The following is a 54,662-nucleotide window of genomic DNA, read 5'->3' as shown; positions in this document are numbered from 1 at the left end:
GGAAGCGCTCGGTGTCACTCGAGCGTTTCTGACGCCCGTCACCGTGCGCCGCTGGCTGAAGCTCGCGGTCGTCGTGTTCTTCGTCGGCGGTGGCGTGAGCTTCCCGACGACACAGTTCAGCACGTCGGCTCCGACGGGAGAGGTTTCTCCCGGCGAAATTCCCTCCGGGCTCCCGGTCGAGCTGCTGACGCTCGCAGCCGCGGTCGTCGCCGTCGGCCTCCTGCTCCTCGGGCTGTTCGGCCTGGTCGGAGCGGTCATGGAGTTCGTGCTGATCGAGTCGCTCCGCACCGGCGAGGTGTCGCTCCGACGCCACTGGCGCCGACGCTGGCGGCAGGGGATCCGCCTGTTCGGGTTCCGAGTCGCGATCGGACTCCCGATGCTCGCGCTGTTCGGCGGCTGGGTCGCACTGCTCGCCGTTCCCGTCCTGACCGGGCGCGACCCCGCGCGCTCCGCCACGGCGTTCCTCGTCGGGATCCCGGTGCTGGCTCTCATCAGCGCCGGGTACGCGTTGGTCTCGGGGTTCACGACCGCGTTCGTCGTGCCGCTCATGATTCAGTCGGACTCGGGCGTCGTCGCGGCGTGGCGTCGCCTCTGGCCGTCGGTCAGGGCGGCGTGGAAACAGTACCTGGCGTACGTCGCGGTCGCGTTCCTGTTGACGGTCGCCACCGGGGTCGTCGTCTCGATCGCGGTCGCGCTCGTCGCGTTCGCGCTCCTGGTCCCCGTCCTCGTCGCGGTCGCGATCGTACACGCGACCGTCTCGGTGACGTCGCCGCTCGGACTCGCCCTCCTCGTCCCGCTCGCGGTGCTGTTCGGCGTCGCGTTGCTCGTCGTCGGGACGCTCTCACAGGTCCCCGTCGTGACGTACCTCCGGTACTACGCGCTGCTCGTGCTCGGCGACATCGAGGAGTCGTTCGACATCCTCGCCGACGGGCGGCCGTCGACCGAGGATCGGTGACGAGGTCGCTCCCCCGGCACCGAGCGTCGAGCGACTCCGTTTCGGGGCCGCTCGCATGCGAGAGCCCCGGGTCGGTGGAACGGATCGAGCACTCCGCCGACTGCGTCCGCGTGATCGCCGCCGCGCGTGCGTCTCACGCTCTCGGGCCGTCGGTGCCGGAGCGGGCCCCGCCCGAGGCGCCTCGGAGGACGGCTCCGAGTAGGCGATGACGGTCAGAACAGCGACTCCAGCTCCCCGTCGCTATCCATCAGCTCGGTGAAGCGGTCCTCGCTCTCGTCGGTGATCTCGCCCAGATTCTGTTGCGCCTCGACCGCGACCTGCTGAAGCTCCTTCACTCGCGGGACGTTCGTCACGCCGCCGAGCAGGACGAGCCCCGCGACGGTTCCCTCGCCGCGTCGCGGGTAGTCGCCGCCGCGGACCTCCATCGACCCGGTCTGTTCCTCGAGCCACTTGCGACCGTGCTCGATGCCCTTCCGGTTGAGATACTCCGGCGGCCCGGCGACGACGAGCAGCGCCCGCTCCGTCCCGCTCACCTCACACGGCAGAGTGAGCCGACCGAGCGTCGCCTTCCGGACGAGGCTCGTGATCCGATTGGTGGCCTCCGTGCTGTCGATCCCCTCGTTCGAATCGTTGCCGAACCGCGAGAGCAACCCCGACCGCTTCGGTTCGTCGACCTCGACGTCGGCGTACCCCAGCGACGAGATGCCGCCGCCCTTGAGCGTGTTGATGATCTCGGAGGAGTCGACCACGCTCTCGGCGACGTCGCTCCCCTCGGTGATTTCGCCGGCGCTGAAGAGCACGCCGAACCGCTGGACCAACTCCCTGTTGATCGCGTCGAACCCTTCTCCGACGGACTCGCCCGAACTGCGCCACGCGTCGTTGTCGAACAGCATGAGGTTGTCCACCTCGTCGACGAACGTCTTGAGCGAGCGGGCGGCGTTCAGCGTGTAGATCCCGCCCTCGTCGCTGCCGGGGAGGATGCCGAGCCCGTAGACGGGTTCGGTGTAGATCCGTTTGAGGTTCTTCGCGATCACGGGTGCGCCACCCGATCCCGTCCCGCCGCCCAGCCCCGCAACGACGAGGAACGCGTCGATCTCGTGGACCGGCACCGAGTCGAGCGCCCCCTGGATCTCGTCGATGTCCTCCTCGGCCACTTCCGCGCCCAGCTCGTTGTCCGCGCCCACCCCGTGGCCCTTGACCCGCGATTGCCCGATCAGGATCCGGCGGTCCTCCGGAAGGCGGTCGATCCCGTTGAGGTCCGCCTTCGCCGTGTTGACGGCGATCGCTCCCCGGACGATGTCTGCGCCCGTCTGTGCGTCGTAGGCCAGGAACTCGTCGACTACCTTCCCACCTGCCTGTCCGACCCCGATCAATGCGAGTTTCACGTGAACACACCGCATGTATCTACGCGGGTCGGACTAATAAAGGTTAGAAGCCGCCTCAGCGTAGCGTGAGCGACTGCTTCCCCGGTACAGGAAGCCGCGGTGTTCACAGGCGGGAGTGGCGTCACGAGTCGTCGTCCGCGGACGCGTCGGAGTCACGCCGTTCGGTCGACGGATCGGCACCGACGCTCGGACCGTCGGCAGGAGTCGCCCCGGTGTCGTCGTCGCCGCCTTCGTTACGAGCCTGCTTGAGTGCGTCGACGGCGCTGTCCGTCGATTCGACCCGGGTTTCGGTCACGCCGCTCGGATCGAGTTTCGGCTTCGCTGCGGCCTCGGTGCCAGTTTCGTCGGCGGCCGAGCCGTCGGTCTCGTCGGCGGCCGGGGTATCGACCTCGGCGTTCGCGTGTGGGTCCCCGTCTCCGTCGCCGTCGCCGCCGAGGCCGAGCCACGATCTGAGTGTGTCAAGAAGCCCCATCGTTAGTAGTGTTTAAACAGGGCCGCGCGAACGTCGTCTTTGGTGCGCGCGGTCTCGACGCTCCCGTCCGGCAGTTCGACCTCGTAGCGGGCGTCGCCGTCGGCCGAGTCCCACTTGTCGCTGTGCGTTTCGAGCAGGCTCAACATCGCGTTGAGCTGACCGTCGTCTCCGGCTTGGTCGCCGGCGTCGGACTCGGCGGCGGTATCGCTCTCGTCGCCGCCGTCCTCGGCGTTGTCGTGGTCCGCTTCGGAACTACCGTCGTCGTCGTCGTGGTCCGCTTCGGAACCGCCCTCGGCGGAGTCGGTGTCTGCTCCGGAGCCACCGTCGTGGTCGGCGTCGGGTAACTCGACGTCGACCGGCGCGAACGGGGCCGTGTAGCGCCGTTCGGCGACGTCGAGGATCGCCGTCACGAGCTCTCCCTTAGTCATGCTGCTGCGGCCCGAGACGTCGTACTCCGCAGCGATGCTGTACAGGTCCATCGGGTCGTCCGGGTTTGCGTCGCTGTGGCGGCGATTACGCTCGCGAAGCCGCGCTTCGAGCCGCTCCCGCGGAAACCCGCCGTCGTCGTCGTCGGCCTCCGATCGGTTGGTATCGACCGCCGCCCGGCGGTCGGGGTCGTCGACGGCGTCGGCGAGGTCGAGGAGGTAGGCCACGGTGTCGCGCAGTGTGACCGAGGTGTATCTGTCGGCGTGCGCGTCGGTGAGCTCTTCGCGCAGCGCGGCGATGCGGTCGCGTTGGTCGTCGGTGATGTCGATCGATGGCATGGGTCAGGACTCCTCGTGGAACCGCCGGAGCGCGTCGTCCCAGCTCTCGACGACCGTCCGATCGCCGGAGTGATCGGCCTCGACGCCGACGTAGCCGCACGCCTCGCACGCGAGCGCCTCGACGCCCGCCAGCGTGAACGCGGTCAGGCTGTCGCCACACCGTGGACAGTCCGGCTCCACTGTTGATCAGTTGAACCTCAGTCGCGGAGTTGTTAAGGACTAGGGTCGGGGGGAACAATGATTACAGTCGGGGCGGAACGCTCCCGTATGAGCGAGGCGACCGACTCGAACCAACTCCTCCGGTACTACCGACGATACATCGGCGACCCCGACCGGACCGTCGACGTGTACGCCGGGTTCGGCCTCTTCTTCGTCGGACTGGTCGCGGGTGCCGTCAGCGTCGTGGTGTTCCTCTACAGCGCGACGTTGCCGGCGGCCTCGTCGTCCTCGTACGCGATCCGCGAGGTCGCCGGCGTCGCCAGCGCGGTCGGATTCCCGGCGCTGCTGCTCGGAATCGTTGTCCTGCTGCCGGTCGACAAGCGGATGCTGTACGTCGCCGCCGCGGGCTCGGTGATCGACCTCGTCGCGGTCGGCCTCTTCGTGTGGGCCTACCCGCAGGACTGGAACGTGACCGTGCCGCCGGACTACAGCGCGCAGGTCATCGCCCTCTACAGCGTCGGTATCGCGCTCGTGGTCGCCGCGACCGGCGCGGCCCTCGTCGCCCACCGGGTCGAGCGCGCGGTCGACGAGACGGGCGAGGCCGAGGCGACCGAGGCGGACGCGGAGGAGACGGAGACCGTCAGCGACGAGCAGGTACGGTCCGACATCGACAGCGCGCTCGACGACGCGGAGCTCTCCTGGGGCGGCGTCAGCCGCACGGAGACGCGACGGCTGAACCTCGACACGAGCGCCATCGACGACATCGACAGCGAGAATCTGCCGGACTCCGGGATCGAGACCCGGACCAGCGACGGCAACGTCTCCGACGCGGTCTCACAGCTACAGGGCCTCCAGGGCGGGGATGTCGAGACCGCGAGCGGCGAGGGGACCGACGACCAGGCGGCCGCGCTCCGGGAGCTCCGCGAACAGCAGCGCGAGGAGGAGGAGACCGATGCGACCGGCGAGGGGCTCATCGACCGGATCCGCGGGCTGTTCTAAGCATCCTGTCTTCCTACGAAAACTTATGTGGATTCGCTTTGAGGTTAGCGTATGGCCAAGGGACTTGACGTTGGCACGATGAATATTCTCTCCGCGCGTCAGGAAGGCGCAGAAACCGTCTTCGTACAACAGCGGAACTCGTTCGTCGAGATCGAGTACAGCGACATGGCCGAGCAGATGCTCTCCCGGAGCGAAGTCCTCCACATCCGAAAAGACGATCAGGTGTACGTCGTCGGGGACGACGCGCTCAACTTCGCGAACATCTTCAACCAAGAGACCCGTCGCCCGATGCAACACGGGATCCTCTCGAGCGACGAGTCCTCGGCGATCCCGATGATCAAGCTCATCACGGAGCAGGTCGTCGGCGAGCCGTCGCGGCACAACGAGCGGCTCTACTACTCCAGTCCGGCCGACCCCATCGACTCGGACCTCTCGACGCTGTATCACGAGAAAACGCTGGAGTCGATGCTCGGCGACATGGGGTACGACCCGGAGCCGATCAACGAGGGCATGGCGGTCATCTACTCCGAGCTGGCCGACAACAACTTCACCGGGCTGGGGATCAGCTTCGGCGCGGGGATGACCAACGTCTGTCTGGCGTACTACGCGGTTCCGGTCATGAAGTTCTCTATCGCCCGCGGCGGCGACTGGGTGGACGAGCAGACCGCGCAGGCGACCGGGACGCCGGTCGACAAGGTGACCTCCATCAAAGAGGACGACTTCGAGCTGGACTTCCGGACAGACGTGGGGGGCGTCGAGGGGGCGCTCGCCATCTACTACGAGAACCTGCTCGACTACGTGATAGAGAACATCACCAGCGAGGTCGACGAGGAGGACATCGAGGAGGGCCTCGACGTTCCGGTCGTCGTCACGGGCGGGACCTCGAGCCCCAACGGCTTCGAAGATCTGTTCGCCGACCACCTCGAAGACGCGAACATCCCGTTCTCCATCAGCGGCGTCCACTCGCCGGACGAGCCGATGTACAGCGTCGCCAGCGGGGCCCTCGTGGCCGCCCGCTCCGAAGAGGAAGAGGAAGCCGAAGAACAGGAAGTCGAAGAGCCCGCCGCCGAGGAGTAGCGCCGCCGCGGCTTTTTTTCGCGTGTCCGAGAGCGCGCAGACTGGAGTCCGCGCGTACTGACGGCTTCGCCGTCGTCCACTGCTCACGCTCGGATACGTGAACCACCCCGATCCGATCCAAATTATAATGAGGAATCGGGTCGTCGGTCGTGAGGTGACACGCGACACCACGCGCCGCGCGGTCCTCGCGAGCGTCCTCGCGGCCGGCAGCGCCGGACTGGCGGCGAGCGACGCGGCCGACCTCCTCGACTCGTTCGCCCCGCTGTCGGGCGAGGCGTGGGACGCCGCCGACCGGTCCCTCCCGGAGACCGTCGAGAGCCCGCACGGGGCGGCGACGGTCGCCCGCGACGAGTTCGGCGTCCCGCAGATCGAGGCGGACGAGGAGCCCGCGGCGTACTTCGCGGTCGGCTACTGTCAGGCGTTCGACCGGCTGTTCGCGATGGATCTCCAGCGGCGGGTGATGCGCGGCCGGCTCTCGGAGGTGATCGGGGAGGCGACGCTCGACAGCGACGAGTTCAACGTCGCGATGGGGTTCGCCGACGCCGCCGCGGCCACGTGGGACGCGGTCGCCGAGACGCGCGCCGGGCCCCTCGTCGAGGCGTTCGCAGACGGCGTCAACGCCGCGATTGAGGACCTACCGCTCCCGCTGGAGTTCGAGCTGATCGGCTACGAGCCCGAGCCGTGGACCCCCGTCGACTCGATGCTGATGGAAAAGCAGATCTCGTGGACGCTCACGGGGAGCTTCGCCGAACTACGGCGCGCGCTCGTCGCCGACCGCCTCGGATCCGAGCGCGCCGAGACGCTGTTTCCGACGCGGTACGACCACGACGACCCGATCCTCGACGGGACCGAGACGCGGCTCTCCGAGGGGAGGGGCGCCGAGAGCCTTCGCGGGGCGGGTGAGCGCGCGCCGAACCTAGAGGCGACCTCGAACGTTGGGGGCGGCGCCGACCCCGTCGACCCCGAACTGACCGACTGGCTCTCCGGCTTCGAGTCGCCGACGGGGGTCGGCTCGAACAGCTGGGTCGTCTCCGGAGAGCACGCCGCGAGCGGGAGCCCGATCGTCGCGTACGACCCGCACCTCTCGCTTCAGGCGCCCCCGCTGTGGTACGAGCAGTCGGTCGACACCCCCGAGCGGTCGGTGCGGGGCGCGACGTTCTCGGGCGTCCCGTTCGTCATCGCGGGCGCGAACGACCGCGGCACGTGGTCGTTCACCAACCTCGGCGCCGACGTGCTGGACTGCTACCGGTACGATATCGACGAGGCGGGCGACCGCTACGAGTACGACGGGGAGTGGCGCCCCTTCGAAGTCGACGAGCGCGAGACGATCCCGGTCGCCGGGGGCGAGGACCGGGAGGTCCGGGTGCGCCGAACCGTCCACGGCCCCCTGATCGAACGCGAGGATCAGACGGTCGGCGTCGCGTGGACCGGCCACACCGCGACGCGCACCACCGTCGCCATCGAGGCGTACGGACGCAGCGAGGGGATCGACGACCTGCTCGACGCGACGCGCAACTTCGATCTCCCCACGCAGAACCTCGTGTACGCCGACGCCGACGGCCGCACGCTCTACTTCGCGACCGGGAAACTCCCGATCCGCCGCACCGACGGCGAGGTCGTCGACGGCGACCGGGTGTTCGACGGCTCCGCCGGCGAGGGGGAGTGGGCGGGGTTCGAGCCGTTCGGTGAGTCGTCGTGGGAGGGGTTCGTCCCCTTCGCGGAGAAGCCGCACGCGATCGACCCCGACGCGCTGTCGACCGCCAACCAGCGCCCGATCGACGACCCGATCCACTACGTCGGCGTCGACTACGCGACCCCGTACCGCGGCGCCCGGATCGCCGACCGTCTCGAGGGGACGATCGACGGGGGGGAGGGGTCGACCGACCCCGACTTCCACCGCGCCCTCCAGAACGACGTGCGCGACGGGCGCGGCCCGGAACTCGTCCCCGAACTGGTCGCCGCGGTCCGCGACCGCGACGACCCCGATCCGCCGCTCGTCGACGCCGCTGACGCCCTCGACGAGTGGAACTACCGAATGCGACGGGACTCCCGGGCCGCGCTGCTGTTCGCCCGGTACCTGCCGAAGTTCCGCGAGCGCGTCTTCGAGCCCGCCTTCTCCGACGGCGGCCTCGGCGAGTCCTACTACCCGAGCGACTGGACGCTCGCGCGGCTCCCCGACGACGACCCACTGTTCGAGGGGGGCTCGCGCGGCGACCTCGCGGCCGCGGCCCTCCGCGACGCGCTCGACGAGATCGGCGAGGAGGGTTGGGAGACGTACGGCGACTACAACACCACGCGGGCGATGACCCACCCCCTCGGCGGCGAGGCGGCGTTCCTGAACTACGACGAACTGTCCGCTGACGGCTCGCCCGCGACGGTGAAGAACTACCGCGTCGAGTCCGCGGTCGGGTCGAGCTGGCGGATGGTGGTGCGCCCGGGGACCGACGCGACCGCGGTCCTCCCGGGCGGGAACTCCGGGGACTACTTCTCGGAACACTACGACGACCAGCTCCGGCGCTGGCTGGGTAACGACCAGCGCCCGATGCCGCTCGGCGCGGGCGGCGAACCGGCGGTTCGGTTCGAGCCCCCGACGGAGGGGTCGCAGTGAGCGACGCGCCGTCCCCGAACGACGCGCCGGCCCCCGACGACTCCTTGCCCCTCCTCGGACGCGTCCGGACGGAGCCGCGCTCTCACGCGGTCGCGCTCGTCGCCGCGCTGGGAGTCGGCGTCGCGCTCGCGACGGTCCACTGGCTCGGGCTGATCGCCGCCGGCGCGCTCGCGTCGCTCGTCGCGCCGACGGTCCGGCGGGGCGTCGCGTACGCGCTCGGTGCGGGTATCGTCGCGCTCGCGGCGTTCGCGGTCGGTCTCGGTTCCGCGGCCGCCGCGGTGCCGGGGATGCGTCCGGTCGTCTACCTCACGGTCGGCGCGGGACTGGCGCTCCCCCTGTTCGGGTCGCTCGCGCGCGCCGTCGTCTCGTGACTCAGTCCAGCCGCTCCACGTCGGTCACGGTCTCGTCGGTCTCGACGTCGCCCGTGTTGCGCGTCTCGGTGGGTTCGAACAGCAGGATCTCGGCCTCCGGCTCGGCGACGGGGCGGTGGTCCGTCCCGCGCGGGACGACCGTGAGCTCGCCTTCCTCCAGCACAACATTGTCCGCCTCGCGGAACTCGATCCGGAGCCGCCCAGAGTGAACGAAGAACAGCTCGTCGGCGTCCGCGTGGCTGTGCCAGATGAACTCGCCGTCCGCCTTCGCGAGCTTGACCGCCTGTCCGTTGAGTTCGCCCGCGAGCCGCGGGGACCACGTCTCCTCGAACGAGCCGAACGCCTCGGCGAGGGCCACCTTCTCCATACCGCCGATCGGCGGCGGAGCGGGAAAGTCGCTGTCCCCGGCCCGAGAGCTATATACCCCTCCGGAGCCGTCCGGTGTGGCGGATACGTCTCATATAAGCGTTTACAGGAGGTGTCGCCGTGCCGCGACACATGGCAGCGATTCACGCGGACGAGGGGAGCGATCCGATCCGGGCGGCGCGGGCCGCGCTCCGCGTCGAGCGGCGCCGGGTCGTCGACGAGCGCGAGGCGTTCCGGGCGTTCCGGAGCCGCGTGTCGTCGATTCCGGGCGAGAGCGGGGGCACCGGTCCCGCGGACGCCTCCGCGCCCGGCGGGTTCGCCGGCGTCGCCGACGCGATGCGCAGTGCGGTCGGCGACGGGGCGGGCGGTCGCGGCGACGCGGCCGCGGCCCCCGGCTCTCGGCTCGTTACGGTCAGGGACGCGTATCGCGCCACGGTGATGTCGGTCCCGCACTACGCCGAGGAGTACGACGACACCTACGAGCGGAGCGTCGCCGAGGAGTTCGGCCCCGAGCTGGCGTACGCGCTCACCCGGACGGACTGCTTCCGCGAGGAGTACAAGCGGTCGGTGCTGAGCGCCGCCGAGACCACGGTCCAGGAGCGCGAGGCGTTCCTCGACGCCGTGGAGTCGGAGCTGGAGTCGATCGATCGCGCGGCGTCCCGCCTCGACCCGATCCGGTCCGAGATCGCGGCGATCGACGATGAACTCGGCGACGAGGGGGACGACGCGGCGGCCGGGTTCGGCGCGCTCGACGCCTGCCGGACCCGGACCGCGGCGCTCCGCGACGACTGCGACCGGATCGCCGCGCGCCGCCAGCGCGTGCTCGCCGAGCACACGCGCCGGCTCGCGCTCGACGGCGACCTCGACCTCCCGGGGTACTGCTACCAGGACCTCGACGTCACGTATCCGGTGTTGGCGGCGGTCGGCGCCGTGGGCGACCGGCTCGAGGCGCTCAGTGAGCGGATCGAGCGGGCGATGGCGCTGGCTCGGTGACCGGTCGCCCCGCCGGCTCACCGCCGCCGGGACCCGGTAACATCCGTGTCCGCGCCGATTCAAGTCGGTCCGGGACCTACGGGGTAACATGACCGACGGACCCGACTCAACAGACGGCGAAACCGGCGACGGCCCCGCGCCGACGCCCGGAATCCACCACGTGACCTGCGTGGCCGGCGACCCGCAGCGGAACCTCGACTTCTGGGCCGAGACGCTCGGCCTCCGGCTCGTGAAGCGCTCGATCAATCAGGACGACCCCGGGACGTACCACTTCTTCTACGGCGACGCGGAGGGGACGCCCGGCACCAGCATGACCTTCTTCCCGTGGACGGAGCTCCCGGAGGGCGAGGTCGGCGCCGGTCAGGTCTCGCGCACCGCGTTCCGGGTGCCCGAGGGGAGCCTCGACTACTGGGAGGACCGGTTCGACGAGCGCGGCGTCGACTACGACGCCCGCGAGGAGCGGTTCGGCGAGGCGGTCCTCCCCTTCCGCGACCCCGACGGGCTCCCCGTCGAGCTGGTCGCGGTCGAGGTTCCCGACGACGATCCGACGACGGCGTGGACCGCGTTCGTCCCCGAGTCGGCCGCGATCCGCGGGTTCCACTCCGTGACGCTGTGGCTCGGCGACGCCGAGCGGACCGAACGGCTCCTCCGGACGATGGGGCTGACGGCGGCCGAGACGGAGGCGGACGACGCGGCCGGGAACGAGCGGACTCGCTTCGCGGCTGGCGGCCCGGTCGGGAAGTACGTCGACGTCGTCGAGACGGACCGACAGGGGAGCTCCGGCCGCGGCACGGTCCACCACGTCGCGTTCCAGACACCGACCGACGCCGACCAGTCCGGGATGCGCGACGCGGTCGCGTCGATGGGGCTGCGCCCAACTCAGCAGATCGACCGCCACTGGTTCCGCTCGGTCTACTTCCGGGAGTTCGCGGGCGTCCTCTTCGAGCTCGCCACCGCCGACCCCGGCTACGCGAGCGACGAGCCGCTCGACGCGCTCGGCGAGCGGCTGGTGTTGCCCGGGGAGTTCGAGGGGCGGCGCGAGGCCATCGAGGCCGAGCTCCCCGCCGTGACCGTCCCCCGGCCCGACGGGAAGTTCGCGGCGAACCGCGCTGACTGAGCGGGCGCGGCGAGTCCGTCGCCCTCTCGGTCCCCGTGCCCCCGATCGCCGCGGACCGATCCTTCTAATCGCGCGCGGCCGAACGGTCGCCCATGAGCGAGGACCTCGGCACGCCGGTGTTGGACGACCACCTCCACCTCGACCCCCGACACGGCCGCGGGATCGAGGCCGTCGAGGAGTTCGTCCGGCTCGGCGGCACCCACCTGCTCGTGGTGAACAAGCCCTCGTGGCTGCTGGGCGTCGAGCCGGACGAGCCGGACGACTTCCGGGCCGTCTTCGAGGAGACGCTGGAGACGGTCGCGGCCGCGACGGAGGTCTTACCAGGGCGCGCGTGGCCCGTCCTCGGCGTCCACCCCGGGCTGATCAGCCGGCTCGTCGACGAGCGCGACTTCTCCCCCGAGGTGGCCCGCGACCTCATGCGGGGCGGGCTGGAGGTCGCGAGCGAGTACGTCGCGGAGGGCGACGCGCTCGCGTTGAAGTCCGGCCGCCCACACTACGACGTGAGCGACGCGGTCTGGGAGGCGTCGAACGCGGTCACGCGGCGGGCGTTCGAACTCGGCGCGGAGGTCGACTGCGCGGTCCAGCTCCACACCGAGGCCACGGAGGACCTGACCGACCTCGCCGCAGTCGCCGAGGAGTCGGGGGTGGACCCGTCACGCGTCGTCAAACACTACGCAGCGGGCGAACTCGCCGGCGTCACGCCGAGCGTGATGAGCGACAAGGATCGCCTGGAGCGCGCGGCCGAGGCGGGCGAGCCGTTCCTGATGGAGACCGACTTCGTCGACGACCCGGACCGTCCGGGCATGGTCCTCGGGCCGAAGACCGTCCCGCGCCGGGTGCGCTGGCTGCTGGAGGCGGGACACGACGAGGCGGTCCGCCGGGCGCACGTCGAGACTCCCCGGGCCGTGTACGGGATCGACACCGAAGCGACGCTGGAACGCGAGTCCTGAATCCGAGGATTCACGCGAGTGAGACGGTCTCTCGGGCGGCGATCGATAGGAAAGGCATTTGAGTTGGCCGGGCGACGTACGGGACATGACCGACGACGACGCCGTTGAAACGTTCTATACCGACGAACGCTGGCAGAACTGGCTCGACAGGCTGGCCGAAGAGGAGATCGACCCCGAGAACGAGGACTCCGCGCGGCTCCTCCTGAACCTTCAGGACGACGCCGCGATCGCCGTGGTGAAGGTGCTGGCCGCGTTCGACGAGGACCGCATCGACGAGGACCGCGCCGTCGAGGAGGTCCGCGACATCCGCGACATCGTCCTCGCTGACGTCGAGTTCGACGACGAGGACAAGGTGATGCTGATCGACGGCGTCCAGACCTCGCTCGTCCCCGTCTTCTACGCGGCCGAGGAGTATCTCGTCGGCGGCGTCGTCGACGGCGACGTGAGTGAGTTCGTCCGCGCGGCCGCCGAGGCCGAGGAGGGCGACGACCTCGACGCCGCGCTCGGCTACGTCGTTCAGGCCGGGACGCGCGTCATCGACGGCGAGACGCTCGACATCGAACTCGTCGAGGACTTGGAGTACGGCCTCGTCTCCGAGTGGGTCAACGGGCTCGACTCCCTCCAGTCGGCCATCGAGGACCCGGAAGTCGTCGAGGAAGAGGACTGACGGCGTCGAACCGGACCGGCATCGACGGCGTCAGACGGGTTTACGCACACTTCTGCGGGCCACGCGGATCGGGTCAGAACACTGCCCGAGCGGGCTGTAACTGTTCGGAGAGGGTCGCCCTCGTTCGAACGGGCGTCGACGCGTGGTCGGACAGTGGTTTCGACGGGTTCTACGGACGAGTCCGACGGAACGCGGCTACGGGACCCCAAAATATAATTCTCTCCGTCTCGAAATAGTAAGCAAACGGTAAAGTAAATATCTTTGGTAAGTTTTTTGCTCGTCGATTCCTTTTCTATTCTCGGACTGAGGCCGAAACAACCGACAGAAAGGTCAGGGAACGCCAAAATGTCACTTCCACGAAACGATGACCGAGACCCAATACGCGGGGACTATCGACTGGGGCGAGTACTGGGACGGAGCCGATGAGGCGGTGCGCGAGGACACGGGGCCGAGCGCGGACCTCGTCGCGGAGCCGTTCGTCGAGTTTCTGGACGCCAATTTCCGCGACGGCCCGGACGCGCACGCCGATGTCGGATGCGGGCCCGGCGACCTCGCGTTCGAGGTCGCGGAGCGCTACCCGGACACGACCGTCGTCGGGTACGACGCCGCCGAGGCGGTCCTCGCGGCGAACCGCGAACGCGCACGCGAAGCTGACCGCGAGGTCGCCTTCGAGCGGGCGGTCCTTCCGGAGTTCGACCCTGACCGCCGGTTCGACGTGGTCTCCTGTCTGTTCACGCTGTGTTACGTGGCGGACATCGCACGGGCGATAGAACGCCTCTACGGCGCGGTGGAACCCGGTGGGTGTCTCGTCTTCAACTACCACAACCGGCTCGCGCGGGCCCATTACAACCGGATCGCGGAAGCGCCGCACGAACACCTCGGCGAGGACGCCGTGTGGGACCCCGAGCGCTTCACCGATCGGTTCGGACTCGTTCTCGCGGGCGAGAACTTGCTTTCGTACGAACGCATCCACGAGGTGTTGGGGACGTGGCCGCAGAGCGTGTTCTCGCTGGCCGACGACGCCGAGCCGTACGCCGCCCACCGGTACGAACCCCTCGTGTACGTCCCGAAGTGACGGGACCCGAGACGGTGCGACGGTAGACGCGTTTTTGAACGCGCGACGCGTCTGCCTCGTATGGTCTCTCCCGCGGCCGGACTGGCGATCGCGCTGCTCGTCGTCTGGACGGCCAGCGCCTTCGCTCCGTTCGTGCCCAGCGGCGTCCTCGCGGCGCTGACCGTCCTCGCTTACGCGTACACCACCGGCTTCGCCGAGCCGGGGCTCGCCGTCCTGGTCGCGCTCGTCGCCGTCTCGCTGCTCGCCTCCGCCGTCGACCTGCTGTCCGGCATGGTCTCCGGGCGGCTCGGCGGCGCGTCGACCCGGACCGTCGTTGCCGGGACGCTGGTCGGCATCGCGTTGCTGATCCCGCTGGGACCGATCGGACTCGTCGTCGGGCTGGCCGGGACCGTCTTCGTCGTCGCCCTCTACGGGAACGGTGACGACCCCGAGGCGGCCGCCCGGCAGGCGGCGTACGCGGCCGTCGGCGTCCTCGCCAGCGCGTTCGTCCAAGCCGTCATGCTGGCGAGCGTCGCGGTCGTGTTCGCGCTCGCCGTATGGTGAGGCGTTACGACCCGCAGCCCCCGGTCAGGCGGCGACGGAGAACAACAGCAGGTTGTGCGCCGCGGGGCCGAGCCCCATCGCGGCGACGAACCCGAGGAGGAGGTAGCCCTCTCCCGGAGTCTCCCGGACGTATGCGGCGAACAGCCAGACCACGGCGCTCGCGACCGCGAGCTTCACGAGGAGGAACAGCCACCCGTCGCCGATCACCGGAAGCGAGGGCAGTCCGCCGATCTCTAAGAGGATCCGCGACACCGGCGTGCGCTCGCCGAAGCCGAGCTGCGTCGTCCCGACCGCGGTCGAGACGCCGTCGAGCGCGTGCCCGAACACGGCGAGCGCGCCGACGCCGCCGGTGACCGCGACCTCCGGCCGGAAGCGGGTCAACCCGAGCCAAGCGCCCCCGGCGATCGGAACGGTGAGCCCGAGCGCGACGGCCGACCAGCGCGCGCCGACGGGGGAGAGTCCGGCCCCGACCGCGGCCGCGACGACGGGGACGAGGAGGGCGACGCCGGTGGTCGCGAGCGTGCCCCCGACCCGTTCGGGACGGGCAGCGTCGGCGGCGAGCCACGCCGCGCCCGCCAGCGACCCGACGGTGAGGTAGACGGTCGGCGAGCCCGCAAGCGGCGCGATCAGGGGCGGGAGCGCGTCGACGACGTAGAGGACGTGCGCGGCGGAGCCGAGCGCCATCCACGGCGCGAGCGCGAGCACCCGGCGACCGGTGACGGCGGGGCGGCGGCGGCGAAGCGCGGCGACGACCCCGCCGGTCGCGAGCAGGACGGCGAGGAGGTGCGGGAGGGGCGGCAGGGTCGTGCCGGCCGGGAGGAGGCCGCCGACCATCAGACGGACAGCACGGGCTGGCTCGCGTACAGGAGGACATATTCCGCCGCCTTCCCCAGCACCTCGCCGGGGTCGCCGGAGACCGGCTCGCGCGGGACCACGATGAAGTCCGATTCCAACTCCTCCGCGGTGTCGAGGACGACGCTTCCCGGGTGGACGGTCTTCACCGACGTGGAGAAGCCGTAGGCGATCGAGTTGCTGTGGGGGACCCCGGCCGTCTCCGCGCGGCGGGCGACGGAGTCGGTGAACGCCTCGGAGTCGTCGGCCACGTCGCTCTCGTCGACCACGCCGTGGTCGATGGCGCGGACGACCTCCTCGTCGAGGACGTACAGCGCGTGGACGCTCGCGTCGTACTCCGCCGCGAGTGCGATGGCGTAATCGACCGCCTCGTGAGACTCCTCGCTGCCGTCGACGGGCACGAGGACGAGGTCGATGTCGAGATCGGTCATACCCGGGTCGTCGGCGGGGGAGGTCAAAAAGCCCGCCCCAACGGCCCCGGCGGCCGCGAGCGAGCGAGAGTCACTCTCCGCCGCGGAACGGCTCCAGCGACGGCGTCCAGTCGTACTCGCGGTAGCGGATCTCGGGCGTCGCGTCCGCGTCGATCACCCCGTACCGCCGGAGCCGCTCTCGGATCCCGCTCCTCCCGCCGAAGTCCCCGCGGTACCACAGCATGAGCCGCGGGACGCGGGCGGTGCCGTCCGCGACGACCGTCTCGCCTCGCAGGTACGTCTCGGCGGCGTGGTCGAGCGCCTCGTCGACGGTCGCCGGGTCGTAGGCGAAGACGGCCGGACAGGCGGTGGCGCCGCAGTTGACCGCGAAGTGGATCCGCGGGTCGGGATCGGCGACGCGGTGCCGGCGGACGAACGCCGAGGGGAACGGGTCCGGCAGGTATCCCAGCCCGTACTTCCACTTCGAGCGGCGTAAGATTCCGTGTTCGATCTCGTCGAGGCTCAGGTCGGCGCCGGCGACGGAGACGACGGACGCGGCGAAGAAGCGGCGCCGGTTCGACAGCCGCGTCGGGTCGTCGAGGAGGGCGTCCCCGGTGGCGGCGTTGTAGACGTTGATCCAGAACGCCAGCTGCTCCGCGGCGTCGAGGGCGTCCAGCGCGGCCGGCGGCAGCGCGTCGAGCCGTCGTCGGGCCGCGTCGACGTCGCCGTCCGTTCGGACGGCCCGGAGGAACTCCCGCGCGGCGTCGACCGGAGCGGGCTCCGCGGCCGCGCCGCTCGCAGCTTCGACGGGCGAGCCGGCGGTCCCACTCCGTTCGGTCATACTGCGTGAACGAGTGTCATTGACCTATATTTGTCCCGGTTCCGCGCGCGGCGCGCCACACCGACTCCCCGTTTATGCGGCGGGAGCGCGTAGCGGGCGCCATGAGCGACACTCGGACGTCCGCCGAGGCGGTCCCCGACTTCGAGTTGCCGAACGCGGGAGCGGGTCCCGACCGATTTTCACTGTCGGCCGCGGCCGCGGACCCCGACACCGACGCGATCGTCCTCCTGTTCCAGCGCGACTACCACTGCGGGAACTGCCGGAAGCAGGTCCGAGCGATCGCCGACCGGTACGACGAGTTCGAGGCACTGAACGCGACGGTCGTCTCCGTGCTCCCCGAGCCGGTGGGCCGAGCGCGGTCGTGGCAGGACTCGTACGACCTCCCGTTCCCGCTGCTCGCCGACCCCGAGACCGACGTGAGCGACGCGTACGACCAGCCCGTGCGGTTCGGGGTCCTCGGCTCGCTCCACGACCTCGTCGGGCGGATGCCGGTGGCGATGATTCTCGACGCTCGCGGCGGCGAACCGGTCGTCGCGTACGCGTACGAGGGTCGGATGCCCGCCGACCGCCCCGAGATCGACGACCTGCTGGCCGAGGTCCGCGGGCTGGGCGACGACTGACCGATGGACCGGCGCGTCCCGGCCGCCTTCTGGCGGCTCTCGCGGCCGTCGCAGGTCGCGCTGATCGGCTTAGTGTACGCGCTCGGCGTCGTGATGGCGTACGGCCGGGGGTACGGCGAGACGGGGGGCGCAGCGCGGCTCGGACTCGGGCTCGCGGCGCTGATACCGGTCGCCGCGAGCGTCCACTACGCTAACGAATACGCCGACGTCGAAACGGACGCGCTCACCGACCGCACCCCGTTCTCGGGCGGGAGCGGCGCGCTGGTCGAGACCGACCTCCCGCGGAGGATCGCGCTGCGCGGTGCGGTCGCCGCCGGCGGGCTCGGCGTGACCCTGACCGGCCTCGGGGTCGCGAGCGAGGCGACCGGGCTCGCCGAGGCGGCGCTCCTGCCGCCGACAGCGGCCGCCCTCCTCGCGGGAATCCTCGTCGTCGGCTGGCAGTACTCCGTCGGTCCACTCCGGCTCGCGTGGAACGGGCTGGGCGCGCCGGCGAACGCGCTCCTCGGCGGCGTCGCGCTCCCGCTGTACGGGTTCGCGGTCGTCGCCGGCGAGGTCACCGCCGCCGCCGCGCTCGCGACGCTTCCGTTCGGCGCCACGGTGTTCGTGAACCTCCTGGAGACGACGTGGCCCGACCGCCGGGCGGACGCCGCGGTCGGGAAGCGGACGCTCGCGACGCGCTGGTCGCCCCGGCGGCTCCGGGCCGCGTACGCGCTCGGGGTCGCGACGGCGGCCGTCGCGACCGTCGCCCTCGTCGGGCGAGCGCTCCCGCCGGTCGTGGCCGCGGCGACGCTGCTCCCGCTCGTCGGGCTCGTCCCCGGCTACCGACGGTTCACGCGGCGCGAGGAGCCGCTGCCCGCGGTGGCGACGATGGTCGCGATGGCGGCGACGACGACGGTCGCGTGGGGGTTCGTCGCGCTCTGGGTCCGGCCGGGCGGGTAGGGGGCTCGGGGTCGGAGCGGACGCGTGGCGGAGTCAGGGGAATCGGTCGCGCCGTTCTCAGTATCTTGAGAGCTCTCGCTGGCCGGCCTCGCAACGCTCGGCCGGCGGGACGTTGGTCGCGACGATCTCGTCGACGGCGCCGCGGCTCTCGGCGTCGCTGTTAATCGCGCGGGTTGCGTCCTCGCGGTCGACGCGGAACCCCGCGTCGACGTAGGCGTCGTACATCACGCCGCTGTTCGAGAGCACGACCCACACGCCGGCGTCGTCGAGGTCGGCGGCCACGTCGAGCAGGCGCCGCTGGTCCTCGCGGTCGAACCCGGACGCGCTGTACTCGTTGAAATTCGCGGTCGCGCTCATCGGCTCGTAGGGGGGATCGAAGTAGACGAGGTCGCCCGGCTCGGCGGCGTCGAGGACGTACGCGAAGTCGCCCTGCCGGACCTCGACGTCGGCGAGCAGGTCGCTCGCGCGCCGGATCCGGTCGCGCTGGACCCAGTCGGGGTCGGCGTACCGACCGATCGGGACGTTGAACCCGCCGTCGGCGTTCTCGCGGTAGAGGCCGTTGTAACAGGTCCGATTAAGGTACAAGAGCAGGGCGGCCTCCGCCAGCGGGTCGAACTCGCCCTCGTACGGCCGGCGGTTGAACCGCGCGCGCTGCTGGTAGTAGTACGAGTCCACGTCCCGGCCGCGCGCCGTCTCCTCGGCGTACGGGAGGGTCGGGTCGGGGTCGCTCTCGGGGTCGTCGAACGACGCGAGCCGGGCGATCAGCTCCTCGGGGCGGTCGCGAACCTGCTCGTAGAAGTTCACCAGCCGCGGGTTCGCGTCGTTGACCGTCGCGCGGGCGGGCTCTAAGTCGAAGAAGACGGCCCCGCCGCCGACGAACGGCTCGTGGTACCGGCCGAACTGGGCCGGGAAGCGGGCGTACAGCTGGTCGAGCAGCTGGCGCTTCCCGCCGGCCCACTTCAGGATCGGCTCGGCCATCGCTGTCGGGTGTCGCCCGCGCCCGGGGATAAACGTCTCGGGCCGCGTCCGCGGCAGTCGCTCTCGGGCCGCCACGCGCGCTCGACCGTCCCGCCGGAGCCGCCGACAGAGCGGTCAGCCGTCGGAGCGATCGGTCGGCGGAGCGGTCAGTCGTCGGAGGGCTCGCCGTCCGGCATCGGGAGGTCGTCGACGTGAGCCGCGGCCTCCTCGAAGTTCGGGCCGGGTTCGATGGTCCCGGCCTCGCGGTCCCACTCGATGTAGCCGGCCGCCTCCAGCGCCGGGAGGTGCGTCTCGCGGAGTTCGGCGGCGATCTCTTCGGCCCGCCCGCGCACGCGGAGGTCCGCGACGGTCTCGACGGCCTCGTCTGCGAGACCGGCGACCACGCGCCTGCGCTCCGGCGCCGCGACGACGACCGTCGGATCGGTGGTGGGTGTGTCGAGTGTCATCGTGTCTGTCCGTATCTACGGAAGTCGGTGGAGCGGAATAAAAGCACCGCCGACCCGTCGCACCACCGGAATCGCCGCCGGGGAGACGAGCCGCCCGCCGCCGAGACCGCGACCGCCGTCCGTCTCTGTCGAGGCCCCGGCGATCGGAGTCGTCGACGCGGACGACGGGACTCCTCACAGAAATATGAGAAGTGTACCAACGAGTAGCATGGTACGACTTACACCGCATTAACGACCGTTTCAGTTGATTTACGGATATGTGACATGGTACCGTTTCTCAAAACCTATTTGGAAAGTGAAAGTTTTTAGTCGCCCGAGCGTGTACAGTGAGATATGTATCAAGGCTACATCACGCCGGCCGAGGAACACCGACCGATCGGCTCGGGCTCGCCGCCGGGCAGCCGCTCGCCGCTGGGGACGCTCGCGTTCCTCGCGCTCGTCGTCGCACCGTTCGTCGCGTTTTCCTACCCCGTCGCGACCGTCGCGGTCCTGACCGGCACCGTCGCGCTCGCCGTCCTCTCGCGGTCCGTCCTGCGGACCCTGCGCCGGCGCAGCGGTCGGGTCCAGACGTTCACGCTCCCCGGGCTGGGGACCGTCGAGTACCGCATCACGACGAACTGACGCCGCCGCTCGGCGCGCCGTCGAACCGCTTCACAAACCGACCACTTCTCCGGTGACAGCGCCTCGGACCGGCCGACGCCGTCTCCGCCCTCTCAGATCCGATACGCGACGCGCTCGCCGACGTCGAGCCCGTTCGCGATTGCGGCGTGGAGCCGTCCCTCGCCCGCGACCCAGTCGCCGAGCAGGTACAGCCCTGCGTCGCGGGCCGAGTCGACGGGGCCGCCGTCAACGCCCACCTCGGGGAGCGCATAGCGCCACCCCTGGTGGTCCGTCCACGCGGGGTCGGCCAGCCGGTCGTCGCCGATGATGTCGGCGGCGTGGTCGGCGAGCGCGGCGACGTTCCCCGCGGGGTCGTCTTCGTAGTGCTCGGTCGACCACGCGCCGTTCGCCTGGACGACGAGCAGCGTCTCGCCGTCCGGGACGTGCCCGGCCTTACACTCCTCGCGCGAGATCCACCCGACCGCGTGCTCCTTGTCGGTGTTCACGAGCGCGTAGTAGGGCACGTCGAGTTCGAACGGGTAGCGCAACACCGCGGTCCAGACGCTGCCGTACTCGACCCCGCCGACAGCGTCGACCAGCGTCTCGCGGAGCGGGTCGTCCCACTCAGCCGTCCGGAGCAGCTCCGCGGTCTGGGGGGCCGGCGGGTTCATGAGGAGGCGGTCGAACGGCCCGTGCGTCTCGCCGTCCGCGTCGTCGAGTTCCCACGCGTCCTCGGCGCTCGTCCGTCGAACCGTCTCGACCCGGGTGCGCCGGTGGACCGTGGCGTCCGTGCGGCCGAACAGCCGCTTCGCGATCTGTGTGAGCCCCCGCCGGTAGCTCCACTTGTGCTCGTCGGCGTCGCGGCCCGGGGACACCGCCCCGTCGACGTCGAAGGTGTACACCGGCTCCGTCACCTCGACGAGCCCCTCGTCGTCGAGCGTCTCGGTGATCAGCTCGACGACGCGGTCGTCGTCGCTCTTCAGGTAGTTCGCCCCGTAGTCGTACGTGAGGTCGTCGTGGCGGCGGGTCGCCGCGCGCCCACAGAGGCCGCCCGACTTCTCCAGCACGGTCACGTCCGCCTCCGGCACGGTCCGGTCGATGACGAACGCCGCCGCGGCCGCCCCCGCGCCCGCGCCGACGATGCCTACGTCTGTCACACCGATCGTTGGGGCCGGGCCCACTTAACCGGTCGCGTGCGGCGCCTCCGATGGCGCGAGACGGGCTCAGCCGTCGTCCGGTCCGACGACCATGACCGGGACGTCGGCGCCGCGCCGGACGCGGGCCGGGACCGGGTCGGGACGGAGGAGCCGGTCGAGCCCGGTCCGGCGCGCGGAGCCGACAACCACGAGGTCGGCGTCGTGCGCGGCGGCGAAGTCGACCGCCTCCCGGTGGGTGGTCCCGTAGCGGAACCACTTCTCGACGTCGACGCCGACCGCGGCGCCCGCGTCCTCGGCGGCCTCGACGAGCTCCTCGCCGGTCCGCTCGCGGCGCTCGACGACCACGTCCCACGCCTCTGCCGTGTCGACGACGTACAGCGCGTCGACGACCGCTCCGTGCGTCGCCGCGAGGTCGACGGCCGTCGACACCGCCGCCCGTCCGGCCGGATCGTCGGTCGCGACGACCAGCACGCGCTCGAAGCGTCCCGTCGCTGCGGCGTCGGCGTCCGGAGACACGGCCGCGGTCTCGCCCGTCGCGTCGGTGGCGTCGATATCGGTGGACATGAATTGCGAAAAAGGTCGGATAGCTACCGACCTGTTGTTCGGATTTCGATAAGATCTGGCTGTTCTTAACATTTTTCGACAGGATAAACGATTATCATAATTTATTTGTCGGGGGCCGCGGACCGACCCCAACGACGCGTTTTAGTCGGCGAGCGCGGTGGGTGGAAACGAGACGGCCGCAGCGGGTCGGCGGGGAGTCGACGGGGAGTCGGCAGCGCGCCGCGGTCCGACGAGGGACGGAGACCACATGACACAGACCGACAGCACGCGGACGACGGACGACGATGGCTGAGGACGAGTCGGCGGAGGCGGCCGCCGAGGAGGGGGCGGCGGGCGGCGTCGACTACGCCGCGCGCGCGGCCGACATTCTCGGGTTCTCGCGATGGTGGCAGATCGCCGCTGCGGCCGGGATGATGGCGGCGGTGAGCCCGTACCAGTACGTCTGGTCGTCGATCGAGCAGCCGCTCGCGAACAGCCTCGACATCGCGCTGCCGGCGCTGGGCGCGGTGTTCTCGTTTTACGTGGTGTTCCAGTCGCTCTCGCAGTTCCCCGCGGGCAAGTGGCGAGACAGCCGCGGCCCGGGGACGCTCACGTTCCTCGCGGCGATCCTCGCTGGCGGCGGGTACATCGGACTGGCGTACGCGACGAGCCTCTGGCAGCTGTACCTCCTGTACTCGCTCGGCGCGGTCGGCGTCGGCATCGTGTACACCGTCGCGGTCAACACCGCGGTCAAGTGGTTCCCCGACCGCACGGGGCTGACGACCGGCGTCGGGACGATGGCGTTCGCGGCCGGAAGCGCCCTCGTCGTCCCGTACGTCCGGGCGAACGCGACCGTGGCGGGGTACGGCGACGTGCTCCGCAACATCGGGATCGGAATCTTACTCGTGACGCTCGTCGGGTCGTTCCTCCTCCGTGACCCGCCGAAAGACTGGCTGGACCGGACGGACGACGCCGACGGCGGGGACGGCGACGAGGGGCTCGCGGCGTCGATCCGCGGCCGCGACTACTCGACGCGCGAGATGCTCTCGACGTGGCAGTTCTGGCTGCTGTACGCGATGTTCATCGCGATGGCGAGCGCGGACCTCCTCGTGATCGCCAACGTGGTCCGGTTCGCGGAGAACTTCGGGCTCGCGGCGCTGATCGCGACGCTCTCCGCGACGCTCCTCCCCATCGCCGCCGGGGTGTCGCGGCTGATCCTCGGCGAGGCGACCGACCGGTTCAGCCGCAAGCGCGTGATGGCGGGCTCGTTCCTCCTCGCCGGGCTGTTCCGGGTCGGGCTGGTGGCCGCCGGCGAGGCCGGTAACGGCGCGGTCTTCGTCGCGTTCGTCCTCGGCGCGATGTTCTTCTCCTCGCCACTGTACGTCTACTTCCCGTCCCTGCTGGCCGACTACTACGGCTCGGCCAACTCCTCCGGCAACTACGCGGTCCTGTACACCGCGAAGGTCGGCGGCGGCGTCTTCTCCGGCACCGTCGCCGGCTACCTCGTCGCGACGCTCGGCTGGACGCCGACGTTCGCCCTCGGCGGTGCGCTCGCGGTCGCCGCGGGACTGGCGGTGTTCGTCCTCCGGCCGCCGAGCGGCTCGGGGCTGGAAGCGGCCGAGTCGGCGGCGGCGGACTGACCGGGGCCGCCGTCGGTCCCGGCTCCTGTTCCGGGCCGGCTACGCTCCCGTCCGCGCCGCGCGACGGACCCCGAGCGACCAGAGCCCGACCGCGACACCCCCGGCCGCGAGCGCCGCGTTGACGCCGGCCGGTTCGAGGCCGAAGGGCGTGAACGCGGGCGCCACGGCGGCGTGGAGCAGGAACCCGACGCCGAACGCGGCGGCGGTTCGACGCGGCCCCCACGCCCGCGAGTCGGGCCGTCGCTCCGTCGCGGCGGAGACGCGGTCGCCGGAGGCGACGACGAGGTGGCCGACGGCGAACACGACCCCGAGGGCGACCGAGCCGGCGAGGTCGACGGGGACGCTCGTCGCGAAGGCGCGGTACCAGTAGACGTGCGCGAGGCGTGCGGCCGCGCCGAGCGCCAGCGCGAGTCCGATGTCGACGACGGCGGCCGCGGCGCGGCGGGGGGTCACGGGAGCGTTCCGACCACGGCGTAGAAGGGGTCCTGACCCGGGCGCTCCGCGATCCGGTCCGTCACGTCGAAGCCGCCGGCGTCGAGGTACCGCTCGACGAGGTCGGCGCGCTCGTCCATCGAGGCGGCCCGCCACGCGCGGACGGCCTTCGTCGGGAACATCCGGTTCGAGAAGCTGACGACTATCGTTCCGCCGGGCGCGAGGACCCGGGCGAACTCCTCGAACACGGGGCCGGGGTACTGGAGGTACTGGACCGACAGCGCACAGCAGACGGCGTCGAACGCGTCGTCGGCGAACGGGAGCGACTGATCTTGGTTGAAGTTGCGCACGACGAACTCGTCGAGCCGGTCGTTCTCGGCCAGCTCGGCCTCGTTGAGCCCGTGACCGACCACGCGCTGGTAGTCGGTGTCGGGCAGGTGCGAGACCCAACTGCTCATCGCGTCGAGGACGCGGTCGTCGGGATCGGTCACGGACGCGTACAGCGCGGTCAGCCGGTCGAGGAACGCGTCGTCGGCGTGGGTGACGAACCGCGGGTCGGCGTAGAACGTCCCGTCGGGGCGGTCGTCCCGCTTGCGCCGGTCGCGGTCCGAGAGGACGGTCGTCACGATATCGGATCGAGGGGCGCGGGGAGTAAGAGGGCGTCGCCCCCACCGGACGGCTTTTGCTCGACGGGACTTTACCGGCTGGTAATGGATTCCGCCGCCGCGGCCGACCGCGACCTCTTCCCCGCGCCTCGCTCCGAGGTCTTTCGAGATCAGGGCAAGTTCCGCACGCGATTCAACTTCCCCGGGCGGAACCTCCCGGACCACGACGACCACGGGTACGGCCCGCTCTCGACGGTCGTCGAGTCGTTCATGGACCCCGGCACGCTGATCCGGATGCACCAGCACCGCGACGAGGAGATCGTCTCGTGGGTGCCCGCGGGGGTGATGCGCCACGACGACCGCGAGGGGAACGAACTCGTCACCGACGCGGAGCACCTCCTCGTGATGAACGCCGGATCGGGCTTCTGGCACGCCGAGGAGACACTCGCGGACGACCCGCCGCTCCGGATGCTCCAGATATTCGTTCGCCCGCACGACCTCGGTCTGGAGCCCGGGATCCAGCACGGCCCGCTCCCGGACCCCGAACCGGACGAGTGGCGTCGCGTGTTCGCGCCCGCGGGGTCGGACCACCCGTTCACCGTGCGCAACGCGGTCGACTGCTACGACGTTCGACTCGACGCCGGCGCGGGCGCGACGCTCCCCGACGTCGAGGGGCGGGACGCCTACGTGTACGTCTTCGAGGGGTCGGCCGAGGTCGGCGACGCCGCGCTCTCGGAGACGGAGAGCGCCCTGTGGACCGGCGAGGGCGCCCCGCCGACCGTGACCGCGGGCGACGAGGGCGCGACCGTCGTGGCGTTCCTCGTCGACCCCGACGCGCCGGTGACGCGGCAGGGGACGATCGGGCGGTAGCGACGGCGGCAGGGAAACGGGTTTCACCGGGGGGCGCGACGCCTCCGTATGACCCAGTCGCGGACCGTCGAGCTGGAGGGGCACCTCATCGACAGCGGGACGATGCAGCGCTGCTTCGGCGCGGTGATGGACCTTGGCGGCTCGTTCGACGTCGAGCGGTTCGACGTCGGGAAACACGAGACCGAGGAGTCGTACTGCCGGCTGGCCGTCTCGGCCGACGACCCCGAGACGCTGCGCGCGATCCTCCACGAGCTCCACCAGAACGGCGCGGTCTTGGAGGACCCGTCCGACGTGGAGCTCGTCCCCGCGCCCGCGGACAAGGTGGTGCCGCCGAACTTCTACTCGACGACGAACCACCCGACCGAGGTGCTGTACGACGGCGAGTGGATCGACGTGGAGGGGATCGAGATGGACTGCGCGCTGGTGGTGGAACCCGAGCCGGCAGCGGACGCCGGCGAGGGAGACCGAGCGGACGCATCGGACGCGGGCAACGACGGGGCGGCGCGCGCCCGCACCAAGACGCTCAGCGCGGTCGAGGCGGGCGACCTCGTCGCGACCGACCAGTCCGGGATCCGGGTGAACCCGCCGGAGCGCCCCCGGAGCGGCGGCGGCGCGTTCGGCTTCATGCAGGGCGGCGTCTCCGCGGAGCGCCCCTCCGAGTCGACGATCCGTGAGGTCGCCGCGGAGCTCCGCGCCGTCGAGGCGGACGGCGGGACCGTGATGGTGGTCGCCGGCCCCGCGGTGATCCACTCCGGCGCGGGCGACGCGCTCGCCGACCTCGTCGCCGCGGGCTACGTCGACGCGCTCTCCGCGGGCAACGGCTTCGCCACCCACGACCTGGAGCGCTCGATCTACGGCACCTCGCTCGGGATGGACGTTGAGACGCTCGAACACCCGCGGAAGGGACACAAACACCACATCTGGACCATCTCGGAGATCATCCGCGCCGGCGGGATCGAGGCAGCCGTCGAGGACGGGGTCGTCACGGAGGGGGTGATGTACGAGTGCGTCGAGAACGGCGTCGACACCGTCCTCGCGGGGTCGGTCCGCGACGACGGCCCCCTGCCGGACACGATCACGGACGCGGTCGAGGCGCAGGACGCGATCCGCGAGCAGGCCCGCGACGCCGACATCGTGCTCATGCTCGCCACGCTGCTCCACTCCGTCGCGGTCGGCAACTGCCTCCCGTCGACGACGAAGACCGTCTGCGTCGACATCAACCCCGCCACGGTCACCCAGCTGCTCGACCGCGGCTCGGCGCAGGCGGTCGGCATGGTCACCGACATCGGCACGTTCGTCCCGACGCTCGCGGAGTACGTGCTGGAGGGCGAGGAGGGTGGAGGCGCGGAGACCGGGGGCGACGAGTCGGCGGGCGACGGGAGCGGAGGTTCCGCGGAGGGCGACGCGTGACACCCGAAATCCGGCCCTACGACCGCGAGCGCGACGCCGACGGGCTCTACGCGGCGAAGGTGGCCTTCGAGCGCGGCCTCGGCGAGAGCACCGGCGGCGACGGGAAGGCGGCCGCCTACGCGGAGAAGCTCACCGACACGTACCGCGAGCGGTGGCTCGACTGGGTCGACCGCTGCGTCGCCGACGACCTCCGGTGCGTGACCGTCGCGGTCGACGGGAGCGCCGACGGGCCCGGTGACGAAGCGGCGGCCGACGGCGCCGTCGTCGGCTACGTCTTCGTCCTCCCAGAACGGCTGGCGATGATATGGGACGCGGCGGTGCTGAACGAGCTCTACGTCGCGCCCGAGCACCGCGGGACCGGCGTCGCCGACAACCTGCTGGGCGCCGCGCTCGACCTCGCGGCCGACCAGGAGCTCCCGCTCGACCGACTGGTCCTCGACGTTGACCCGGCGAACGACCGCGCGAGGGGGTTCTACGACCGCCACGGCTTCGAGCCGTGGGGCGAGATGGTCGCGCGGCCGCTGGACGACACCTGAGGCGGTCGGGACCGGCCGAAGGCGGCCCGGGTCGAGTCCGGCTCCCGAAGCTACAAGCGCGTCCGCCCGCTCTCGTCGGGCGTGATACAGATCGGCATCGTCGGCTGCGGCGTCATCGGGAACCGCCTCGCGGGCGTCATAGCGGACCACGACCGGTTCGAGCTTGCGGCCGCCTGCGACCTCGACGCCGACCGCGCCGCGTCGCTCGCGGCCGACCACGGGACCGACCGCACCGCGACGACAACGGACCACGAGGCGCTCGTCGAGACGGACGGCCTCGACGCCGTCTACGTCGGCGTCCCGCCGCTCGCGCACCGGGAGGTTGTCGCCGACGCGCTCGCGGCCGACAAACACGTGATCTGCGAGAAGCCCATCGCGGCGGACGCGGAGACGGGCCGCGAACTCGTCGCGCTCGCCGAGGAGACCGACCGCGTCACGGCCGTGAACCTCCCGTTCCGCTACACCCCCGGCTTCGTCCGGCTCCGGGAGGCGGTCGAAGCGGGCGAGGTCGGCGACCCGCGTCGGGTCGAACTCCGGTTCCGGTTCCCCGAGTGGCCCCGCGAGTGGCAGGACGTGGCGTGGCTGGAGTCGCGCGAGCAGGGCGGCCCGCTCCGGGAGGTGGGGACGCACTTCCTGTTCGGCGTCCGTGAGCTGTTCGGCCCGGTCGAGACCGTCTCGGCGGACGTGGGGTACTCCGGACCCGACACCTATGAGGACGACGCGGTCGCGACGTTCCGGGCCGGCGGGGTCCGCGGGACGCTCGACCTGCTGTGCGACCACGAGGGCGAGGAAGAGAACAGCGTCACCGTCGTCGGCGACGAGGCGTCGCTGTCGCTGACGGAGTGGTACCGGCTCGTTCGCGACCGCGGCCGCGAGACCGAGGCGACGCTCGTCGACGAGCGCGGCGACAGCGTGCGCGCGCTCCTGACTGAGTTCGCGAGCGCGCTCGACGGCGACGACGGCGACCTCGTCTCGTTCGCGGAGGCGACCCGCGTTCAGGAGGTTCTCGACGCGATCCACGCCTCCGAGGGCGACTCGGTCCGGCCGGGAGCGAACGCCGGCGGACGGTAAGGTCGGCTCCGACCGGTGGCGGGTGCCGGCGGACGATGGAATCCGCCGTCGCCGCCCGCGGCGCGACGCGGAGTCGCCGCCGGCAGAGCCGCAGACCGGGAACGCCCGACAGGAATTATGTGTCCGTCGGACGCATCTCCGCGTATGAGCTACCTCGTTGCGACCGACGGATCGACGGAGGGGGACGAGGCGGTCCGGTACGCGGCGCGACAGGCGGTCGCGTTCTACGAGACGCTGGAGATCGCCCACGTGTTAACGCCGGACTCGGAACTGGTCGACGGCACGATCATCCTCCCGGGCGAGGACGCGGCGGTCGAGGCCGGGCAGGGGGTCTTGGACAGCGCCCGCGCCATCGCCGAGGAGGCGGTCGACGAGCCGATCACCGTGGAGACCCAACTGCTCACGGGCCGGCCGGCCGACGCGATCACCGAGTACGCGGCCGAAGAGACGGTCGACGCGATCTACGTCGGTCACCGCGGGCTCTCCGAGGAGCGCGAGCAGGTCGTGGGCAGCGTCGCCAAGAGCGTCGTCGACAAGGCGGACGTGCCAGTGACGGTGATCCGGTAGGTGTCAGCCGGAATAAACGAGCGAGCGCGCTCGAGGCGGTCGAAATCCGGCGTTTCGGCCGGCTGCCGGTCGTCACAGGCGCCGGAAAGAACCGCCATTATCGGACGTTCAAAGCGGGCTTAGGCCCTACTACGGGTGATGTCCGAAGACGTACTCGTCACGGCGGACTGGGTCGAAGAGCGCCTCGACACCTTTCAGGACGACGACGCCGACCACCGGCTCGTCGAGATCAACAACCCGACCGTCACCGACGAGTCGGAGTACACGCCCTACGAGGAGGGCCACATACCCGGCGCGTTGAACTTCGAGTGGGACGCGGTCTTCACCGACGAGACGGAGCGCGATATCGTCTCGAAGGCGGATTTCGCGGCGCGAAACGGTGAGGGCGGCATCGACGCCGACACCACCGTCGTCGTGTACGGCGGCGGCCGCGTGCCGAACTGGTTCGCGCTGTTCGGCTACTGGATCTACAAGTACTACGGTCACGACGACATCCGCGTGGTCGACGGCGGGAAGGGGTACTGGGTCGAGAACGACTACCCGCTCTCCACGGAGGAGCCCGACTTCACGCCCCGCGATTACGAGGCCCGCGGTCCCTTCGAGAGCGTCCGCGCGTACAAGGACGACATCGACAAGGCGATCGAGGAGGGGATCCCGATGGTCGACGTCCGCTCGCCCGAGGAGTTCTCCGGCGAGGTCATCGCCCCCGAGGGGCTCAACGAGACCGCCCAGCGCGGCGGTCACATCCCCGGTGCGAGCAGCGTCCCGATCGGCACGACGCTGAACGAGGACGGGACGTTCAAGAGCGCGGACGAGCTCCGCGAGCTGTACAGCGACGCCGGCGTCGACGGCGACGAGTCGACGATCACCTACTGCCGCGTCGGCGAGCGCTCGTCGATCGAGTGGTTCCTCCTCCACGAGCTGCTCGGCTACGACGACGTGCGGAACTACGACGGCTCGTGGACCGAGTGGGGGAACCTCGTCGGCGCGCCGATCGAGACGGGCGAGTAACGCGCGCCAAACTGCCTACCGCGTCGCGGACTTCCACTCCCGTAACCCGAGGCGACCGCCGTTCAGGTCCCCGGCCGGCGCCTCGGTGGCGGCCCAGACGAACAGCGGCGCGACGCTCTCGGGGTCGCGGGCGCGCTCTTTCCCCGTGAGGTCGGTCGCGACGAGCCCGGGGTCGACGACGCCGACCGTCGCGTCGAGGTCGGCGGCGAACCCGCGCGCGACCCCCTCGGCGGCCGCCTTCGACACCGCGTACGCGCCCATCCCGGGCTTCGACTCGGCGGCGACCGCGCCCGACGGGACGAGGACGCGCGCGTCGTCGGCCAGGTGCGGGACGGCCTCGCGGATCGTCGCGAACACGCCGCGCGCGTTCGTGCGCATCGTGTCGTCGTAGTCGGCGTACGTGACCTCGGTCGTCGGCCGCTCGCCCGGCGCGCCGTGGAACACGCCGGCGTTCGCGAACACGACGTCGACCGGGCCGGCCTCGCGGGCGACGCGCTCGAAGAAGCGTTCGAGGTCGAACTCGTCGCGCACGTCGACGCGGTCGCCCCACGCGGTCCCGCCGTCGTCCGCCGGCGAGCCGTCCCCGGCGTCCGCGTCGCCCTCGGCGTCGCCGTCCGGGTCGTCGCCCGCGCCGTTCAGTGCCGCGACGGTCCGATCGACGGCCGCGCCGTCGCGTCCGGAGACGGCGACGAACGCCCCCTCGTCGACGAACGTCTCGGCGACGGCCCGCCCGATCCCACTCGTTGCTCCAGTGATCGCGACCGTCAGATCCATGTGAACGGGAGTACGCGCGTCGGCGACTTAGTGGTATCCACTCCGGCCGCCCCCGCCGCTCCGCTCGCGCGCTCCCGTCGCCGTGGCGGACCGCTGCGATGCCGTCGCGAGCCCCGCCGACCGAACGTGTCAGGGACCTTCCCGCGACGCGTCTGACCGGATTTATACCGGAGCCGTCCCTAGGATCGCGTATGGACGTGGTCCCGGACATCGACGGCGTTGCCGGCGAGTCCGTCGTCGTTATCGGCGGCGGATTCGGCGGACTCTCGACGGCCTGTTACCTCGCGGACGCCGGCGCGGACGTCACGCTGTTGGAAAAGAACGAACAGCTCGGCGGCCGCGCCAGCCGGCTCGAAGTCGACGGCTTCCAGTTCGACATGGGGCCGTCGTGGTACCTGATGCCCGACGTCTTCGAGCGCTTCTTCGGGCACTTCGGGCGGTCGCCGGACGAGTTCTACGAGCTGGAGCGGCTCGACCCACACTACCGCGTGTTCTGGAAGGACGGAGATCAGGTCGACGTGCTGCCGGACCGCGATGCGAACCGGGAGATCTTCGAGTCGTACGAGCCGGGCGCGGGCGAGGCGTTCGACGCGTACCTCGAGGAGTCCAAGCGGACCTACGAGATCGGGATGGAACACTTCGTGTACGAGGACCGCCCGCGGCTGCGCGATTACGTGGACACCGACGTGATGCGCTACTCGTGGGGGCTCTCGCTGCTCGGTAAGATGCAGGGGCACGTCGAGGACTACTTCGACCACCCGAAGCTCCAGCAGCTGATGCAGTACACGCTCGTGTTCCTCGGCGGCTCGCCGACGAACACGCCGGCGCTGTACAACCTGATGAGCCACGTCGACTACAACATGGGCGTCTACTACCCCGACGGCGGGATCGGCGCGGTCGTCGACGGCATCGTCGAACTCGCCGAAGACCTCGGCGTCGACTTCGTCACCGACGCCGAGGTGACGGGGATCGAGGGGCGGTACGGCGCGTTCGCGGTCGACACCGAGAACGGCGAGCGCTACCTCGCCGACCGCGTCGTCTCCGACGCCGACTACGCGCACACCGAACAGGAACTGCTGCCCGAGCGCAAGCGGCAGTACACCGAGGAGTACTGGGAGTCGCGGACGTACGCGCCCTCCGCGTTCCTACTGTACCTCGGCGTCGAGGGCGACGTGCCGAACCTCGAACACCACACGCTCGTCCTCCCGACTGACTGGGACGAACACTTCGAACAGATATTCGACGATCCCGAGTGGCCCGACGACCCCGCCTACTACCTCTGCGTCCCCTCGAAGACCGACGACACGGTGGCGCCGGAGGGCCACAGCAACCTCTTCGCGCTCGTCCCGATCGCGCCCGGGATCCGTGACACCCCCGAGATCCGCAACCGGTACCGCGACCTCGTGATCGACGACATCGCGGAGAACACCGGGACCGACCTCCGCGGCCGGGTCGTCGTCGAGGAGACGTTCTCGGTCGACGACTTCGCGGACCGGTACAACAGCTACGCGGGCAGCGCGCTGGGGCTGGCGCACACGCTCACGCAGACCTCGCTGCTCCGGCCCGGGCATACCTCGGACGCGGTCGACGGGCTGTACTTCACCGGATCGACGACGACGCCCGGTATCGGCGTCCCGATGTGTCTCATCAGCGGGGGGCTGACCGCGGAAGCGATGGCCGGCGACGACGTGTGATCTCCGCCGTGAGCGACCAGAATCGACCGGCGACCGACGGCGAGCGAGCCACCGCCGAGGGCGGGGACCGGCCCGCGAGAAGCGGCGGCGAGGGGCTCCGGTACCTGCTGGTGCTGTCGCGGCCGCGGTTCTGGCTCTACCTCGCCGGGCCGGTCGCCGTCGGCGTCACCTACGGGATCGGCGACGTGAGCGGGCTGTTCACGCCCGTCACGGTCGCGCTCGCGGCGTACTTCCTCGTGCCGGCCAACGTCTTCCTCTACGGCGTCAACGACGTGTTCGACGCCGACATCGACGAGCTGAATCCGAAGAAGGAGGGCCGCGAGGCGCGCTGGCGAGGGAGCCGGTTCGTCTCGGTCGCCGTCGTCGCGTCCGGCGCGCTGGGGCTCGCGACGCTCGCGATCACCCCGCGGGTCGCGTGGCCGTACCTGCTCGGCTTCCTCGCCCTGGCGGTCGGCTACAGCGCGCCGCCGGCCCGGTTCAAGACGACGCCGTTCCTCGACTCGCTGTCGAACGGGTTGTACGTCCTCCCCGGCGCGGCGGCGTACGCGACGGTTGCGGGCGCGCACCCGCCGCTCGCGGCGCTCGCGGGCGCGTGGCTCTGGACGATGGGGATGCACACGTTCTCCGCGATCCCGGACATCGAGCCGGACCGCGCGGCGGGGATCGACACGACCGCGACCGTCCTCGGCGAGGCGCGCACGTACGCCTACTGCTTCGGGGTGTGGACCGCCGCGGCCGCCGCGTTCTGGCTCGTCGACCCGCGGCTGGGCGCCCTGCTCGGCGTGTACCCGCTGTTCGTCGCGTGGGTCGCGCGCTCGTCGGTCTCGGTCGACCGCGCGTACTGGTGGTTCCCGGCGCTGAACACCGTCGTCGGCACGCTGCTGTCGATGGGCGGCCTCTGGCGGGTGTACCCGCTCTGGGAGGCGCTACCGTGAGCGACGGCGACCGGGCGGGATCGGCCGGGACGACCGCCGCCGCGACGACCGGCTCTCGGCTCGACGCGCTCCGCGAGCGCGCGCCGGACACGCGCAACGAGGCCGAGGCGCTGCTGGACCGGCTCGTCCGTGAGAACCGCTTCACCATCGCGGTCGTCTTCCCGCTCGTCGGGGCGATCGCGCTCGTCGGCAGCGCCGAGGGGTGGGTGCCCGAGCCGTTCGCGTTCCACCCGTGGTTCGTGCTGTTCGGCGTGATCGTGATGCGCTCGCCGCTGGTCGTCGGCGTGCTGCCGACGATCGACCGCCGCGCGCTCGGCTGGATCGGCGTCCTAATGGCGTACACGTACCTCATCGAGTCGGTCGGCGTCGCCACCGGGTGGCCGTACGGGGAGTTCGCGTACACGGTCGACCTCGGACCGATGCTCGGCGGGGTCCCGGTCGCGCTTCCCGTCTTCTTCATCCCGCTCGTAATGAACGCCTACCTGCTGTGTCTGCTGCTGCTCGGCCCGCGTGCCGACAGCGTGTGGGTTCGACTGGCAACGGTGATCCCGGTCGTCGTCGCGATGGACGTCGTGTTGGACCCCGGCGCAGTGTCGCTCGGCTTCTGGAACTTCGGCGGCGGACCGTTCTACGGCGTGCCCCTCTCGAACTACGCCGGGTGGGTGCTGTCGGCGATTGTCGCCGTCGTCACGCTCGACCGCGCCTTCGCGGCGGTCGGGATCCGCGACCGGCTGCGCGACTGCGAGTTCATGCTCGACGACATGGTGAGCTTCGTGATCCTCTGGGGCGGGATCAACGTCTGGTTCGGGAACCTCCTGCCCGCGGCGGTCGCGGCCGCGTTCGGCGTCGGCCTCGTCCGCGCCGACCGGTTCGACACGCGACTGTTCACGGAGTGGCGGCGATAGCGAGCGCCCGGGGCGAGCGCGGCGGCCGTGCGACGCCGCCCCACTCGGTGGCTCTTATATACCGGGGACTCGTTTGCTCGACCGTGACCGACGGCGGCAATCGCGGCGGGCGACCGAACCGGGAGGACCGACGGCGATGAGCGACCTCGCCATCGACTACGGCGACCACGAGCGCGTGTGCGAAGTCGTCGACCGGCTGATGTACTGCGCCGAACACGTCAGCGTCTCCTTCGACGGGTGGGAGGAACCGCACGTGAAGGGGCCGGGACTGTACTTCGCCGTCATCGGCGACAGCGACTACGGGGCGTACGCCGACCCGATGGGGGACAACCGCTGGCCCCGCGACACCGCCCCATCCGTCTTCGACGGGGGCGCGCTCGCGACGGCGGCGGAGTCGGTGAGCGTCGCGCAGGACGGCGGCGTCGTCGTCGCGGTCGACGGCGAGATCGAGGCCCAGATGGTCCGCTTCCGCGACCTGGGCACCCGCGACGAGGAGACCGATCTCGTCGACGACGTGAGCTACGAGCCGTGGATGGGGTCGCGGCACATGAGCGCCATCGAGACCTCGGTCCGCCCGGAGGTCGTGGCGACGGTGACGCTGAGCGAGGAGACCGGCCGCGTCAGCGTCTTCCGCGACGGCGAGGCGAACAGCATGCGGCGCGAGGAGATCGGCGGCCGCTGGCGCGGCGAGTAGCGCGCTTCGCGCCCGGCGGTTAGCACGGGCGCGGCGCTCCCAGGGTCCGGCCCCGAGGCCCCACGGTTAAGCCTCGGCCGGGCGAACGACGACGCATGTACGACGAGATACTGGTTCCGACCGACGGGAGCGAGGCGGTCGACCGCGCGCTCGAACACGCGGTCCGGCTCGCGACGGACCACGACGCGACGCTCCACGCGCTGTACGTCGTCGACCGGCGGATCGCGGCCGCCAACTCGGGCGACCTCCACGACGAGGTCGTCGAGGACCTCGAATCGCAGGGCGAGGCCGCCGTCGCGGCGGTCGCCGACGCGGCCGCCGAGGCCGGGCTGGACGCCGAGACGCACGTCGCGCACGGGACGCCCGACACGGAGATCGTCGGGTACGCCGACGAGGCCGGCATCGACGTGATCGTGATGAGCCCGGAGGGGAAGTCGCCGCGCGAGCGGATTCGGTCGCTCGGGAGCGTCTCAGACCGCGTCGCCGACGACGCGTCGGTTCCGGTGTTCCTCATCAAGTGACCCGCCCCTCGGAGCGAGTCCGATCGGACCGGAGCCGACCACGGTCGACCGCCGCGCGGCCGAGCCAATTAGGTGGGTGGGGCCGCGACCCGTCGGCATGGAACTCACCGTGCTCGGGTCCGGCAGCGCGATGCCGGTCCCGGACCGCGCGCAGGCCGGCTACCTCCTCGACGACGGCGACCGATCGCTGCTCGTCGACTGCGGCAGCGGCGTCCTCCAGCGGCTCGCGGGGACCGACACGGGCTACGAAGGCGTCTCGACGGTCCTCCTAACCCACCACCACCTCGACCACGTCGCGGCGCTGTTGCCGCTCCTGAAGGCCCGCTGGCTCGCCGGCGAGGAACACCTCGAAGTCGTCGGGCCCGCGGGCACGAAGTCGCTCGTCGACGGCCTGCTCGGCGTTCACGACTACCTCGACGGCCGGATCGACCTCGCCGTCCGCGAGGTGTCGAGCGCGCGCCCGTTCGCCGCCGGCGGGTTCGACGTGACGGCCCGGGAGACGCGCCACTCGATGGACGGGTTCGCCTACCGCTTCTCGCCGCCGAGTTCGGACGCCACGCCCGCTGACGGCCCGCTCGCGCTCTCCGGAGACACCGAGGCGTTCGCGGGCATGGCGCGGTTCGCGGACGGCGCCGACTGCCTCGTCCACGACTGCTCGTTCCCAGATGACGTCGACGTGTCGAATCACCCGACGCCAACGAGCCTCGGCGAGTCGCTGGCGGACGTCGAGGTCGGGACGCTCCTGCTCTCGCACCTCTACCCGCACACCGGCGGCCGCGAGCGCGAGATGACGGAAAGCGTCCGCGAGGCGGGGTTCGACGGCGAGGTACGGGCCGCGGCCGACGGACTGCGCGTGTCGCTGTGACCGCCGCGCGGACTCGGACCGCAACCGTCGGTCGGCCGCTCACCGGTCTCGACGTAACCGTCGGTCGGCCGCACGTCGGCTTGGACGTAACCGGCAAACGTTACCTATCCGCACGAACGACCCGGATATTTAAGCGCGCGTGGTCGTTCCTGTCTTCCATGGCCGGCCCACTCGCGGACGACTTCGGACGGGAGGTGACGGGGGTGCGGATCTCGCTTACCGACCGGTGTAACTTCGACTGCGTCTACTGTCACAACGAGGGGTTAGGCGATACGCGCGGGCCGATGGAGCCGAGCGACGCGGAGATGAGCGCCGACGACGTGGTCCGGTTCCTCGAGGTCGTCGAGGGATACGGCGTCGACGCCGTGAAGTTCACCGGCGGCGAGCCGATGCTCCGGCAGGACCTGGAGGAGATCATCGAGCGCACGCCAGATTCGATGGAGGTGTCGATGACGACGAACGGCACGTTCCTCCCCGGGCGCGCCGCGGACCTGAAGGCCGCCGGCCTCGACCGCGTCAACGTCTCGCAGGACGCGCTCGACCCGGACGACTTCGCCGAGGTGACGAAGTCCGGCGCCTACGAGCAGGTCCTCGAAGGCGTGAAGGCGGCGGTCGAGGCCGGACTCGACCCCGTGAAGCTCAACATGGTCGTGTTCACGCACACCGCGGGCTACGTCGAGGAGATGGTCGAGCACGTCGCCGACAACGAGGGGCTCCAGCTCCAGCTCATCCAGTACATGCCGGAGCTGACCGGCAAGCCGGAGTGGAACGTCGACATCGGGCGCGTCCACGACTGGCTCGCCGAGAAGGCGGACCGCGTCGAACACCGCGAGATGCACGACCGGAAGCGCTACTTCGTCGGCGAGGCGAGCGACGACGAGACGGGCGGCATGGTCGAGATCGTCGACCCCGTCGAGAACGAGGACTTTTGCGCCAACTGCGGCCGCGTCCGCGTCACCCACGAGGGGTACCTGAAGGGGTGTCTCAACCGCAACGACGACCTCCGCTCGATGGGCGAGATGACCCGCGAGGAGATCGCGGAGACGTTCGAGGAGGTGGTGGCCAATCGGGTTCCTTACTACGGCGAGTACCTCGTCGAGGGCGACGACGGCGAGTACGAACTCAACGAGAAGTACCTCGGGACGCCGCCAGCGGCGGACTGAGGCCTGGGCCGATGGGCGCGGAGCGCGCCGCGATCGCCGACGTTCGGAGCGCGCCGCGATCGCCGACGGTCGGCGCGCCGGTCGGGGCCTACTCCGGCGGCTCGTACGGCCGACTGCTCCCGTCGTCCGGGAGCCGACGCAGGTACTTCGCGAACAGGTCCGCCACACGGGTGTACGCGTCGAGGACGTGGTCCAGTTCGCCGAACCCGTGCGGCTCGCCCTCGTACCGGCGGAGCTCGTGGCGGGCGTCGTGTTTCTCCAGCTCGGCGACGAGCTGCTCCGACTGGCTGATCGGGACGCGGGCGTCCTCCTCGCCGTGGAGCACCATGAGCGGGTCGTCGATGTCGGGGACAGTCCGGATCGGGCTCGCGTCGCGGTAGGCGTCGAGGTCGGCGACGAAGTCGCCCAGCTCGCGCTTGAGTAGTTGCCACCCCACGTCGTCGGTGTCGTCGACGAACGACTCGTAGTCGTACACGCCGTAGAAGGCGGCGCCGGCGCGGAACCGGTCGCTGTTGCCGAGCGCGTTCACGGTCATCAGCCCGCCGCCGGAGCCGCCGAATATCCCGACGCGGTCGCCGTCGACGGCGTCGTAGCGCGCCGCCGTCGCGTCCGCGGCGCGGATCACGTCGTCGAGGTCGCCGCCGCCCCAGTCGCCGTCGTTCGCCATGCGGAACGCCCGACCGAACCCGTCGGAGCCGCGGTAGTTGGGGCGGACGACCGCGTAGCCGAGCGCCGCGAAGTACGCCGCCCGGTGGTCGAAACCGAAGCCGTCGAAGGCGGTCGGACCGCCGTGCGGCTTCACGAGGAGCGGGACGGAGTCCGGCTCGGCGGCCGACGCGGGCGGGTGGACCACCGCGTTGACCCCGGTCCCGTCGGAGTCGTAGGTGAACGCCTCCGGGGCCGGAAGCCGGTCCGACAGCCCCGCCGTCGCCGTCGGCGTGCGTCGCTCGCCGGTCGCCGCGTCGACCGCGGTCGGCGGCTCGGTCGGCGTCTCCCGGACCGACAGCACGCGGTCGCCGTCCCACCGCGGTGCGCCGTGGATCGCGTCGCCGGTCGCGAGGGCGGTCGCGTCGGCGGCCGCGTCGGGGTCGGCGCCCGTCCCGGGACCGGCGTCCGCGAGCGCGCCGTCGACGTCGACCGCGTGGACGTGCGTCCGGCCGCCCGCGGTGGCGGTCACGGCGAGCCTGTCGCCCGCGTCGTTCCACTCGGGCGCCGCGATCTCGGTCTCCGGGACGCCGTAGATCGGCGTCGGCGAGTCGCTCCCGTCGGCCGCGGGTTCGTCGCCGCCGACGCCGTACACCGCGTCGTATCCGCTGCCGTCGTGGACGAACGCGACCGCCTCGTCGTCGCCGGGTCGCGGGCGCGGACAGGCCGGCCGGACGCCCGGTTCGGCGAACAGTTCGGTGACGGCCCCACTGCCGTCGCCACCGAACGGGACGCGGACGAGCGCGGCCTCGTAGTCGAACAGGTCGGCGTGTGCCGACCGCGTCGCGACGACACTGTCGCCCTGCCAGTGCGGGTCGGCGTAGAGGTACTCGCCGGTCGCGATCGCCTCGATCCGGTCGCCGTCGGGGGAGACGACCGCGAGGCTCGCCCGCGAGAAGGCGTCGGTGACGATCGCGATCCCGGGCTCGCCCCACGCGAGGCCGGAGATGCCGCCCTCCAAGTCGGTCAGCACCTCGACCGCGCCGGTGTCGGCGTCGACGGTCGCCAGCTCGGCGTCGCCGGTGACGAAGGCGATCCGGTCGCCGTCGGGGCTCCAGTCGAGCCACCGCGCGTCGGTGCGCCCGTAGCGCATGGCCGACGCCCCCCGGCTCGTGAGCCGGCGGTCCTCGCCGTCGGTCGCCAGCCAGACGTCGGTGGTCAGCTCGCGGTTCTTCGCGTACGCGATCCGCCCGTCGGGTCCGACCGCGGCTTGGACAACGCGGTCTGCGACGGCCATGTCGGCGAGTAGCCCGTCGTAGTCGGTGTCTCTGAGGTCTCGTCGGTACACGTGTGTCACTGCGGTGAGCGAGCACTTGGGCGTATGGCTCTCGGAAGGGGTAGCTCACGAGACGTTGGACTCGTTATCACGGCGCAATTGAACCCTCTCCCGCTGAGAGTCCGCTGAGCGCGTGCCGAACGCAGAACGCAAGCGTTGTACTCTCCCGTGTTCTGCGGGGCGATCTGCCGTGTGAATCTGGACGGAGACCGTCTCGACGCTTAATTCGCGCAGTGAGAAGCGGGTATCGGGCGTCCACTCGTGCGTCTCGTGCCAGTCTCCCGATTATTCCTGATACTGCGGCACACGGGTGAATAAAAGATATATGACGTCCTTCGTAGATCCCAGTCGTGTCTGAGTTCCTCACTCCGCCCCCTGTCGAACCCGGCGATCGGGTCGCGGTCGTCGCGCCGGCGTCGAACGCACCCGAATCTGCGCGGTTCGTCTACGAACTCGGTCTCGAGCGAATGCGCGACGTTTTCGACCTCGATCCGGTGGAGTATCCGACCGCGACCGCCGACCCGGAGTGGCTTGCGGACAATCCGGAGGCACGCGCCGAGGAGGTTATGAACGCATTCCGCGACCCGGACGTCTCAGCCGTGATCGCAAACATCGGAGGCCACGACCAGATCACGATCCTCCCGTATCTCGACGGAGACGTACTCCGTGAACACCCGACCCGGTTCTACGGGTACTCAGACAACACGAACCTGGCCCTGTTCCTCTGGAACCAGGGGATCGTCTCGTACTACGGCGGATCGACGCTGCTCGAATACGCGATGGACGGAGAGATGTTCGATTACACGGAGGAGTACCTGCGGCGTGCGCTCTTCGAGGACTCGATCGGCGACTGGACCGAAGCAGAGGTGTTCACTGACGAGGCCGGGGACTGGGAAGATCCGGAGTCGGTCGAGACTACTCGCGAGATCGAACAATCCGACGGCCGGATCTGGCGCGGCGGTGAAGAGGCGGTCTCGGGTCGGATCTGGGGCGGTTGCTACGCAGTCCTCGTCGAACAGTTCCTCGCCGATCGGTACCTGCCCGACCCCGACGCGCTGACCGGTACTGTCCTCGCGCTAGAGACGAGCGAATTGGTCCCTGACCCGGCCGTCGTCGGTGCGAACCTTCGCGCACTCGGCGAGCGCGGCCTTCTCGAACGATTCGACGGTGTGCTTGTCGGACGCCCCGCCGCTCGCTCACACATCGAAGAGAATCCGCGAGAGTGGCGGGCGGAGTATCGGGAGCGCCAGCGCGAGGCGATTAGTGACGCGTTCGAGACGTACAATCCGAACGCTCCCGTTGTCTTCAATTGCGAGTTCGGACACACGTACCCGACGTGTCCCATTCCGATCGGCGGTGAGGTCGAAATCGACCCCTCGACCGCATCCATTCGCCTTCTTTGAGTTCACGGCGGGCTAGAATCCGGTGCCAGATAGATTCTCTGTGTCCAGACGGAATGAGACCGGGGTTCACGCGCAAGGTGTGCCGGCCACCGCTGACCGGGGGTGGTGTACAGGCGCAGGTCATTCTGAGGCCGCAGCTACCTGTTCCACCAACAGTCTTCGACGACGAGGGATCGATCGAGGACGCCGAGGTCCGTGATTCCGCTTTGGCGAGGTTGCGGGCGATGCCGTCCGGGTCGTGGCGGGGGCGAGCGTGCTCGATACTGCTCCGTATCGGTGGTTCGAGAGACGTCGTGTCGACACCGCCGGGCTCGGTATCGTTTCCGTCGCGGTCGACGGTCGATTTCGGATCCTGCCGAACGAGGGTCCCGCCGAGCCGGTTCCGGTCGACGGTCCACGGAGAACCGCAACACGGGTAGGCGATCTCGGCGCCGCGTCCAGTGAAAGTCGGATGCGTGCGAGGGACCCGTTAATCTGCGGAACGGGACCCGAACCGCAGCGTCTCGGACGATTTAACGATCCGATCGCAGAGACGCGATCGACCCCAAATTCGGGTGTTTGACAGACGACCCGAGAACCGACGGGTTCGAAGCGAGCACGGTGGGATTCGAACCCACGGCCATCGGATTAGAAGTCCGACGCTCTATCCTGGCTGAGCTACGTGCCCTCACTCGACTCTGATCCGCCGCGTCTAAAAAACGCCCGCGGTTCGCGGCGGGTCGCTCAGCACCGGCCAACAGCAGACCTAAGTCCGCGAGCGGAGTAGCGACCGGTAATGAACGTCATCGGAACCGTCGGCCTCCCCGGCAGCGGGAAGGGGGAGGCGGCAAACGTGGCCGAGGCGGCTGGCATCCCCGTCGTCGTCATGGGCGACGTGGTCCGCGCCGAGTGTCGCCGCCGCGGGCTCGACCCGGCGCAACACCACGGCCGGATGGCCGGCACGCTCCGCGAGGAGGAGGGCGACGACGCCATCGCCGCTCGGACGCTCCCGCGCATCCGGGAGGCGGCGGCCAAGAGCGAGCGCGGCGAGACCGTCGTCGTCGACGGTCTCCGCTCGACCGTCGAGCTCGAACGCTTCCGCGAGGCGTTCGGCGACGACTTCACGCTCGTCGCGATCCGCGCGCCCTTCGAGCTCCGCGCCGAGCGGCTGGGCGAGCGCGGCCGCGACGACTCCGACTCGGACCTGGCGTCGCTCCGCAGGCGCGACGCCCGCGAGATCGACCTCGGACTCGCCGAGACGTTGGAGCGCGCCGACGTCGAGATCGACAACACCGACAGCCTCGCGGCGTTCCGCGAGCGCGTCCGCGAAGTGCTGGGCGTCGACGGTGAGGGCGCGGACCGCTCGGACGGCGACGCCGCCGAGGCGGCCGAGGCCGGGGGTGACGGCGCGTGATCTACAGCGTCGACGTTCGGATCGAGGTGCCGGTCCACGACACGGAGGTGACCGACCGGGTCGCCGACGCGGTCGAGAACGTCTTCCCGGACGCGGAGCCGGTCCACGAGGACGGGCGGCTCGTCTCCGAGACGCACAGCCTCGACGCGTTCTCCGACGTGCTCCACGAGCAGGAGATCCTCGACACCGCCCGCCGCGTCTTCCGACAGAACCGCACCGACGACGGGTTCGCCTTCTCGTTGAAGAAGCAGGCGGCGCTCGAAGGCGTCGTCAACTTCGCGGTCGGCGATCCGGACGAACTCGGTGAGATCGACGTCGAGGTGCGCGTCCGCGAGCCGGACGTCGAGTCGTTCATCGACTACGTCGCGCCCGAGACCGACGGGGGGCAGCCGGTCGACCCCGTCCGCGAGTACGGCGACCGGTTCGACCCCGAGGACGAGGCGTACTGAGGCGCCGACCCGGCGCGCCCGTCGCCGCTCTCCCGGTCACTCGGCCCGTCGCTCACTGATCCACCAGTCACTCGGCCGTGGCGCCGGCCGCGGCCCCGCCGACCGCGCCGAAGACGACCGGATAGACGAGCCCCGCGAGCAGCGCCGCCGTGACGAGCGTCGGGGCGACGCTGCCGCCGTCACCGACGGCGTACCGGAACAGGAAGGCGCCGATCACCGCGAGCGGGAGGTAGCCGACGACGGCGAGCGCGCCGGACTGCGCGCCGTCGACCGGCGTCGCCGCGCCGGCCGCGCGCGCTATCCCGACCCCGGCGACGACGAGCAGCAGCGGCGGCACGGCGTACAGGAACGTCAGCCCGGCGTCGCTCTGCGCGACGAAGTTCACCGAGCGGGCGGCGCCGATCAGCGAGGGCACGTTCACGTCCACGAAGTGCGCGTTGTAGAACACCCAGCCGACGCCGCGCCACACCGAGATGGTGTCGCCGCCGAACAGGTCGGCGAAGAAGTTGATCCCGGAGAGCCCCTCCTCGACCCGGCCGCTCTGCGTGACGTAGACGACCAGGTAGCCGAGGACGTACGACACCGCGCCCGCGACCGCCCCGACGACCGCGCCGCGGCCGAGGCTCCTTTCCGCCCCTGTCGCGCTCGATCCGCCGCTGGTTGTCGAAGACATGCGCCCGGTATCGTTTCGGCGGGCGTAAGTGTTTGTTGGGTCGGATCGGGACGCGAAACGATCGCGTCGACGGCCGCAGGAGTGCGTCTATCGGCGGACACCGTCGGATCAGGTCGTCGCCTTGCGCCACTCCGACTGCGAGATCGTGTACCGGACCTCGTCGTGGACGGTGCCGTCCGCGTAGACCAGCTCGTTGCGGAGCCGCCCCTCGCGTCGCCCGCCGAGGCGGTCGACGTACCGTTCGATCGCGCGCCGCGACTTCTCGTTGTCGGGGTGGTGGCCCACGGCGACGACATCCAGGTCGAGGTCCGCGAACGCGACCTCGGCGAGCGCGGCGGCGCGCTCGCCGGAGTAGCCGCGGCCCCAGAACCGCTTGCGGAGCCACGTGCCGAGCGTCGCAGTCCGCTTTTCCCAGTCGACCCCGAAGCCGCCGAAGCCGGCTATCTCGCCCGCACCGTCCTCCCCCTCGCGGGGGTAGATCACGTACGTCGCCGCCTCGGCGTCCTCGAAGCGCTCGCGCCCGCGTTCGAGGAACTCTAGCGTCTCCTTCTTCGTCTCGTGGGGGTCCCACGTGACGAACTCGGTCACCTCGTCGATGCCGGGATCGGACGAGCAGATCCGATAGCACTCGTCGAGGTCGACGTGTTCGGGACTCCGCACCTCCAGCCGAAGCCGGTCCGTCTCGATGGTCTCGGGGAACACGTCGTGAGCGTCGTCGCCCGCCGAATAAATTCCACCGGCGCCCTGCGACGGGTTGTCACGGGCACCGACCGCCGTCGGTCGTCGAACGCCGTCAGTCGCCGAAGGCGTCGGCGAGGTCGCCGCCGACGCTCGCGATCGCGTCGCGCGCCCGGTCGACCTCCGGCATCGTCATGAACCCGTGGACCATCGCGGGGTAGTTCTCGTATCGGGTCGCCACGCCGTCGGCGACGAGCTGCTCCGCGTACGCCCTCCCGCCGTCCCGGAGCGGGTCGAAGCCCGCTGTGACGACCGTCGCGGGCGCGACGCCGGAGAGGTCGCCGGCGTTGATCGGGTCGGCGTACGGGTTCCGACGGTGGATGTCGCTCCGGTAGTAGGCCGCCGAGAACCACTCGATGTCCGCCCGGGAGAGGACGGTCCCGGCGTGTTCCCGCATCGACTCCTGGTCGGGGTCGACGCCGATCCCCGGGTACAGGAGCGCCTGTCGGGCGATGTCGGGGCCGTCCCGCTCGGCGGCCATGAGGGCGGTCACCGCGGCGAGGGTGCCGCCGGCGGAGTCGCCCGCGACCGCGAGGTCGCCGGTCCCGCGGAGCCGCTCGGTCGCGTCCGCGGCCCGCTCGACGGCGGCGTACGCGTCCGCGACCGCGGCCGGGAAGGGGTGTTCAGGCGCGAGCCGGTACTCGACCGAGAGGACGGCGCACCCGCTCTCCCGGGTCAGGTGCCGACAGAGCCAGTCGTGGGTCTCGACGCTGCCGAGGACGAACCCCCCGCCGTGGAAGAAGACGACCGTCGGGTAGGGGGGCTCGGCGGCGGGGAGGTAGAGCCGCGCGTCGAGGTCGCCGACCGTCGCCCGGTCGCCGAGGGCGCGCCGCGCGTCGTCGTCTTCGGGTCCGGGAAGGGTCAGCGACTCGGTTGCGCCCACGCTCGGCGGGTCGCGGTTCCGGATCCGCATCAGCGGGTCGGTCAGGCGACGGAGGAGCTTCAGCCGGTAGCGACCGTGCGGGAGCGGGACCCGCGACTGTCGGGCGGCGACGCGCTCCGCCTGGGGGTCGATCTGTTCGGCGCTCACGGTCCGGAAGTCGTCGCCCCGCCGACAAGACGGTTGCGGCGGGGTCGGCTGTCGGGCGGTCGGTGGGGCCGTCGGGGTCCCGACTCAGCCCGCGACGCCGACCGCCCGCAGCTCCTCGCGGATCGCGTCGCGTTTCACCAGCGCGAAGCCGACACAGATGGTGAGGAAGCCCGCGACCGTCGTCGGGGTGATCCCCTCGTCGAGGACGAGCCAGCCGACGGCGGCCGCGAACACCGGCGCGACGTAGGAGACGAGGTTGATCTCGATCGGGCCGAGCCGGTCGAGCAGGTCGAAGTAGATGAGGAAGCCGATCCCGCTGGCGACGACCGAGAGGTAACCCAAGGCGAGCAGCGACTCCGTCGTCCAGGTCGCGTCGGCGACCGACTCGCCGAGCGCGAGCGCGAGCAGATGGGTGAGCCCCGCGCCGAGGAGCATCGACCACGCCTCCATCGTCTCGATGGCGATGTCGGCCTCCGAGGCCCGCGAGAGGACGGAGCCGAGCGCGAACGAGGTCGCCGCGAGCAGCACGAGCAGCTTCGCGACGGTGCCGCCGCCGGTCAGGTTGGCGGGGTCGGGGTTCGCGAGGACGACCGCCCCGGCGAGGCCGATCCCGAGGCCGAGCGCGCCGACCGCGGTCAGCCGCTCCGCCGGCAGGAGGGCGCGGGCGAACACCGTGGTCAACACCGGCGAGAGGCTGACGATAACGGCCGCGACGGCGCTCGTCACCGCCGGGTCGCTCTCCCCGACGAACAGGAAGGCGTGGTAGGCGGCGATGATGAACACGGCGCCGGAGACGACCTCGAGCCACTGGTCCCGGCCGCGCGGGACCGGGTCGTCGACCGCGTACGCCGCGTACGCGAGCATGACGACGCCGGCGACGTCGAACCGGAACGCCGCGAACAGCACGGGCGGGAAGTACGCCAATCCCGCGTTGATCGCGACGAACGCGGAGCCCCACGCGGCGGCGAGGACGAGGAACAGCGAGAGGTTTCTGAGACGGCTCACGGTCGTCGTCTCCGGGCGGCGAGCCAAAAGGTTCCGGAAACGGTCGCGGTCGCCGGATCCGGTCGACGGGAGGGGGCCGTCAGCGGACCCGGTACCCGTCTGCGTCGCGGGCGACCACGCCCACGTCGGAGAGCCGCCGCAGGGCGTCCGCGACCGTCGACTCGCGCGCGCCGACCTCGTCGGCGACCGCCGCGGGCGTGCCGTCGGTCTCGACCACCGCGGCGATGACGGTCGCGAAGAAGCGGCTGTCGGCCTGCCCGCCGAGCCGCTCGTCGATCTCGGCGAGCGTGTCCTCGACGCGGCCCTGGACCCACCGCTGGGCGAGCGAGAGCTCCCGGTCGAGGTCTTGGAGGCGGGTGAACTCCTCCGCGAGCTCCGCGAGGTCGCCGGTCGTGCCCGACCCGTCGGGGCCCTCGATCGAGAGGTGCGGACAGCGACCGGACATGTCGAGGCTGTTCTTCGCCGGGTACGCGCTCTTCGCACCGAAGCCGTACGGCGAGACGCTCACCTCCAGCCGGAGGCTGCGCGCGATCCGGAAGTACTTCCGCCGCTGGTCGTCCGTCGTCGACTCGACGAGCCCGGCCTCCTCCAGCTTCCGCAGGTGGTCGATCACCGCCTTCGGGCTCACGTCCAGGTACTCCGAGATCTCCGTGACGTAACACGGCTTGGTGGCGAGAAGCCGGAGGATGCGCCGCCGGTTCTCGTTGCCGAGGAGATCGAGCAGTACCGCGGAGTCCATTAACGTGTGGTTAGCGTCCAGCGGATAAAAGGTTGGCTTCCGTGACCGGTCGCGTTCCGCTCGGAGCGTCAGGGTACGGCGATTCGGTGCGAACGCGGACAGTCTGTGCCGCTCGTGTCACCCCTTCGCTCGGCGGTAGCCGACGCGTCCGAACGACCCGCCGGGGACGCATCGGCTGTCGCGACCCTCCCGTTTATCACGGTGGAACCGGGAACGTTAGGGGATGAGTTCGGGGGGCAGTTCCGGCGCGAGCGGATCGAGCGGAGGCGGAGAGGGCGGGACCGTGAGCGGCGCGGAGGAGTTCGACTTCGCCGCGCCCGCGACCGACCAGTCGTTCGAGAACGCGCTCGCGAAGGCCCGCGACGGCGCTCGGCTGACGGTCGACGACGCCACCGAACTGCTCGCCACCGGCACGGGGGCGGCCGGGATCGACCCCGTCCGCAAGGAGGCGGTGTTAGAGGCCGCCGACCGGCGCCGGCGCGAGGAGGTGGGCGACGAGGTCACCTTCGTCGCCAACCTGAACAACAACGTCACCACCGCGTGTAACACCGGCTGCCTGTTCTGTAACTTCAAGGACTCCGCGCACGCGTTCGAGGCAGACAGCGACGTCGAGCACGCGGGGTTCACCAAGCCGCCCGCCGAGTCGCGCGCGGTCGTCGAAGACGCCCTCGACATGGGGATCTACGAGGTATGCTCCGTCTCGGGGCTCCACCCCGCGTTCGCGCTGAACGAGGAACATCACGAGATCCTCGCCGCGCACGACGACCCCGCGAGCGAGGTGAACTACAAGCCGCCCGAGCGGTACGCGACCGACCCGGGCACCTACGTCGAGCAGTTGGACGCGATGTCGGTCGGCGGCGTCCACCTCCACTCGATGACCCCAGAGGAAGCGTATCACGCCTCTCGGGGCACCGATTGGGAGTACGAGTCTGTGTACCGCGAGCTGGCGGCCGCCGGGCTCGACTCCGCACCGGGCACCGCCGCCGAGATCCTCGTCGACGAGGTCCGCGACGTGATCTGTCCGGGGAAGATCCGCACCGACGACTGGGTGGCGGCGATGGAGGGCGCGGCCGCCGCCGGCCTCGACGTCACCTCGACGATGATGTACGGCCACGTCGAGACGGTCGCGCACCGCGCGCAACACCTGAAGGTGATCCGGGACCTCCAAGACCGGACGGGCGCGATCACGGAGTTCGTTCCGCTCTCCTTCATCCACCAGAACACCCCGCTCTACCGGCGCGGCGTCGTCGACTCCGGCCCCTCGCACGCCGAGGACGAGCTCGTGGTCGCGGTCGCGCGGCTCTTCTTAGACAACGTCGATCACGTCCAGGCGTCGTGGGTGAAGTCGGGCGACGCCCACGGGCTCAAACTCCTCAACTGCGGCGCGGACGACTTCATGGGCACCATCCTCTCGGAGGAGATCACCAGCCGCGCGGGCGGCGAGTACGGCGAGTACCGCTCGTTCGACGACTACGTCGAGATGATCACGGCGATCGGCCGGACCCCGGTCGAGCGCTCGACCGACTACCGGACCCGGCGCCGGATCGACCCCGACGACGGGCCGCACGGCCCGCGTCTCGGCCCCCGCGCCGACGGGACTCCACTGCTCGCGAACCGCTCGTCCGACGGCGGACGCGGCGGCGGCGCGGTCGGAACGCCGCCGGCCGACGCCGACGACTGAACCGGCTCCGACGGATCGGTTAGCGGCCGAACACGTTCCGCCGGACCCCTGACGACTCTCATCGAGTGGGAACCCCCGGTACGCCCTTTGTTATGTCACACGTCACCACGTGTGAGATGACCGCACCCGACGCACAGCCGGTCGGCCGCTCGGGAGAGAGCAACGGCGACGGCCGCGGAGAGAGCCTCGACGCGCCCTCGCTGACGCGCTCCGACGAGCGGCTGTTGGCGTACCTCGACGACGTGGGGACGGACTACCCGGCCTTCGTCGCGAGCAACACGGGACTGTACGCCGACCACGTCGAGTCGCGGCTGGAGGCGCTCGCGGCCGCAGGGCTCGTCGAGCGCGTGACCGGAGAGACCGTCTACCGTCTCACCGACGCGGGGCGGGCGGCGCTCCGCGACGACTGCCCGCGCTGGTCGGACTGAGGCGGAGGGCGCTCTGCGGGCCGCGGCGCCCGACTACCGCCCGAGTTCCGCGTGCGCCGACGAGAGGTGGCGGGAGCCGAGCGCCGCGAGCAGCGACAGTTCGCCGGCGAGCGCGCAGACCGCGATCGACTCCGCGAGCGCGTCGGCGTTGCTGCCGGCGGGGTCGCCGCCGCCGGCGACGCCGAGGATTTCCAGGCTCGCCTGCTGGGTCGGGAGCTTCGTCCCGCCGCCGACCGTCCCCACTTCGAGACTTGCCAGCGAGACGGAGACGTAGAGGTCGCCGTCGGCGGTCGTCTCGGCGGTCGTGATCGCGTTCGCCCCCTCGACGACCTGCGCCTCGTCCTGCCCGGTGGCGAGGAACATCGCCGCGACCGCGTTGGCGACGTGGGCGTTGAAGCCGAGCGCGCCCGCCTTCGCGGAGCCGACGAGGTTCTTCCGGGTGTTGATCTCAGCGATCGCCTCCGGGGTCGTGTGGAGGCGCTCCTCGACGGTCTCGCGTGGGACCGTCGCGTCGGCGACGACCGAGCGCCCGCGCCCCTCGACGGCGTTGATCGCGGCCGGCTTCTTGTCCGAACAGAGGTTCCCCGACAGCGCGACCAGCGAGGCGTCCGTCTCCGCCTCGATAACGTCGCAGGCCTCTCGGGTCGCGATGGTTGCCATGTTCATCCCCATCGCGTCTTTCGTGTCGTAGCGGAACCGGCAGAACACGTTGTTGCCGACGACGTACGGCGTCACGTCGAGCAGTTCGCCGTGGCTCGTCGTCGACTCCGCGGCCTCGCGCAGCGCGGGGACGTTGTCGCGCAGCCACGCGACGAGCGCCTCGGCCTCGGCGACGCCAGCGACCTGGAAGACGGGCGCGCGCGTCATCCCGCTCTTCGTCACGCGCGCGGTCGCGCCGCCGGCGTCCTCGACGACGGAGCAGCCGCGGTTGATCGACGCGACCAGCGCGCCCTCGGTGGTCGCCAGCGGCAGGTAGCGCTCGGCCGTCCCCGCGCCGCCGTCGACGGTCACCGGACCGGCGACGCCGACGGGGACCTGGACCCCGCCGAGGGTGTTCTCGATGTTCGAGCCGTGGACCGCCGCGGCGTCGAACGCGTACTCGCCGAGCGGGTCGAGGTCGGCGTCGGTCGCCTCCGCGACGAGCAGCCGGCGCGCGGCGGCCGCGGCGTCGGCGTCGGCGTGGTCTTCCAGCTCGTGGAAGCGGAGGTCGCCGTCGCGGACCCGGGCCGCGAGGTCCGCGGGAGTCGGTTGCGACATGCCGCCCTCTCCTCGCGGCGGGCGCTAATTACTGTCGGTTCGGCGGGCCTCCCGGGGCGAGCGGAGCGGACCGACGGGGCGAGCTACCGGCCGACGAACCCCGAGAGCCGCTCGCGGAGCGACTCGCCGCCGAGCTTGAGGTAGTAGGCGTCGCCCCCGTCCTCGTAGTAGTCGTCGATGCGGCGGATCACCTCGAAGCCGAGGTGCTCGTAGAAGCCGAGCGCCTGCCGGTTGGTCGTGCGGGCGTGACAGGTGACGGACCGGTGGTTCTCCGCGACGTCGGCGATCAGGCGCTCGGCGTGGCCGCGGCCGCGGTGATCGGGGTGAACGGCGAGAAAGAGGATGTAGCCGTCGCGCCGGACGGAGGCGAACGCGACGAGCCGGTCGTTCTCGACGAGGAGGTGGGCGGTCGACCGGCGGTACGCGTCGACGAAGAAACCGCGTCGCTGTCGGAGGACGCCCTCAGCGGACCGAATCTGCTCTTTGAGCTCCCACGCGGCGGTCGCGTAGTCGGACTCGCCGGGCGGGTCGGTCCGTTTCTCGACGTTGACGCTCACTGCGATGACCTAACACGCGGGCGGAATATAACTCCACCGCCAGCGGGGACCGTTGCGGGCGGTAGCTCCGCTCTCAACGGGTCGGGACCGTATCGAAGGCCGGGTCCGAGGCGGGTCGGTACCCGGACCGCCTGCGGACGCCGGCGCGGGCCGAGCGCTCGACGGAAACGTTTTGTCGCGGTCGCGCGTGGTCGCGATCAATGACCGACGAGTCGTCGGGGGTCGAGCTGCTCCGACGGGCCTTCCTCACCGGCGTCGCCGTCATCGTCCCCGCCGTCATCACGCTGGCCGTGCTCGCGTTCGCGTTCAACGCGGTGTACGACTACCTCGACGCGTTCTCCTCGGCGGTCGTGGCCGTGACGCCGGGAGCCGGACTCCCGGTGATCGGCGCGGTCTCCCGCGAGACCGCGATCGAGGTCGCGACGCCGGTCGTGTTCGTGGCCGCGATCCTCCTCGTGGGCGCCGGCGTCGAGTCCTCGCGGTACGGCGAGCGCGCGGTCGACTACGTCGACGACGCGGTCGAGCGGGTCCCGGGCGTCGGCTCCGTCTACCAGGGGTTCCGACAGATGAGCGACGCGATGCTCGACTCGGAGGGCGGGAACTTCCGCGAGGTCGTCCTCGTCGAGTTCCCGACCGAGGGGACGTACACGCTCGCGTTCGTCACGAGCGAGACCCCCGACGTCATCGCGGACCACGCGGACGGCGATGGCGACGGGATGCGAACGCTGTTCATGCCGATGGCCCCGAACCCGGTGATGGGCGGCCACGTCGTCTTCGTCCCCGACCGCCGGGTCGTCGACGTCGAACTGACCGTCGACGAGGGGATCCGCGCGCTGGTCACGAGCGGGGTCGCGCTTGAGGAGGTCGCGGCCGACCTCGACGACGTCGACCCGGATGACCTCCGCCCCGGCGCGCCGGAGCGGACCATCGACGCCCGGTTCCCGGCGGACGGGCGACCGGAGAACGCGGAGGAGCCCCGCGACGAGAGCCGCGGAGAGGGTCGAAAGGGCGGTGGAGAGAGCCGCGAGGGCGGCCGAAGCGTGGACGAGCGATGACCTACGAGCTCCGCGACCACACCGCCGACGTCGCCGTCGAGGCGACCGCCGAGACCCCTTCGGCGCTGTTCGCCGCGGTCGCCGACGGACTTACGGCCGCGAGCGCGGAGTCCGTTCCGGCGACGGGCGGCGAGCGGTTCGAGCTAACGGTCACCGCCGAGAGCCGCGAGGCGCTGCTGTTCGACTACCTCGACCGGCTGATATACGAGCGCGACGTGCGGCTCGTGCTCCCGGCCGATCACCGCTGTACGGTCGCCGAACCGGACGACGGGAACGGCGAGGACGACCCCGCGGAGCCGGGCGAGTGGCGGCTCGCGGCCAGCGCGCGCGGCGTCCCGCTCGGCGCGGTGGCCGCCCGAGAGATCAAGGCCGTCACCTACTCCGAGATGGCTCTCGAACGCCGCGGCGACGAGTGGTACGCGTACGTCGTGTTCGACGTGTGAGGCCGTGCCCCCCGCCTCGGAGCCGGCCGTGAGGAACCATTATAGTTATCGAGTACATTGGTAACGTATGTCACACTCAGAGCGGAGCGACGGGATCGGATCGACGGTGGCGGAGCGGCGGTGGCGCGCGGGGGCGAGCGGCGGGCTCGTGGCCGGCGCCGCGATGGGCGCCGTGTTACACTTCGGTCTCGGGCTCATGCCGACGATCGGCGCGCTGGTCGGGGTAGAGACGGTCCTCGTCGGGTGGGCCGTCCACCTGTTCAACAGCGCGCTGTTCGGTGCGCTGTTCGTCGCCGTCTTCGACCGCCCCTTCTTCGCGGAGCTCCGGGGAGATGTCGGCGGGTGCCTCTCGCTCGGCGTCGTCCACTCCGCGCTGCTGGGCGTGCTCACCGGCGGCCTGCTGTTGCCGGCCGCGATCGCGATCGAGGGCGCGACCGCGCTGCCGGTGCCGACGCTCCCGGTGCCGGGACTGACGGCCAGCTTCGAGTTCGGCGCGGTCATCGCGGTCGCGCACCTGCTGTACGGGCTCGTCCTCGGCCGAGTCTTCGCCGCGTTCACGCTCGCCGAGGGCGCGATCGGCTGGCTCCCGATCGACCCGCTCGACCAGTAGGCGGTCGCGGTCGGGCGACGGGCGTCGATCTCGACGGACTCGCTCGCGTCGCCGCCCGCTGACGCAACGCCCTTGCCTCCCCGCGTCGAACGCCGGGTATGACAACGCGCGAGTTCGATGGGATCCGACTGGAGAAAGTGCGCGAGCACGTCTGGGAGATCCCCCGCGAGGGCGACATGAACGTCCCCGCCCGGGTCCTCGCCAGCGAGTCGCTGCTCGAGGAGATTGGCGATGACGACTCGCTCCAGCAGTTGAAAAACGCCACTCACCTTCCCGGCATCGTCGAGCCCGCGCTCTGTATGCCCGACGGGCACCAGGGGTACGGCTTCCCGGTCGGCGGCGTGGGCGCTATCGACGCCCGAACCGGCTGTATTTCGCCGGGAGCGGTCGGCTATGACATCAACTGCGGCGTCAGAATGGTGCGAACGAATCTCACCTACGACGACGTGCGCGGCCGGGAGGAGGAGCTGGTCGACGCGCTGTTCGAGGCCGTCCCGTCGGGACTGGGCGGCGGCGGCGTGATAGACGGCGACGCCGACGCGATCGAGGGCGCGCTCGAACGGGGCGTCGAGTGGGCGGTCGAGGAGGGGTACGGGATCGAGAGCGACCTCGCGCGCTGCGAGGACGAGGGGCGTCGCCCCGACGCCCGGCCGGAGTACGTCTCCCAGAAGGCGATGGACCGCGGCCGGAACCAGATGGGGTCGCTCGGTTCGGGCAACCACTTCCTGGAGGTCCAGCGCGTCACCGACGTGTTCCGCGGGGACGTGGCCGAGGCGTACGGCCTCGAAGCGGACGGCATCGTCGTCTTAATCCACTGCGGGAGCCGCGGGCTGGGCCACCAGACCTGTAACGACTACCTCCGGCGGATCGAGCAGGAGCACGACGACCTGCTCGCCGAGCTCCCCGACAAGGAGCTCGCGGCCGCGCCGGCCGGCTCCGACCTGGCCGACGAGTACTACGGCGCGATGGGCGCGTGTATCAACTTCGCGTGGGTGAACCGCCAGCTGATCACGCATCAGGCGCGCGAGACGTTCGGCCAGGTGTTCGGCGCCGGCCCGATCGAGGACCTCGGGATGGAGCTGCTGTACGACGTGGCGCACAACATCGCCAAGAAGGAGACCCACGAGGTCGGCGTCGACGCCGAGGGGCGCCCGGCCGTCGGCGACGCGGCCGTCGACCGCGCGGAGCGCGAGCTGTACGTCCACCGCAAGGGCGCGACGCGGGCATTCCCCGCCGGCAACGGGGACGTGCCCGAGGCGTACCGCGGGGTCGGCCAGCCCGTCATCATCCCCGGCAGCATGGGCGCGGGCTCGTACGTCCTCCGCGGCGGCGAGGAGTCGATGGGCGTCTCGTTCGGCTCGACCGCCCACGGCGCGGGGCGGCTGATGAGCCGCACGCAGGCGAAACAGGAGTTCTGGGGCGGCGACGTACAGGACGACCTCGAAGACGGCCAACAGATCTACGTGAAGGCGCAGTCCGGTGCCACCATCGCCGAGGAGGCCCCCGGCGTCTACAAGGACATCGACGAGGTGATCCGCGTGAGCGACGAGCTCGGCATCGGCGACAAGGTCGCCCGCACGTTCCCGGTCTGTAACATCAAGGGGTGACGACGGGCCCGGTCGCCCGCCCGCCCCCAGCGC

The 54,662-nt window shown here is 70.9% G+C and carries 60 protein-coding genes and 1 tRNA gene (1 of these 61 running past the window's edge); 37 read left to right on the top strand and 24 right to left on the bottom strand.

Annotated features, from left to right (window positions below; translation table 11 throughout):
- Window positions 1–955: the 3' portion of a hypothetical protein gene (locus EXE47_RS06435; RefSeq protein ID WP_089308551.1), read on the top strand. 29 nt of this gene lie to the left of the window's left edge; the window shows 955 of its 984 coding nt (coding positions 30–984); its start codon lies off the left edge, out of view; the stop codon is at window positions 953–955.
- 212 nt (window positions 956–1,167) lie between these two features.
- Here EXE47_RS06435 and EXE47_RS06430 read toward each other — a convergent pair whose 3' ends face one another.
- From EXE47_RS06430 to EXE47_RS06415, 4 genes are all read right to left on the bottom strand, one after another.
- Window positions 1,168–2,340, bottom strand: coding sequence for a tubulin/FtsZ family protein (locus tag EXE47_RS06430; RefSeq protein WP_080508569.1), 1,173 nt, complete (start codon window positions 2,338–2,340; stop codon window positions 1,168–1,170).
- Between the two features lie 121 nt (window positions 2,341–2,461).
- A complete protein-coding gene (locus tag EXE47_RS06425; protein WP_089308552.1) occupies window positions 2,462–2,812 on the bottom strand; it encodes a hypothetical protein in 351 nt (116 codons plus the stop codon).
- A 2-nt stretch (window positions 2,813–2,814) separates the two neighbouring features.
- Window positions 2,815–3,576 (bottom strand): Rho termination factor N-terminal domain-containing protein, encoded by a 762-nt coding sequence (locus EXE47_RS06420; RefSeq protein WP_089308553.1) that lies wholly within the window; start codon window positions 3,574–3,576, stop codon window positions 2,815–2,817.
- Window positions 3,577–3,579: 3 nt separating this feature from the next.
- The gene (locus EXE47_RS06415) at window positions 3,580–3,756 is read right to left on the bottom strand and encodes a zf-TFIIB domain-containing protein (RefSeq protein WP_080508566.1); all 177 of its coding nucleotides are present in this window, start codon (window positions 3,754–3,756) and stop codon (window positions 3,580–3,582) included.
- Between the two features lie 87 nt (window positions 3,757–3,843).
- On the opposite strand from EXE47_RS06415, the gene EXE47_RS06410 reads away from it, so the two are divergent.
- The 4 genes from EXE47_RS06410 to EXE47_RS06395 all read left to right on the top strand — a co-directional run bounded on the left by EXE47_RS06410 (window position 3,844) and on the right by EXE47_RS06395 (window position 8,790).
- Window positions 3,844–4,734 (top strand): permease, encoded by an 891-nt coding sequence (locus tag EXE47_RS06410; RefSeq protein WP_089308554.1) that lies wholly within the window; start codon window positions 3,844–3,846, stop codon window positions 4,732–4,734.
- Window positions 4,735–4,785: 51 nt separating this feature from the next.
- Window positions 4,786–5,811 carry a cell division protein FtsA gene (locus EXE47_RS06405; protein ID WP_049931005.1) on the top strand — a complete coding sequence of 342 codons (1,026 nt, stop codon included), beginning with the start codon at window positions 4,786–4,788 and terminating at the stop codon, window positions 5,809–5,811.
- 154 nt (window positions 5,812–5,965) lie between these two features.
- Window positions 5,966–8,419: a penicillin acylase family protein gene (locus tag EXE47_RS06400; RefSeq protein ID WP_089308555.1), complete on the top strand. Its 2,454-nt coding sequence runs from the start codon at window positions 5,966–5,968 to the stop codon at window positions 8,417–8,419.
- On the top strand, window positions 8,416–8,790 hold the full coding sequence (locus EXE47_RS06395; RefSeq protein ID WP_394334820.1) for a hypothetical protein: 375 nt from the start codon (window positions 8,416–8,418) through the stop codon (window positions 8,788–8,790). The genes EXE47_RS06400 and EXE47_RS06395 overlap by 4 nt, the downstream gene beginning before the upstream one ends.
- Window position 8,791: 1 nt before the next feature.
- Here the strand turns inward: EXE47_RS06395 and EXE47_RS06390 are convergent, their stop codons facing one another.
- Window positions 8,792–9,157: a cupin domain-containing protein gene (locus EXE47_RS06390; RefSeq protein ID WP_089308556.1), complete on the bottom strand. Its 366-nt coding sequence runs from the start codon at window positions 9,155–9,157 to the stop codon at window positions 8,792–8,794.
- Window positions 9,158–9,288: 131 nt separating this feature from the next.
- On the opposite strand from EXE47_RS06390, the gene EXE47_RS06385 reads away from it, so the two are divergent.
- From EXE47_RS06385 to EXE47_RS06360, 6 genes are all read left to right on the top strand, one after another.
- Window positions 9,289–10,149, top strand: a complete 861-nt coding sequence (locus EXE47_RS06385; RefSeq protein WP_089308557.1) for a hypothetical protein — start codon at window positions 9,289–9,291, stop codon at window positions 10,147–10,149.
- 88 nt (window positions 10,150–10,237) lie between these two features.
- Window positions 10,238–11,266 (top strand): VOC family protein, encoded by a 1,029-nt coding sequence (locus tag EXE47_RS06380; protein WP_086216459.1) that lies wholly within the window; start codon window positions 10,238–10,240, stop codon window positions 11,264–11,266.
- Between the two features lie 92 nt (window positions 11,267–11,358).
- Window positions 11,359–12,216 carry a TatD family hydrolase gene (locus EXE47_RS06375; protein ID WP_137708099.1) on the top strand — a complete coding sequence of 286 codons (858 nt, stop codon included), beginning with the start codon at window positions 11,359–11,361 and terminating at the stop codon, window positions 12,214–12,216.
- Between the two features lie 85 nt (window positions 12,217–12,301).
- Window positions 12,302–12,883: a DUF2150 family protein gene (locus EXE47_RS06370; RefSeq protein ID WP_049930992.1), complete on the top strand. Its 582-nt coding sequence runs from the start codon at window positions 12,302–12,304 to the stop codon at window positions 12,881–12,883.
- A gap of 364 nt (window positions 12,884–13,247) precedes the next feature.
- Window positions 13,248–13,958 (top strand): trans-aconitate 2-methyltransferase, encoded by a 711-nt coding sequence (locus EXE47_RS06365; protein WP_089308558.1) that lies wholly within the window; start codon window positions 13,248–13,250, stop codon window positions 13,956–13,958.
- A gap of 60 nt (window positions 13,959–14,018) precedes the next feature.
- A complete protein-coding gene (locus EXE47_RS06360; protein WP_049930989.1) occupies window positions 14,019–14,501 on the top strand; it encodes a DUF456 domain-containing protein in 483 nt (160 codons plus the stop codon).
- A gap of 24 nt (window positions 14,502–14,525) precedes the next feature.
- Here the strand turns inward: EXE47_RS06360 and EXE47_RS06355 are convergent, their stop codons facing one another.
- The 3 genes from EXE47_RS06355 to EXE47_RS06345 all read right to left on the bottom strand — a co-directional run bounded on the left by EXE47_RS06355 (window position 14,526) and on the right by EXE47_RS06345 (window position 16,604).
- Entirely contained in the window at window positions 14,526–15,335 is an 810-nt protein-coding gene (locus EXE47_RS06355) for a DUF63 family protein (protein WP_049930986.1), read from the bottom strand.
- Window positions 15,335–15,784 (bottom strand): universal stress protein, encoded by a 450-nt coding sequence (locus tag EXE47_RS06350; protein ID WP_089308559.1) that lies wholly within the window; start codon window positions 15,782–15,784, stop codon window positions 15,335–15,337. Before EXE47_RS06350 ends, EXE47_RS06355 begins: the two co-directional genes overlap by 1 nt.
- A gap of 70 nt (window positions 15,785–15,854) precedes the next feature.
- On the bottom strand, window positions 15,855–16,604 hold the full coding sequence (locus EXE47_RS06345; RefSeq protein WP_086216462.1) for a DUF547 domain-containing protein: 750 nt from the start codon (window positions 16,602–16,604) through the stop codon (window positions 15,855–15,857).
- A gap of 101 nt (window positions 16,605–16,705) precedes the next feature.
- On the opposite strand from EXE47_RS06345, the gene EXE47_RS06340 reads away from it, so the two are divergent.
- Together EXE47_RS06340 and EXE47_RS06335 are read left to right on the top strand one after the other, a co-directional pair.
- On the top strand, window positions 16,706–17,224 hold the full coding sequence (locus tag EXE47_RS06340) for a peroxiredoxin (protein ID WP_086216463.1): 519 nt from the start codon (window positions 16,706–16,708) through the stop codon (window positions 17,222–17,224).
- 3 nt (window positions 17,225–17,227) lie between these two features.
- On the top strand, window positions 17,228–18,163 hold the full coding sequence (locus EXE47_RS06335) for a prenyltransferase (RefSeq protein ID WP_089308560.1): 936 nt from the start codon (window positions 17,228–17,230) through the stop codon (window positions 18,161–18,163).
- A gap of 57 nt (window positions 18,164–18,220) precedes the next feature.
- Here the strand turns inward: EXE47_RS06335 and EXE47_RS06330 are convergent, their stop codons facing one another.
- Window positions 18,221–19,141, bottom strand: a complete 921-nt coding sequence (locus EXE47_RS06330; protein WP_049930977.1) for a Dam family site-specific DNA-(adenine-N6)-methyltransferase — start codon at window positions 19,139–19,141, stop codon at window positions 18,221–18,223.
- 146 nt (window positions 19,142–19,287) lie between these two features.
- Window positions 19,288–19,587, bottom strand: coding sequence for a hypothetical protein (locus tag EXE47_RS06325; RefSeq protein ID WP_049930975.1), 300 nt, complete (start codon window positions 19,585–19,587; stop codon window positions 19,288–19,290).
- 333 nt (window positions 19,588–19,920) lie between these two features.
- Here EXE47_RS06325 and EXE47_RS06320 point away from each other — a divergent pair, with 333 nt between their 5' ends.
- Window positions 19,921–20,208 (top strand): hypothetical protein, encoded by a 288-nt coding sequence (locus tag EXE47_RS06320; RefSeq protein ID WP_049930974.1) that lies wholly within the window; start codon window positions 19,921–19,923, stop codon window positions 20,206–20,208.
- 92 nt (window positions 20,209–20,300) lie between these two features.
- Here EXE47_RS06320 and EXE47_RS06315 read toward each other — a convergent pair whose 3' ends face one another.
- Together EXE47_RS06315 and EXE47_RS06310 are read right to left on the bottom strand one after the other, a co-directional pair.
- Window positions 20,301–21,344 (bottom strand): NAD(P)/FAD-dependent oxidoreductase, encoded by a 1,044-nt coding sequence (locus tag EXE47_RS06315; RefSeq protein ID WP_089308561.1) that lies wholly within the window; start codon window positions 21,342–21,344, stop codon window positions 20,301–20,303.
- A gap of 66 nt (window positions 21,345–21,410) precedes the next feature.
- A complete protein-coding gene (locus EXE47_RS06310; RefSeq protein ID WP_086217012.1) occupies window positions 21,411–21,908 on the bottom strand; it encodes a universal stress protein in 498 nt (165 codons plus the stop codon).
- A gap of 284 nt (window positions 21,909–22,192) precedes the next feature.
- Between EXE47_RS06310 and EXE47_RS06305 the strand changes: the two genes are divergently transcribed.
- Window positions 22,193–23,527, top strand: coding sequence for an OFA family MFS transporter (locus EXE47_RS06305; protein WP_089308562.1), 1,335 nt, complete (start codon window positions 22,193–22,195; stop codon window positions 23,525–23,527).
- Window positions 23,528–23,566: 39 nt separating this feature from the next.
- On the opposite strand, the gene EXE47_RS06300 is transcribed toward EXE47_RS06305, so the two are convergent.
- A complete protein-coding gene (locus EXE47_RS06300; protein WP_049930965.1) occupies window positions 23,567–23,980 on the bottom strand; it encodes a hypothetical protein in 414 nt (137 codons plus the stop codon).
- Window positions 23,977–24,585: a class I SAM-dependent methyltransferase gene (locus tag EXE47_RS06295; RefSeq protein ID WP_089308563.1), complete on the bottom strand. Its 609-nt coding sequence runs from the start codon at window positions 24,583–24,585 to the stop codon at window positions 23,977–23,979. Before EXE47_RS06295 ends, EXE47_RS06300 begins: the two co-directional genes overlap by 4 nt.
- A gap of 84 nt (window positions 24,586–24,669) precedes the next feature.
- Between EXE47_RS06295 and EXE47_RS06290 the strand changes: the two genes are divergently transcribed.
- The 6 genes from EXE47_RS06290 (at window position 24,670) to EXE47_RS06265 (ending at window position 30,029) form a co-directional block, all read left to right on the top strand.
- Window positions 24,670–25,434 (top strand): pirin family protein, encoded by a 765-nt coding sequence (locus EXE47_RS06290; protein ID WP_089308564.1) that lies wholly within the window; start codon window positions 24,670–24,672, stop codon window positions 25,432–25,434.
- A gap of 48 nt (window positions 25,435–25,482) precedes the next feature.
- Window positions 25,483–26,844: a TIGR00300 family protein gene (locus EXE47_RS06285; protein ID WP_089308565.1), complete on the top strand. Its 1,362-nt coding sequence runs from the start codon at window positions 25,483–25,485 to the stop codon at window positions 26,842–26,844.
- On the top strand, window positions 26,841–27,380 hold the full coding sequence (locus EXE47_RS06280; protein WP_089308566.1) for a GNAT family N-acetyltransferase: 540 nt from the start codon (window positions 26,841–26,843) through the stop codon (window positions 27,378–27,380). Before EXE47_RS06285 ends, EXE47_RS06280 begins: the two co-directional genes overlap by 4 nt.
- Window positions 27,381–27,461: 81 nt before the next feature.
- Window positions 27,462–28,451, top strand: coding sequence for a Gfo/Idh/MocA family protein (locus EXE47_RS06275; protein WP_089308567.1), 990 nt, complete (start codon window positions 27,462–27,464; stop codon window positions 28,449–28,451).
- Between the two features lie 144 nt (window positions 28,452–28,595).
- Window positions 28,596–29,018 (top strand): universal stress protein, encoded by a 423-nt coding sequence (locus EXE47_RS06270; RefSeq protein ID WP_049930953.1) that lies wholly within the window; start codon window positions 28,596–28,598, stop codon window positions 29,016–29,018.
- 138 nt (window positions 29,019–29,156) lie between these two features.
- Entirely contained in the window at window positions 29,157–30,029 is an 873-nt protein-coding gene (locus EXE47_RS06265; protein WP_049930951.1) for a sulfurtransferase, read from the top strand.
- A 15-nt stretch (window positions 30,030–30,044) separates the two neighbouring features.
- Here the strand turns inward: EXE47_RS06265 and EXE47_RS06260 are convergent, their stop codons facing one another.
- A complete protein-coding gene (locus EXE47_RS06260) occupies window positions 30,045–30,803 on the bottom strand; it encodes an SDR family oxidoreductase (RefSeq protein ID WP_089308568.1) in 759 nt (252 codons plus the stop codon).
- Between the two features lie 191 nt (window positions 30,804–30,994).
- Between EXE47_RS06260 and EXE47_RS06255 the strand changes: the two genes are divergently transcribed.
- The 7 genes from EXE47_RS06255 to moaA all read left to right on the top strand — a co-directional run bounded on the left by EXE47_RS06255 (window position 30,995) and on the right by moaA (window position 37,580).
- Complete coding sequence (locus EXE47_RS06255) at window positions 30,995–32,497, top strand: NAD(P)/FAD-dependent oxidoreductase (protein WP_086216931.1); 1,503 nt, start codon at window positions 30,995–30,997, stop codon at window positions 32,495–32,497.
- A complete protein-coding gene (locus EXE47_RS06250) occupies window positions 32,494–33,432 on the top strand; it encodes a prenyltransferase (RefSeq protein ID WP_049930946.1) in 939 nt (312 codons plus the stop codon). The genes EXE47_RS06255 and EXE47_RS06250 overlap by 4 nt, the downstream gene beginning before the upstream one ends.
- Window positions 33,429–34,337: a bisanhydrobacterioruberin hydratase gene (cruF, locus tag EXE47_RS06245; protein ID WP_049930944.1), complete on the top strand. Its 909-nt coding sequence runs from the start codon at window positions 33,429–33,431 to the stop codon at window positions 34,335–34,337. Before EXE47_RS06250 ends, cruF begins: the two co-directional genes overlap by 4 nt.
- A gap of 136 nt (window positions 34,338–34,473) precedes the next feature.
- Window positions 34,474–35,031 (top strand): diadenylate cyclase, encoded by a 558-nt coding sequence (locus EXE47_RS06240; RefSeq protein ID WP_049931055.1) that lies wholly within the window; start codon window positions 34,474–34,476, stop codon window positions 35,029–35,031.
- Between the two features lie 95 nt (window positions 35,032–35,126).
- On the top strand, window positions 35,127–35,552 hold the full coding sequence (locus tag EXE47_RS06235) for a universal stress protein (protein ID WP_049930942.1): 426 nt from the start codon (window positions 35,127–35,129) through the stop codon (window positions 35,550–35,552).
- A gap of 97 nt (window positions 35,553–35,649) precedes the next feature.
- Entirely contained in the window at window positions 35,650–36,417 is a 768-nt protein-coding gene (locus tag EXE47_RS06230; protein WP_089308569.1) for an MBL fold metallo-hydrolase, read from the top strand.
- Window positions 36,418–36,575: 158 nt separating this feature from the next.
- Entirely contained in the window at window positions 36,576–37,580 is a 1,005-nt protein-coding gene (gene moaA / locus EXE47_RS06225) for a GTP 3',8-cyclase MoaA (protein WP_089308570.1), read from the top strand.
- An 88-nt stretch (window positions 37,581–37,668) separates the two neighbouring features.
- Here moaA and EXE47_RS06220 read toward each other — a convergent pair whose 3' ends face one another.
- The gene (locus EXE47_RS06220; protein WP_137703865.1) at window positions 37,669–39,573 is read right to left on the bottom strand and encodes a prolyl oligopeptidase family serine peptidase; all 1,905 of its coding nucleotides are present in this window, start codon (window positions 39,571–39,573) and stop codon (window positions 37,669–37,671) included.
- Window positions 39,574–39,911: 338 nt separating this feature from the next.
- Between EXE47_RS06220 and EXE47_RS06215 the strand changes: the two genes are divergently transcribed.
- The gene (locus EXE47_RS06215) at window positions 39,912–40,964 is read left to right on the top strand and encodes a S66 peptidase family protein (RefSeq protein ID WP_049930934.1); all 1,053 of its coding nucleotides are present in this window, start codon (window positions 39,912–39,914) and stop codon (window positions 40,962–40,964) included.
- Between the two features lie 592 nt (window positions 40,965–41,556).
- On the opposite strand, the gene EXE47_RS06210 is transcribed toward EXE47_RS06215, so the two are convergent.
- Window positions 41,557–41,631: transfer RNA gene (locus EXE47_RS06210), tRNA-Arg, on the bottom strand.
- A gap of 108 nt (window positions 41,632–41,739) precedes the next feature.
- On the opposite strand from EXE47_RS06210, the gene EXE47_RS06205 reads away from it, so the two are divergent.
- Both EXE47_RS06205 and EXE47_RS06200 read left to right on the top strand, forming a co-directional pair.
- A complete protein-coding gene (locus EXE47_RS06205; protein ID WP_089308572.1) occupies window positions 41,740–42,357 on the top strand; it encodes an AAA family ATPase in 618 nt (205 codons plus the stop codon).
- The gene (locus tag EXE47_RS06200) at window positions 42,354–42,806 is read left to right on the top strand and encodes an RNA-binding domain-containing protein (protein WP_049930931.1); all 453 of its coding nucleotides are present in this window, start codon (window positions 42,354–42,356) and stop codon (window positions 42,804–42,806) included. Before EXE47_RS06205 ends, EXE47_RS06200 begins: the two co-directional genes overlap by 4 nt.
- Window positions 42,807–42,873: 67 nt before the next feature.
- Here the strand turns inward: EXE47_RS06200 and EXE47_RS06195 are convergent, their stop codons facing one another.
- From EXE47_RS06195 to EXE47_RS06175, 5 genes are all read right to left on the bottom strand, one after another.
- The gene (locus EXE47_RS06195; protein WP_049930929.1) at window positions 42,874–43,479 is read right to left on the bottom strand and encodes a hypothetical protein; all 606 of its coding nucleotides are present in this window, start codon (window positions 43,477–43,479) and stop codon (window positions 42,874–42,876) included.
- Between the two features lie 108 nt (window positions 43,480–43,587).
- Window positions 43,588–44,181, bottom strand: coding sequence for a GNAT family N-acetyltransferase (locus EXE47_RS06190; RefSeq protein WP_089308573.1), 594 nt, complete (start codon window positions 44,179–44,181; stop codon window positions 43,588–43,590).
- A gap of 91 nt (window positions 44,182–44,272) precedes the next feature.
- Window positions 44,273–45,247 (bottom strand): alpha/beta hydrolase, encoded by a 975-nt coding sequence (locus tag EXE47_RS06185; protein WP_089308574.1) that lies wholly within the window; start codon window positions 45,245–45,247, stop codon window positions 44,273–44,275.
- Between the two features lie 84 nt (window positions 45,248–45,331).
- Window positions 45,332–46,252 carry a DMT family transporter gene (locus EXE47_RS06180; RefSeq protein ID WP_049930924.1) on the bottom strand — a complete coding sequence of 307 codons (921 nt, stop codon included), beginning with the start codon at window positions 46,250–46,252 and terminating at the stop codon, window positions 45,332–45,334.
- Between the two features lie 79 nt (window positions 46,253–46,331).
- Entirely contained in the window at window positions 46,332–46,991 is a 660-nt protein-coding gene (locus EXE47_RS06175) for an ArsR family transcriptional regulator (protein ID WP_049930922.1), read from the bottom strand.
- Window positions 46,992–47,214: 223 nt separating this feature from the next.
- On the opposite strand from EXE47_RS06175, the gene cofH reads away from it, so the two are divergent.
- Both cofH and EXE47_RS06165 read left to right on the top strand, forming a co-directional pair.
- A complete protein-coding gene (cofH, locus tag EXE47_RS06170) occupies window positions 47,215–48,672 on the top strand; it encodes a 7,8-didemethyl-8-hydroxy-5-deazariboflavin synthase subunit CofH (RefSeq protein ID WP_049930920.1) in 1,458 nt (485 codons plus the stop codon).
- 116 nt (window positions 48,673–48,788) lie between these two features.
- Window positions 48,789–49,100: a DUF2250 domain-containing protein gene (locus EXE47_RS06165; RefSeq protein ID WP_089308575.1), complete on the top strand. Its 312-nt coding sequence runs from the start codon at window positions 48,789–48,791 to the stop codon at window positions 49,098–49,100.
- A gap of 33 nt (window positions 49,101–49,133) precedes the next feature.
- Here EXE47_RS06165 and hmgA read toward each other — a convergent pair whose 3' ends face one another.
- Window positions 49,134–50,357: a hydroxymethylglutaryl-CoA reductase (NADPH) gene (gene hmgA, locus EXE47_RS06160; RefSeq protein ID WP_049930916.1), complete on the bottom strand. Its 1,224-nt coding sequence runs from the start codon at window positions 50,355–50,357 to the stop codon at window positions 49,134–49,136.
- Window positions 50,358–50,440: 83 nt separating this feature from the next.
- Entirely contained in the window at window positions 50,441–50,914 is a 474-nt protein-coding gene (locus EXE47_RS06155) for a GNAT family N-acetyltransferase (protein WP_086216885.1), read from the bottom strand.
- A 200-nt stretch (window positions 50,915–51,114) separates the two neighbouring features.
- On the opposite strand from EXE47_RS06155, the gene EXE47_RS06150 reads away from it, so the two are divergent.
- The 4 genes from EXE47_RS06150 to EXE47_RS06135 all read left to right on the top strand — a co-directional run bounded on the left by EXE47_RS06150 (window position 51,115) and on the right by EXE47_RS06135 (window position 54,629).
- Complete coding sequence (locus EXE47_RS06150) at window positions 51,115–51,969, top strand: DUF502 domain-containing protein (RefSeq protein ID WP_089308576.1); 855 nt, start codon at window positions 51,115–51,117, stop codon at window positions 51,967–51,969.
- Window positions 51,966–52,412, top strand: coding sequence for an archease (locus tag EXE47_RS06145; protein WP_049930913.1), 447 nt, complete (start codon window positions 51,966–51,968; stop codon window positions 52,410–52,412). The genes EXE47_RS06150 and EXE47_RS06145 overlap by 4 nt, the downstream gene beginning before the upstream one ends.
- Window positions 52,413–52,479: 67 nt before the next feature.
- Complete coding sequence (locus EXE47_RS06140) at window positions 52,480–53,022, top strand: hypothetical protein (RefSeq protein WP_049930911.1); 543 nt, start codon at window positions 52,480–52,482, stop codon at window positions 53,020–53,022.
- Between the two features lie 98 nt (window positions 53,023–53,120).
- Window positions 53,121–54,629 carry an RtcB family protein gene (locus EXE47_RS06135; RefSeq protein ID WP_089308577.1) on the top strand — a complete coding sequence of 503 codons (1,509 nt, stop codon included), beginning with the start codon at window positions 53,121–53,123 and terminating at the stop codon, window positions 54,627–54,629.
- The last annotated feature ends 33 nt before the right edge of the window (window positions 54,630–54,662 follow it).

Source organism: Halorubrum sp. GN12_10-3_MGM, from assembly GCF_005435235.1.
GTDB classification, from domain to species: domain Archaea; phylum Halobacteriota; class Halobacteria; order Halobacteriales; family Haloferacaceae; genus Halorubrum; species Halorubrum ezzemoulense.
Note: the sequence above shows the minus strand (reverse complement) of the source record. Positions and strands in the feature narration are given on the sequence as shown.

Bases quoted from the DNA above. Each gene is read 5' to 3' on its own strand.
- moaA (WP_089308570.1), top strand. From the start codon at position 36,576: ATGGCCGGCCCACTCGCGGACGACTTCGGACGGGAGGTGACGGGGGTG.
- EXE47_RS06270 (WP_049930953.1), top strand. From the start codon at position 28,596: ATGAGCTACCTCGTTGCGACCGACGGATCGACGGAGGGGGACGAGGCG.
- EXE47_RS06235 (WP_049930942.1), top strand. From the start codon at position 35,127: ATGTACGACGAGATACTGGTTCCGACCGACGGGAGCGAGGCGGTCGAC.
- EXE47_RS06305 (WP_089308562.1), top strand. From the start codon at position 22,193: ATGGCTGAGGACGAGTCGGCGGAGGCGGCCGCCGAGGAGGGGGCGGCG.
- EXE47_RS06335 (WP_089308560.1), top strand. From the start codon at position 17,228: ATGGACCGGCGCGTCCCGGCCGCCTTCTGGCGGCTCTCGCGGCCGTCG.
- EXE47_RS06370 (WP_049930992.1), top strand. From the start codon at position 12,302: ATGACCGACGACGACGCCGTTGAAACGTTCTATACCGACGAACGCTGG.
- EXE47_RS06195 (WP_049930929.1), bottom strand. From the start codon at position 43,479: ATGTCTTCGACAACCAGCGGCGGATCGAGCGCGACAGGGGCGGAAAGG.
- EXE47_RS06330 (WP_049930977.1), bottom strand. From the start codon at position 19,141: ATGGCCGAGCCGATCCTGAAGTGGGCCGGCGGGAAGCGCCAGCTGCTC.
- EXE47_RS06320 (WP_049930974.1), top strand. From the start codon at position 19,921: ATGTATCAAGGCTACATCACGCCGGCCGAGGAACACCGACCGATCGGC.
- EXE47_RS06240 (WP_049931055.1), top strand. From the start codon at position 34,474: ATGAGCGACCTCGCCATCGACTACGGCGACCACGAGCGCGTGTGCGAA.
- EXE47_RS06360 (WP_049930989.1), top strand. From the start codon at position 14,019: ATGGTCTCTCCCGCGGCCGGACTGGCGATCGCGCTGCTCGTCGTCTGG.
- EXE47_RS06355 (WP_049930986.1), bottom strand. From the start codon at position 15,335: ATGGTCGGCGGCCTCCTCCCGGCCGGCACGACCCTGCCGCCCCTCCCG.
- EXE47_RS06135 (WP_089308577.1), top strand. From the start codon at position 53,121: ATGACAACGCGCGAGTTCGATGGGATCCGACTGGAGAAAGTGCGCGAG.
- EXE47_RS06260 (WP_089308568.1), bottom strand. From the start codon at position 30,803: ATGGATCTGACGGTCGCGATCACTGGAGCAACGAGTGGGATCGGGCGG.
- EXE47_RS06365 (WP_089308558.1), top strand. From the start codon at position 13,248: ATGACCGAGACCCAATACGCGGGGACTATCGACTGGGGCGAGTACTGG.
- EXE47_RS06165 (WP_089308575.1), top strand. From the start codon at position 48,789: ATGACCGCACCCGACGCACAGCCGGTCGGCCGCTCGGGAGAGAGCAAC.
- EXE47_RS06285 (WP_089308565.1), top strand. From the start codon at position 25,483: ATGACCCAGTCGCGGACCGTCGAGCTGGAGGGGCACCTCATCGACAGC.
- EXE47_RS06385 (WP_089308557.1), top strand. From the start codon at position 9,289: ATGGCAGCGATTCACGCGGACGAGGGGAGCGATCCGATCCGGGCGGCG.
- EXE47_RS06410 (WP_089308554.1), top strand. From the start codon at position 3,844: ATGAGCGAGGCGACCGACTCGAACCAACTCCTCCGGTACTACCGACGA.
- EXE47_RS06145 (WP_049930913.1), top strand. From the start codon at position 51,966: ATGACCTACGAGCTCCGCGACCACACCGCCGACGTCGCCGTCGAGGCG.
- EXE47_RS06140 (WP_049930911.1), top strand. From the start codon at position 52,480: ATGTCACACTCAGAGCGGAGCGACGGGATCGGATCGACGGTGGCGGAG.
- EXE47_RS06150 (WP_089308576.1), top strand. From the start codon at position 51,115: ATGACCGACGAGTCGTCGGGGGTCGAGCTGCTCCGACGGGCCTTCCTC.
- EXE47_RS06425 (WP_089308552.1), bottom strand. From the start codon at position 2,812: ATGGGGCTTCTTGACACACTCAGATCGTGGCTCGGCCTCGGCGGCGAC.
- EXE47_RS06350 (WP_089308559.1), bottom strand. From the start codon at position 15,784: ATGACCGATCTCGACATCGACCTCGTCCTCGTGCCCGTCGACGGCAGC.
- EXE47_RS06390 (WP_089308556.1), bottom strand. From the start codon at position 9,157: ATGGAGAAGGTGGCCCTCGCCGAGGCGTTCGGCTCGTTCGAGGAGACG.
- EXE47_RS06205 (WP_089308572.1), top strand. From the start codon at position 41,740: ATGAACGTCATCGGAACCGTCGGCCTCCCCGGCAGCGGGAAGGGGGAG.
- EXE47_RS06405 (WP_049931005.1), top strand. From the start codon at position 4,786: ATGGCCAAGGGACTTGACGTTGGCACGATGAATATTCTCTCCGCGCGT.
- EXE47_RS06175 (WP_049930922.1), bottom strand. From the start codon at position 46,991: ATGGACTCCGCGGTACTGCTCGATCTCCTCGGCAACGAGAACCGGCGG.
- EXE47_RS06420 (WP_089308553.1), bottom strand. From the start codon at position 3,576: ATGCCATCGATCGACATCACCGACGACCAACGCGACCGCATCGCCGCG.
- EXE47_RS06325 (WP_049930975.1), bottom strand. From the start codon at position 19,587: ATGACACTCGACACACCCACCACCGATCCGACGGTCGTCGTCGCGGCG.
- EXE47_RS06265 (WP_049930951.1), top strand. From the start codon at position 29,157: ATGTCCGAAGACGTACTCGTCACGGCGGACTGGGTCGAAGAGCGCCTC.
- EXE47_RS06375 (WP_137708099.1), top strand. From the start codon at position 11,359: ATGAGCGAGGACCTCGGCACGCCGGTGTTGGACGACCACCTCCACCTC.
- hmgA (WP_049930916.1), bottom strand. From the start codon at position 50,357: ATGTCGCAACCGACTCCCGCGGACCTCGCGGCCCGGGTCCGCGACGGC.
- EXE47_RS06340 (WP_086216463.1), top strand. From the start codon at position 16,706: ATGAGCGACACTCGGACGTCCGCCGAGGCGGTCCCCGACTTCGAGTTG.
- EXE47_RS06255 (WP_086216931.1), top strand. From the start codon at position 30,995: ATGGACGTGGTCCCGGACATCGACGGCGTTGCCGGCGAGTCCGTCGTC.
- EXE47_RS06230 (WP_089308569.1), top strand. From the start codon at position 35,650: ATGGAACTCACCGTGCTCGGGTCCGGCAGCGCGATGCCGGTCCCGGAC.
- EXE47_RS06380 (WP_086216459.1), top strand. From the start codon at position 10,238: ATGACCGACGGACCCGACTCAACAGACGGCGAAACCGGCGACGGCCCC.
- cofH (WP_049930920.1), top strand. From the start codon at position 47,215: ATGAGTTCGGGGGGCAGTTCCGGCGCGAGCGGATCGAGCGGAGGCGGA.
- EXE47_RS06290 (WP_089308564.1), top strand. From the start codon at position 24,670: ATGGATTCCGCCGCCGCGGCCGACCGCGACCTCTTCCCCGCGCCTCGC.
- EXE47_RS06310 (WP_086217012.1), bottom strand. From the start codon at position 21,908: ATGTCCACCGATATCGACGCCACCGACGCGACGGGCGAGACCGCGGCC.
- EXE47_RS06345 (WP_086216462.1), bottom strand. From the start codon at position 16,604: ATGACCGAACGGAGTGGGACCGCCGGCTCGCCCGTCGAAGCTGCGAGC.